General features: G+C 74.6%; 52 protein-coding genes and 1 pseudogene (1 of these 53 running past the window's edge). 36 read left to right on the top strand and 17 right to left on the bottom strand.

Annotation, left to right across the window (positions count from 1 at the left end; translation table 11 throughout):
• The 3 genes from K353_RS30285 to K353_RS30275 all read left to right on the top strand — a co-directional run.
• A protein-coding gene (locus K353_RS30285) for a bifunctional aspartate transaminase/aspartate 4-decarboxylase (protein WP_111556703.1) crosses the window boundary here: on the top strand, positions 1-1,578 show its 3' portion. 75 nt of this gene lie to the left of the window's left edge; only the last 1,578 of its 1,653 coding nucleotides appear in the window; the start codon falls outside the window, past its left edge; the stop codon is at positions 1,576-1,578.
• Between the two features lie 75 nt (positions 1,579-1,653).
• Positions 1,654-2,196 carry a universal stress protein gene (locus K353_RS30280; protein ID WP_111556702.1) on the top strand — a complete coding sequence of 181 codons (543 nt, stop codon included), beginning with the start codon at positions 1,654-1,656 and terminating at the stop codon, positions 2,194-2,196.
• Positions 2,197-2,581: 385 nt separating this feature from the next.
• Positions 2,582-3,763 carry an esterase family protein gene (locus K353_RS30275; protein WP_111556701.1) on the top strand — a complete coding sequence of 394 codons (1,182 nt, stop codon included), beginning with the start codon at positions 2,582-2,584 and terminating at the stop codon, positions 3,761-3,763.
• Positions 3,764-3,857: 94 nt separating this feature from the next.
• On the opposite strand, the gene K353_RS30270 is transcribed toward K353_RS30275, so the two are convergent.
• Positions 3,858-4,184, bottom strand: a complete 327-nt coding sequence (locus tag K353_RS30270) for a MoaF N-terminal domain-containing protein (protein ID WP_111556700.1) — start codon at positions 4,182-4,184, stop codon at positions 3,858-3,860.
• Between the two features lie 83 nt (positions 4,185-4,267).
• Positions 4,268-4,663 (bottom strand): ribonuclease domain-containing protein, encoded by a 396-nt coding sequence (locus tag K353_RS30265; RefSeq protein WP_199528291.1) that lies wholly within the window; start codon positions 4,661-4,663, stop codon positions 4,268-4,270.
• A 491-nt stretch (positions 4,664-5,154) separates the two neighbouring features.
• Here K353_RS30265 and K353_RS30260 point away from each other — a divergent pair, with 491 nt between their 5' ends.
• Positions 5,155-6,369 (top strand): family 16 glycosylhydrolase, encoded by a 1,215-nt coding sequence (locus K353_RS30260; protein ID WP_111556699.1) that lies wholly within the window; start codon positions 5,155-5,157, stop codon positions 6,367-6,369.
• 27 nt (positions 6,370-6,396) lie between these two features.
• On the opposite strand, the gene K353_RS30255 is transcribed toward K353_RS30260, so the two are convergent.
• The gene (locus K353_RS30255; protein ID WP_111556698.1) at positions 6,397-6,849 is read right to left on the bottom strand and encodes a hypothetical protein; all 453 of its coding nucleotides are present in this window, start codon (positions 6,847-6,849) and stop codon (positions 6,397-6,399) included.
• A 105-nt stretch (positions 6,850-6,954) separates the two neighbouring features.
• Complete coding sequence (locus K353_RS30250) at positions 6,955-7,725, bottom strand: IclR family transcriptional regulator (protein WP_111556697.1); 771 nt, start codon at positions 7,723-7,725, stop codon at positions 6,955-6,957.
• A 153-nt stretch (positions 7,726-7,878) separates the two neighbouring features.
• On the opposite strand from K353_RS30250, the gene aceB reads away from it, so the two are divergent.
• From aceB to K353_RS30235, 3 genes are all read left to right on the top strand, one after another.
• On the top strand, positions 7,879-9,525 hold the full coding sequence (gene aceB / locus K353_RS30245; protein WP_111556696.1) for a malate synthase A: 1,647 nt from the start codon (positions 7,879-7,881) through the stop codon (positions 9,523-9,525).
• Between the two features lie 116 nt (positions 9,526-9,641).
• Positions 9,642-10,028: a gamma-glutamylcyclotransferase gene (locus K353_RS30240; protein WP_111556695.1), complete on the top strand. Its 387-nt coding sequence runs from the start codon at positions 9,642-9,644 to the stop codon at positions 10,026-10,028.
• A gap of 494 nt (positions 10,029-10,522) precedes the next feature.
• Positions 10,523-12,142, top strand: coding sequence for a TROVE domain-containing protein (locus K353_RS30235; protein WP_111556694.1), 1,620 nt, complete (start codon positions 10,523-10,525; stop codon positions 12,140-12,142).
• Between the two features lie 469 nt (positions 12,143-12,611).
• On the opposite strand, the gene K353_RS30230 is transcribed toward K353_RS30235, so the two are convergent.
• The 7 genes from K353_RS30230 to K353_RS30200 form a co-directional block, all read right to left on the bottom strand.
• Positions 12,612-13,994: an 8-oxoguanine deaminase gene (locus K353_RS30230; protein WP_111556693.1), complete on the bottom strand. Its 1,383-nt coding sequence runs from the start codon at positions 13,992-13,994 to the stop codon at positions 12,612-12,614.
• Complete coding sequence (locus tag K353_RS30225; RefSeq protein WP_111556692.1) at positions 13,955-15,361, bottom strand: nucleobase:cation symporter-2 family protein; 1,407 nt, start codon at positions 15,359-15,361, stop codon at positions 13,955-13,957. Before K353_RS30225 ends, K353_RS30230 begins: the two co-directional genes overlap by 40 nt.
• A gap of 209 nt (positions 15,362-15,570) precedes the next feature.
• Complete coding sequence (pucL, locus tag K353_RS30220) at positions 15,571-16,491, bottom strand: factor-independent urate hydroxylase (RefSeq protein ID WP_111556691.1); 921 nt, start codon at positions 16,489-16,491, stop codon at positions 15,571-15,573.
• Between the two features lie 31 nt (positions 16,492-16,522).
• On the bottom strand, positions 16,523-16,855 hold the full coding sequence (gene uraH, locus K353_RS30215; protein WP_111556690.1) for a hydroxyisourate hydrolase: 333 nt from the start codon (positions 16,853-16,855) through the stop codon (positions 16,523-16,525).
• A 46-nt stretch (positions 16,856-16,901) separates the two neighbouring features.
• Positions 16,902-17,408 (bottom strand): 2-oxo-4-hydroxy-4-carboxy-5-ureidoimidazoline decarboxylase, encoded by a 507-nt coding sequence (gene uraD / locus K353_RS30210; RefSeq protein WP_111556689.1) that lies wholly within the window; start codon positions 17,406-17,408, stop codon positions 16,902-16,904.
• A gap of 162 nt (positions 17,409-17,570) precedes the next feature.
• Positions 17,571-17,942 (bottom strand): helix-turn-helix domain-containing protein, encoded by a 372-nt coding sequence (locus tag K353_RS30205; RefSeq protein WP_111556688.1) that lies wholly within the window; start codon positions 17,940-17,942, stop codon positions 17,571-17,573.
• Positions 17,939-18,226, bottom strand: a complete 288-nt coding sequence (locus tag K353_RS30200; protein WP_111556687.1) for a thiamine-binding protein — start codon at positions 18,224-18,226, stop codon at positions 17,939-17,941. The genes K353_RS30205 and K353_RS30200 overlap by 4 nt, the downstream gene beginning before the upstream one ends.
• A 197-nt stretch (positions 18,227-18,423) precedes the next feature.
• Between K353_RS30200 and K353_RS30195 the strand changes: the two genes are divergently transcribed.
• From K353_RS30195 to K353_RS30160, 8 genes are all read left to right on the top strand, one after another.
• A complete protein-coding gene (locus K353_RS30195; RefSeq protein WP_111556686.1) occupies positions 18,424-19,269 on the top strand; it encodes a TIM barrel protein in 846 nt (281 codons plus the stop codon).
• 37 nt (positions 19,270-19,306) lie between these two features.
• Positions 19,307-20,203: a 2-hydroxy-3-oxopropionate reductase gene (locus K353_RS30190; RefSeq protein ID WP_111556685.1), complete on the top strand. Its 897-nt coding sequence runs from the start codon at positions 19,307-19,309 to the stop codon at positions 20,201-20,203.
• Positions 20,204-20,413: 210 nt separating this feature from the next.
• Complete coding sequence (locus tag K353_RS30185; protein ID WP_111556684.1) at positions 20,414-21,538, top strand: glycerate kinase; 1,125 nt, start codon at positions 20,414-20,416, stop codon at positions 21,536-21,538.
• A gap of 112 nt (positions 21,539-21,650) precedes the next feature.
• Positions 21,651-23,036, top strand: a complete 1,386-nt coding sequence (allB, locus tag K353_RS30180; protein WP_111556683.1) for an allantoinase AllB — start codon at positions 21,651-21,653, stop codon at positions 23,034-23,036.
• The gene (gene alc / locus K353_RS30175; protein WP_111556682.1) at positions 23,026-24,174 is read left to right on the top strand and encodes an allantoicase; all 1,149 of its coding nucleotides are present in this window, start codon (positions 23,026-23,028) and stop codon (positions 24,172-24,174) included. The genes allB and alc overlap by 11 nt, the downstream gene beginning before the upstream one ends.
• Before the next feature lie 75 nt (positions 24,175-24,249).
• Positions 24,250-25,710, top strand: a complete 1,461-nt coding sequence (locus K353_RS30170) for a catalase (protein ID WP_111556681.1) — start codon at positions 24,250-24,252, stop codon at positions 25,708-25,710.
• Positions 25,711-25,913: 203 nt separating this feature from the next.
• Positions 25,914-26,696, top strand: coding sequence for an IclR family transcriptional regulator (locus K353_RS30165; protein WP_111556680.1), 783 nt, complete (start codon positions 25,914-25,916; stop codon positions 26,694-26,696).
• A gap of 51 nt (positions 26,697-26,747) precedes the next feature.
• Complete coding sequence (locus K353_RS30160; RefSeq protein WP_111556679.1) at positions 26,748-27,374, top strand: GNAT family N-acetyltransferase; 627 nt, start codon at positions 26,748-26,750, stop codon at positions 27,372-27,374.
• 257 nt (positions 27,375-27,631) lie between these two features.
• Here the strand turns inward: K353_RS30160 and K353_RS30155 are convergent, their stop codons facing one another.
• Positions 27,632-28,642 carry a helix-turn-helix domain-containing protein gene (locus K353_RS30155; RefSeq protein WP_111556678.1) on the bottom strand — a complete coding sequence of 337 codons (1,011 nt, stop codon included), beginning with the start codon at positions 28,640-28,642 and terminating at the stop codon, positions 27,632-27,634.
• Between the two features lie 287 nt (positions 28,643-28,929).
• On the opposite strand from K353_RS30155, the gene K353_RS30150 reads away from it, so the two are divergent.
• The 11 genes from K353_RS30150 to helR all read left to right on the top strand — a co-directional run bounded on the left by K353_RS30150 (position 28,930) and on the right by helR (position 41,224).
• A complete protein-coding gene (locus tag K353_RS30150) occupies positions 28,930-30,207 on the top strand; it encodes a DUF3533 domain-containing protein (RefSeq protein ID WP_111556677.1) in 1,278 nt (425 codons plus the stop codon).
• A gap of 288 nt (positions 30,208-30,495) precedes the next feature.
• The gene (locus tag K353_RS30145) at positions 30,496-31,464 is read left to right on the top strand and encodes an urea transporter (RefSeq protein WP_111556676.1); all 969 of its coding nucleotides are present in this window, start codon (positions 30,496-30,498) and stop codon (positions 31,462-31,464) included.
• Between the two features lie 89 nt (positions 31,465-31,553).
• Entirely contained in the window at positions 31,554-31,859 is a 306-nt protein-coding gene (locus K353_RS30140) for an urease subunit gamma (protein ID WP_111556675.1), read from the top strand.
• Between the two features lie 2 nt (positions 31,860-31,861).
• Positions 31,862-32,731 (top strand): cobalamin biosynthesis protein CbiX, encoded by an 870-nt coding sequence (locus K353_RS30135; protein WP_233533925.1) that lies wholly within the window; start codon positions 31,862-31,864, stop codon positions 32,729-32,731.
• Complete coding sequence (locus K353_RS30130; protein WP_111556674.1) at positions 32,728-33,234, top strand: urease subunit beta; 507 nt, start codon at positions 32,728-32,730, stop codon at positions 33,232-33,234. The genes K353_RS30135 and K353_RS30130 overlap by 4 nt, the downstream gene beginning before the upstream one ends.
• Positions 33,234-34,958 carry an urease subunit alpha gene (ureC, locus tag K353_RS30125; RefSeq protein WP_111556673.1) on the top strand — a complete coding sequence of 575 codons (1,725 nt, stop codon included), beginning with the start codon at positions 33,234-33,236 and terminating at the stop codon, positions 34,956-34,958. Before K353_RS30130 ends, ureC begins: the two co-directional genes overlap by 1 nt.
• Positions 34,959-34,961: 3 nt before the next feature.
• The gene (locus tag K353_RS30120) at positions 34,962-35,720 is read left to right on the top strand and encodes an urease accessory protein UreF (protein WP_111556672.1); all 759 of its coding nucleotides are present in this window, start codon (positions 34,962-34,964) and stop codon (positions 35,718-35,720) included.
• A gap of 112 nt (positions 35,721-35,832) precedes the next feature.
• Positions 35,833-36,453, top strand: a complete 621-nt coding sequence (ureG, locus tag K353_RS30115) for an urease accessory protein UreG (RefSeq protein WP_111556671.1) — start codon at positions 35,833-35,835, stop codon at positions 36,451-36,453.
• A gap of 2 nt (positions 36,454-36,455) precedes the next feature.
• The gene (locus K353_RS30110; protein WP_111556670.1) at positions 36,456-37,427 is read left to right on the top strand and encodes an urease accessory protein UreD; all 972 of its coding nucleotides are present in this window, start codon (positions 36,456-36,458) and stop codon (positions 37,425-37,427) included.
• Between the two features lie 30 nt (positions 37,428-37,457).
• Positions 37,458-38,810 carry an ammonium transporter gene (locus tag K353_RS30105; RefSeq protein ID WP_111556669.1) on the top strand — a complete coding sequence of 451 codons (1,353 nt, stop codon included), beginning with the start codon at positions 37,458-37,460 and terminating at the stop codon, positions 38,808-38,810.
• 254 nt (positions 38,811-39,064) lie between these two features.
• Positions 39,065-41,224 carry an RNA polymerase recycling motor ATPase HelR gene (gene helR, locus K353_RS30100; protein WP_111556668.1) on the top strand — a complete coding sequence of 720 codons (2,160 nt, stop codon included), beginning with the start codon at positions 39,065-39,067 and terminating at the stop codon, positions 41,222-41,224.
• A gap of 100 nt (positions 41,225-41,324) precedes the next feature.
• Here helR and K353_RS30090 read toward each other — a convergent pair whose 3' ends face one another.
• On the bottom strand, positions 41,325-42,896 hold the full coding sequence (locus K353_RS30090; RefSeq protein WP_111556667.1) for a Na+/H+ antiporter: 1,572 nt from the start codon (positions 42,894-42,896) through the stop codon (positions 41,325-41,327).
• A 228-nt stretch (positions 42,897-43,124) separates the two neighbouring features.
• Between K353_RS30090 and K353_RS30085 the strand changes: the two genes are divergently transcribed.
• Together K353_RS30085 and K353_RS30080 are read left to right on the top strand one after the other, a co-directional pair.
• Positions 43,125-43,613: an N-acetyltransferase gene (locus K353_RS30085; protein ID WP_111556666.1), complete on the top strand. Its 489-nt coding sequence runs from the start codon at positions 43,125-43,127 to the stop codon at positions 43,611-43,613.
• A 140-nt stretch (positions 43,614-43,753) separates the two neighbouring features.
• Positions 43,754-44,731, top strand: coding sequence for an alpha/beta hydrolase fold domain-containing protein (locus K353_RS30080; protein ID WP_111556665.1), 978 nt, complete (start codon positions 43,754-43,756; stop codon positions 44,729-44,731).
• Here the strand turns inward: K353_RS30080 and K353_RS30075 are convergent.
• The gene (locus tag K353_RS30075) at positions 44,724-45,269 is read right to left on the bottom strand and encodes a pyridoxamine 5'-phosphate oxidase family protein (RefSeq protein ID WP_111556664.1); all 546 of its coding nucleotides are present in this window, start codon (positions 45,267-45,269) and stop codon (positions 44,724-44,726) included. The genes K353_RS30080 and K353_RS30075 overlap by 8 nt on opposite strands.
• Positions 45,270-45,531: 262 nt before the next feature.
• On the opposite strand from K353_RS30075, the gene K353_RS30070 reads away from it, so the two are divergent.
• From K353_RS30070 to K353_RS30045, 6 genes are all read left to right on the top strand, one after another.
• Positions 45,532-46,425, top strand: coding sequence for a metal-dependent hydrolase (locus K353_RS30070; protein ID WP_111556663.1), 894 nt, complete (start codon positions 45,532-45,534; stop codon positions 46,423-46,425).
• 158 nt (positions 46,426-46,583) lie between these two features.
• Positions 46,584-47,663: a PDR/VanB family oxidoreductase gene (locus K353_RS30065; protein WP_111556662.1), complete on the top strand. Its 1,080-nt coding sequence runs from the start codon at positions 46,584-46,586 to the stop codon at positions 47,661-47,663.
• A 3-nt stretch (positions 47,664-47,666) separates the two neighbouring features.
• On the top strand, positions 47,667-48,509 hold the full coding sequence (locus K353_RS30060) for a M24 family metallopeptidase (RefSeq protein ID WP_111556661.1): 843 nt from the start codon (positions 47,667-47,669) through the stop codon (positions 48,507-48,509).
• Positions 48,506-50,239 (top strand): SDR family oxidoreductase, encoded by a 1,734-nt coding sequence (locus tag K353_RS30055; RefSeq protein WP_111556660.1) that lies wholly within the window; start codon positions 48,506-48,508, stop codon positions 50,237-50,239. Before K353_RS30060 ends, K353_RS30055 begins: the two co-directional genes overlap by 4 nt.
• 207 nt (positions 50,240-50,446) lie before the next feature.
• A complete protein-coding gene (locus K353_RS30050; protein ID WP_111556659.1) occupies positions 50,447-51,307 on the top strand; it encodes a DUF3626 domain-containing protein in 861 nt (286 codons plus the stop codon).
• Between the two features lie 5 nt (positions 51,308-51,312).
• Positions 51,313-51,975, top strand: a complete 663-nt coding sequence (locus K353_RS30045; RefSeq protein WP_111556709.1) for a LysE family translocator — start codon at positions 51,313-51,315, stop codon at positions 51,973-51,975.
• A gap of 58 nt (positions 51,976-52,033) precedes the next feature.
• On the opposite strand, the gene K353_RS36200 is transcribed toward K353_RS30045, so the two are convergent.
• Entirely contained in the window at positions 52,034-52,543 is a 510-nt protein-coding gene (locus tag K353_RS36200) for a GNAT family N-acetyltransferase (RefSeq protein WP_233533924.1), read from the bottom strand.
• Between K353_RS36200 and K353_RS36670 the strand changes: the two are divergent.
• Together K353_RS36670 and K353_RS30035 are read left to right on the top strand one after the other, a co-directional pair.
• Positions 52,518-52,856 (top strand): annotated as a pseudogene (locus K353_RS36670) (Dyp-type peroxidase domain-containing protein); the annotation flags it as partial. The gene K353_RS36200 and the pseudogene K353_RS36670 overlap by 26 nt on opposite strands.
• Positions 52,835-53,464 carry a Dyp-type peroxidase gene (locus K353_RS30035; RefSeq protein ID WP_255410780.1) on the top strand — a complete coding sequence of 210 codons (630 nt, stop codon included), beginning with the start codon at positions 52,835-52,837 and terminating at the stop codon, positions 53,462-53,464. The pseudogene K353_RS36670 and the gene K353_RS30035, both read left to right, overlap by 22 nt.
• A gap of 23 nt (positions 53,465-53,487) precedes the next feature.
• Here the strand turns inward: K353_RS30035 and K353_RS30030 are convergent, their stop codons facing one another.
• Together K353_RS30030 and K353_RS30025 are read right to left on the bottom strand one after the other, a co-directional pair.
• On the bottom strand, positions 53,488-53,961 hold the full coding sequence (locus K353_RS30030; protein WP_111556657.1) for a GNAT family N-acetyltransferase: 474 nt from the start codon (positions 53,959-53,961) through the stop codon (positions 53,488-53,490).
• 136 nt (positions 53,962-54,097) lie between these two features.
• The coding region (locus K353_RS30025) for an FG-GAP-like repeat-containing protein (RefSeq protein ID WP_199528290.1) at positions 54,098-56,282 on the bottom strand (2,185 nt) is incomplete at its 5' end.

Here is a 56,282-nt window from a genome sequence, read left to right as displayed (position 1 = left end):
TTCATCGAACTCGCCGAGCACTACCAGGCCGACCAGCCCGGGCAGAAGGAGAAGTCCACCGCCAACATGCTCAACGCCGGACGCGGCAACCCCAACTGGGTCTGCACCGGCCCCCGCGAGGCGATGCTCGCCCTCGGCCACTTCGCGCTCAGCGAGTCCCGCCGGGTCTGGACCGCCGACAACCTCGGCGGCATGCCCGAGCAGACCGGCATCGCCGGACGCTACGACCACTTCGCCCGCTCGCACCCCGAACTGCCCGGCATCGACCTGCTCACCGCCTCCGTCGGCCTCGCCGTCGACCGCTTCGACCTCGACCGCGACGCCCTCCTGCACGAACTCGCGGACGCCGCCATCGGCGACAACTACCCCGTCCCCGACCGGATGCTGACCTGCGCCGAACAGATCGTCACCGGCTACCTGCAGGACGAGCTGATGGACCGCCGACCCCCCGAGGGCGACCTCGACCTGTTCGCCACCGAGGGCGGCACCGCCGCCATGTGCTACATCTTCGACTCCCTGATGAAGAACGGCATCCTGCACAAGGGCGACAAGATCGCCCTGATGGTGCCGGTCTTCACCCCCTACATCGAGATCCCCGAACTCGACACCTACGAGTTCGAGGTGGTCCAGGTCCAGGCGTCCTCCTTCGCCGAGGCCGGCGTGCGCGAATGGCGCTACCCCACCGAGGAGGTAGCCAAGCTCGCCGACCCCGCCGTCAAACTGGTCTGCCTGGTCAACCCCAGCAACCCGCCCTCCCTGGCGCTCTCCCAGCGGGTCACCGACCAGATCAAGTCCATCGTCGCCACCGACAACCCGGGCCTGATCATCGTCACCGACGACGTCTACGGCACCTTCGTCGACCACTTCCGCACCATCGCCGCCGACCTGCCCCGCAACACCCTGCTCGTCTACTCCTACTCCAAGCACTACGGCTGCACCGGCCACCGCCTCGGCGTCATCGGCCTCCAGCGCGACAACGTCATCGACGACGCGCTCGCCGCCCTCCCGCAGGCCGAGAAGGACCGGCTCGCCAAGCGCTACGGCAGCCTCAGCCTCGACCCGGCGGGCATCCGCTTCATCGACCGGCTGGTCGCCGACTCCCGGCAGGTCGCCCTCAACCACACCGCCGGGCTCTCCCTCCCGCAGCAGGCCCAGCTCACCCTGTTCTCGCTCTTCGCGATGCTCCCCGAGGGCAAGGCGTACAAGGCCAAGGTGCAGTCCATCGTCAAGCAGCGCCTCGACCTGCTGCTCGAAGGGTCCGGGATGAAGATCTCCGAGGACCCGAAGCGGGCCGGCTACTACATCGAACTCGACCTGCTCGCCGAGGCCGAACGCACCTCCGGGCCCGAGTTCGCCACCTACCTGCGGCAGAACTACGAACCCACCGAACCCCTCTTCCGCCTCGCCGAACAGACCGGCGTCGTCCTGCTCAACGGCGGCGGCTTCGACGGCCCCGAGTGGTCCGTCCGGGTCTCCCTGGCCAACCTCGACGACCTCGACTACCTCAAGATCGGCCACCACCTGAAGACCATCTTCGACGACTACCGCGCGGAGTGGCAGGCCGCCGAGGGCCGTTGACGCCCCGCCCCGCCCGGGGTCCGTCCGATTTTCTTCGTTTTTATCAGGGTTTGTCCCGGGCGGGGCGGGCGGCGCATGCTGGAAGGGCGACCGGGGCGAGCCGGCCCCGGGGAGTGCGCCACGGAGACCACCGAGACCAGGGCGGCGAACGGGGTGGTGGCGGGGGTCGACGGGTCGGTGCCCGCCGCCGGCCATCCCGACGGGCCGGTGCTGGTCGCCCTCCACGACGAGCGCGACGCCGCCGCGCTGCGCTTCGGCTGCGAGACCGCCGCCCGCCGGGGCCTGCCGGTGCGGGCCGTGCACACCTGGTCGCCGGTGGTCGCCGACATCGGGTGGACGGCGCCCGGGGCCGACGAGTCGGGGGAGGAGGCCCGGCTGCACGAGCAGCTGCTGCGCCGCACCTGCGACCCGGTCCGTGAGGAGTACCCGGGCGTCGAGGTGGAGAGCCACCGGGTGACGGTTTCCGCCGCCGCCACCGTGATCGAGGAGTCCCGGACCGCCGCCCTGGTGGTGCTCTCCCGGCACGAGCCCGCGCCGCGCTTCGGCCTGCGGCCGGCGACCCCCGTGCACGCCGTCCTGCACCACGCGCACTGCCCGGTGGCGATCGTCCCGGGGTGACGGGGAGGACGGGGGACGGGGCGGGCCGGGTGACGGTGCGTCAGGCGGGTCCGCCGGGCGGGACGGTGGGACTCGGACAACCTGTCTTCCCCGGTGCGCGGTCGTGCCGTCGGACGGCTGCGCGGGCGGGGCGCCCGCCTGGCCGGGAGGCGGCACGGGGTGCGGAGTCGGCGCAGCGGGCCGGCCGGTCGTGCCGTGCGCTCCGGCGGCCCCGCTCCTGGCGCCGGTCCTCCGCCCCGGGGCGCGGAACCGCGGGGCCGGGTTCGGGCGTCACCCCGGCGGTGGGCATACTGCTCGCCGTGCGCGGGTATCCGCGCGTGCACGCACCGTCACGCCCGCGCCGGGCGGCGGGCACCGCGAGCGGAAGACACGGGGACCACGGGGCATGGGGCTGACCAGCACGACGCTGCTGCTGTTCACGATCGAGGTCGCGGTGGCGGCGCTGGGGGCGACCGTCTGGTGGTGGCCCGCCCTCGCCCGGCGGCACTGGCGGGCGGTGCTCGGGCGGGTCGGGATGCTGCTGGGCAGCCAGCTCGCGCTGCTCGCCGTGATCGGCCTGCTGGCGAACAACTACTTCTCGTTCTACAGCAGTTGGAACGACCTGCTGGGCACCGGCCAGGACGCCCCGGTCTCCGTGCGGGCCGCCGCCGCGCCCGCCGCCCAGGCCGCCCCGACCCCGTCCGCCGCCCCGTCGACCGAGCCGGACCCGCCGAACCTCCCCGTCCTGCCCGCCCAGGAGACCGGCCGCGAGCCGGTCAACACCGGCGGCCCGCTCGACCCCGGGCGGGTCGGCGAGATCCGCGCGGTGCGGATCCCCGGCGCCCGCACCGGCCTGAGCACCGACGGGTACGTCTACCTGCCGCCGCAGTACTTCCAGCCCGGCAACGAGCAGCGGAAGTTCCCCGCGGTCATCGCCATGACCGGCTTCCCGGGGGACGCCAAGGCGCTGATCACCCGCTTCAACTATCCGGGCGTCGCGCTCGACGAGATCCGGGCCGGACGGATGCAGCCCACCGTCCTGGTGCTGATGCGCCCCTCGCCCGCGATGCCCGCCGACCCCGAGTGCGAGAACGTCCCCGGCGGGACGCAGGCCGAGACGTATTTCGCCAAGGACGTCCCGCGCGCGATCGGCGCGACCTACCGCACCGCCGACGGCCCCGGCGGCTGGGGCGTGATGGGCAACTCCACCGGCGGCTACTGCGCCGCCAAGCTCGCCATGCGCCACCCCGAGGTGTTCGCGGGCGGCGTCTCCGTCTCCGGCTACCTGAAGGCCGCCGAGGACGTCACCACCGGCGACCTGTTCCAGGGCAGCGGGAGGCGCCGCGACGAGGCCGACCTGCTCTGGCGGCTGCGGAACCTGCCGATGCCCGCCACCGGAGTCATGCTCAGCGGCGCGGAGAAGGGCGACGGTGACTTCCGCGCCGAGGCCGACGCGTTCACCGCCGCCGCCCGGCCGCCGCTGACCACCGCGGTGGCCTCCGTCCCCGAGGGCGGGCACAACTACACGACGTGGATCAAGCTGCTGCCGGCCGGCTTCCGGTTCCTGTCGCAGCGCCTGAAAGCCTGAGAGCCCGAGGGGCTGAAGCCGGGACCGGGACCAGGACCGGGAGGGGGCGGTCCGGGGCCGGTCCGGGTCCGTGAAGGGCCGGGCCGGTCCTGGGTCAGGCCGGGGTGAGGGTGCCGGTGTGCAGTTCGCCGACCCGGCCGGTCTCGCCCTCCCAGGTCCAGAAGACCTTGACGGTCAGGGCGGTGAGGTCCATGACGTGGCTGACGGTGATGCCGCTGTGCTCCGTCCAGGAGACGAACCAGACGCCGGGGGCGACGGCCGCGACGTGCAGCGGGACGTCCTCGTACTGGCCGGCCGACTCGCCGAGGCCCTCCCAGCGCAGCCGGGTGCCGTCCGCGGAGTACGCGTTGCGGAAGGAGGCGCCGTTGTCGACCTCGAAGAGGTAGGTGCGGCCGGCGAAGCCCGGCAGGGGGGCGTTCATGGAGGTCCTTCGGGCGGTCGGAGCGGCGGGCGGGCGCGGCCGGACCGGCCGCACCCGCCCAACCTATCGGACCGGGGGTCGGGTCAGCAGCCGAAGTCGACGCGGCGGAACGTCACGTAGTGGTCGGCCGTGTAGTAGTCCTCGTGGTAGACCTTGCCGGTGATGATCCGCCGGGTGCCGCGGGTCGAGCTGCCCGGGGTGATCACGGTGTACTCGTGGTAGTAGCCGGAGGACTGCGCGGGCAGCACGCCCTCGCGGTTCTGGAACACCACGCCGTCCTGCGAGTACGGGAACGGCCCGCCCGCGTCGATCAGGCGGATGGTGTCGCGGCCCTGGCTGGGCAGCGCCGAGTAGCAGATGTTCCCGCTGACGGCGGCGTGGGCCTGGCCGGTGGCCACGGCGGCGGGGGCGAGGGTCAGCAGGCCGAGGGCGGCGACCGAGACGGCACGGATCTTCAACGCGCGTAGAGTCATTCGCATGCCAGCAGTGTGACGCCGGCCGGACCCCGGCGGAACCCTTGGCGCGAACACTTCACTTTCGGGTAACTGGCCCGGAACCCGGCCGACTTGTGCCGTACCGCCGCCAGCGGCGTCCCCGCCGAGCGGTCCTGACACCCGGGTGCCGACCGGGCCGCCGCCCGGCCGGGGTGACGGAGCGCGGTGTGAGAGTGCTCTCAGCCGGGCGGTGACTCTTGGAGACAAAGCGACAATCTGCCTAGCCTGCGGGGGCGCCCCCGACCGGGCGCACCCGCCGTCGGGACGCCGAGTCCCGCCCGACCGACGGCGTCTTCCCACAGCACACGCGGGCGGGAGCGGGGGACCCACGGCAGTACGCCCTGCCCTGCCCCCGCCCCGTTCGGCGGCGGGACGGGCGCGGCTCGGGGTGAAGCCGCGCACCCGCGCGCGGCCGGGCGGCCTCAGCGCCCGAACCCGACAGCTCACCTCGCAGGCGTCGCGGAGGACCCCACCCCATGCGACCCACCACCCTCGCCACCCCCGCCCGCCTCGGCGTGCTGGCCGGCGCCGCCGCGCTGGTCGGCGTACCGCTGGCCGCCGCCGGACCGGCCGGTGCCGCCACCGCCACCACCGTCGTCCAGGACCGGCTCGCCCCGGCCGGGATGACCGCCGGCACCCCGAGCACCGCCTCGCTCACCCTGCACGCGAACCGCTGCTTCACCGCGAAGACCGTCGGCGTCGGCATCCGCGACGCGGCCGGCGCGAACCTGGACTTCCCGGGCAGCGCGAGCAACGTCCGGGTCTGCCCCGGCGGCACCACCGTCACCACCGCCGCCCGCACGCTCCCGGCCGGCAGCTACACCCAGTTCGGGTTCTGGCAGGACACGGCGGGCGGCTGGCACAACCTGCCCGCGCGGACGCTGACCGTGGCGGGCGCCGGGGCCACGCCGACGCCCAAGCCCACTCCGAGCCCGACGCCGAACCCCGGCACGCCGACCCCGACTCCCGCGCCGACCCCGACGCCCGCGCCCAGCGCGGTGCCCGTCCCCGGCAAGGCGCTGACCTGGTCGGAGGAGTTCTCCGGGCCGATCGCCTGGGGCGGCAAGTGGACCGGCGACCGCAGCAGCGCCTACCGCTACGGCAGCCACAACCCCGACGACAACAAGCTGGACTGGCTCGCCCCGTCCGCCGTCACCGTCTCCGGCGGCGTCGCGACCTTCACCGCCACCCCCTCCGCGCACACCCTGGAGAACGGCAGGCAGGCGTGGGACACCGGCCTGCTCACCACCGAGTACAGCAAGGACGGCTTCCAGGTCCGCACCGGCGACTACATAGAGGCCCGGGTGAAGCTGCCCGCCGGCGGCGGCGCCTGGCCCGCGCTGTGGACCTGGAAGGACGGCAACAACGAGATCGACAGCTTCGAGTACCACCCCGACAACCCGAACCTGCTGGAGCTCTCCAACCGGATCCGCTCCGGCCTGAACTACCACACCGACGCGAACGCCGTCGCCCCCGACCGCTGGGTCACCATCGGCACCTACTACGGCGCCGACTCGGTCGACTGGTACGTCAACGGGACGAAGGTGTTCTCCGACGGCACCGGCGTCGGCGCGAACTGGTCGGCCTACCCCATCCTCAACCTGTCGCTCAGCGCCGGGCAGTACCACCCGGCGGCGAGCGGCAGCGCGCCGGTCTCGTTCAGCGCCGACTACCTGCGGGTCTACCGCTGACGGTCGCCGGCCCAGGCCGGTGACCGCTCACGAGACGGTCAGCGTGAACGGCGTCCGGTCGTCCGCCGGGTCGCGGTCGTCCGCGCTCACCACCCGCACCTGCCCCACGGCCCGCAGGCCGTGGGGCAGGCGCGCGTCCGCCCGCACCGGCACCAGTGCCGTCGCCGACCGCAGCGGCGGCAGCCCCGCCGGGAAGACGCAGCTGACGGTCCGCCCGGCGGCCGTGCACGAGGACGGGAAGTACGGGCCCTCCGGAGCGAACCCCGGCGGCAGGTCGACCACCACCGTGAACGGCGAACCCGTCGCCTCCGGGCCGCCGTTGCCGACGAGCCCGTGCACCGTCGTCACCCCGCCCGGCGCCACCGGCTCCGGGTCCAGCCGCACCACCCGCAGGTCCGAGTCGGACGCCGGCCCGGCGGCGGCCCCCAACGCCCCCAGGGCGAGCACGGGCGCGGCGAGCAGGGCGAGGAGACGGGGCACGGCTGTCCTCCTGCGGAGCGTGAGTACCTGGACGCCCAGCGTAGTGAGGCGCCCGCCCCGGCCGGGTCCGGCCACGCCGCTGCGGTGCGCGGCGCCGGCGGTCCGTCAGAGGACTTCGCCGAGGCGGGCGGCGATGGACTGCATGAGGGGGACGAGGCCGGCGGCGCCGGACTGGGCTTCGAGGGCCTGGATGCGGGCCTCGGGGCCGGAGACGGAGAGGGCGGTGGGGGTGGGGGCGCCGGGGACGGCGACGGCGATGCAGCGGACGCCGATCTCCTGCTCCTGGTCGTCGACGACGTAGCCGAGGTCGCGGGCGGTGGCGAGCTGGGCGAGCAGCGCGGCGGGGGCGGTGACGGTGTGGGGGGTGTGGGCCTGGAGCGGGCCGGGGCCGAGCAGGGCGCGGGCCTCGTCCTCGGGGAGCTGGGCGAGCAGCGCCTTGCCGACGCCGGTGCAGTGGGGCTGGACGCGGCGGCCGACCTCGGTGAACATGCGCATGGAGCGGCGGGACTGGACCTGTCCGACGTAGACCACCTCGCCGCCCTCCAGGACGGCGAGGTTCGCGGTCTCGCCGGTGGCCTCCATGAGTTCGGCGAGGTAGGGGCGGGCCCAGGAGCCGAGCAGGCGGCCGGCGGTCTCGCCGAGGCGGATCAGGCGCGGGCCGAGGGTGTAGCGGCGGGCGGTGTCCTGCCGGACGTAGCCCTGGGCGACCAGGGTGCGGACCAGGCGGTGGATGGTCGGCATCGGCAGGCCGGAGGTGGCGGACAGTTCGCTGAGGGTGGCGACGCCGCCGGAGTCGGCGAGCGCCTCCAGGAGCTGGAAGGCGCGCTCGACGGACTGCACCGAGCCGGTGGTGCGTTCGGTGGAGGTGCTGGCCACGAGCGTTCCCTTCGATGTCCGGGGAGTCCGGGAGCCCGGGGAGTCCCGGGAGGAGTAGAGTCCACGCGATTCATCAACAAACCGTTGAAATTCTGTATCGCGGAAACTAGTCTCCACTGTACAGAACGGAACAGTCCAAGGAGAGTCCTGCCCATGGCCGCCGCAGATCAGGGTTCGTCCCCCTCCGTCCCCGGTGTCACGGTCTCCGGTCCGCCGGTGCCGCGCGCCGGGGAGGTGCTGACCGCGGAAGCGCTGGAGTTCGTCGCCGGCCTGCACCGGGCCTTCGAGGGCCGCCGCCGGGAGCTGCTGGCCGCCCGCCGCGAGCGCCGCGCCGAGATCGCCCGCACCGGAACGCTGGACTTCCTGCCGCAGACCGCCGACGTCCGCTCCGGCGACTGGCGGGTCGCCCCCGCCCCGCGCGCGCTGACCGACCGCCGGGTGGAGATCACCGGCCCCACCGACCGCAAGATGGTCGTCAACGCGCTCAACTCCGGCGCCCGGGTCTGGCTCGCCGACTTCGAGGACGCCACCGCCCCGACCTGGGAGAACGTCGTCTCCGGCCAGGTCAACCTGATCGACGCCTTCGAGGGCCGGATCGACTTCACCGGCGAGCAGGGCAAGGCGTACGCCCTCAGGCCCGCCGCCGAACTCGCCACCGTCGTGGTCCGCCCGCGCGGCTGGCACCTGGACGAGCGGCACCTCACCGTCGACGGCGCCCCGGTGGCCGGCGCCTTCGTCGACTTCGGCCTGTACTTCTTCCACAACGCCGCCCGGCTGCTCGCCAAGGGCGAGCAGGACCCGAACTCCGGCCCGTACTTCTACCTCCCGAAGACCGAGAGCCACCTGGAGGCCCGGCTCTGGAACGAGGTCTTCACCCACGCCCAGGCCGCCCTCGGCATCCCGCACGGCACGATCCGCGCCACCGTGCTGATCGAGACCATCACCGCCGCCTTCGAGATGGACGAGATCCTCTACGAACTGCGCGACCACGCAGCCGGGTTGAACGCCGGCCGGTGGGACTACCTGTTCTCGATCGTGAAGAACTTCCGGGACGCCGGCGAGCGCTTCGTCCTGCCCGACCGCAACACCGTCACCATGGCCTCCCCCTTCATGGCCGCCTACACCCGCCTGCTGGTGCGCACCTGCCACCGGCGCGGCGCGCACGCCATCGGCGGGATGGCCGCGTTCATCCCCTCCCGCAAGGACCCGGAGGTCAACGCCGCCGCGCTGGTCAAGGTCCGGGCCGACAAGGAGCGGGAGGCCGCGGGCGGCTTCGACGGCTCCTGGGTCGCCCACCCGGACCTGGTGCCCGTCGCCCGGGAGTGCTTCGACGCGGTGCTCGGCGAGCGCCCGCACCAGAAGGAGAACCCGGGCTCGGCCGAGCCGGTCACCCCCGCCCAACTGCTCGACGTCGCCGCGGCCGGCGGCAGCTGCACCCGCGCCGGGCTGCACAACGCCGTCCAGGTCGGCATCCGCTACCTCGCGGCCTGGCTGCGCGGGCTCGGCGCCGTCGCCATCTTCCACATGATGGAGGACGCCGCCACCGCCGAGATCTCCCGCTCGCAGGTCTGGCAGTGGATCCACAACGGCGTGGTGCTCGCCGACACCGGCGAGAAGACCACCGCCGACCTGGTCCGCCGCCTGGTCGCCGAGGAACTCGACGCGCTGCGCGCCGAGTCGGGCGAGGACGCCTACGCCGCCGGGCGCTGGACGGAGGCCGCCGCCCTGTTCGAGCAGGTCGCCCTCGCCGAGGACTTCCCGGACTTCCTCACCCTCCCCGCGCTCGCCCTCATCGACTGAGCGCCCCGCCCCGCCCCGCGCACTCCACCCCGCGCACCCCGCCCCGCCCACTCCGCCCCGTACCGCCGCACCCCCACACCGGCCGCGGTACGGGGCGGTCCCACGAAAGGAGCACCATGGCACGCGTCTTCTTCAACGGCCAGGCGATGACCGGCGGCCCGTTCCACGCCAAGGTCCACGGCCACCTGGTCGGCCCGGCCCGCACCGCCCCCGGCTACCGCTTCTTCTCCGTCCGCGACGAGTGCCCCGCCCTGCTCGCCGACCCGGACGCCGACACCGCCGTCGAGGGCGAGCTGTACGAACTGCCGCTGGAGCGCCTGCGGGACGCCGTCCTGCCCGGCGAACCGCGCGAACTGGAGCTCGGCGTCATCGAGTTGGCCGACGGCACCCCCGCGCTGTCGATGGTGCTGGCCCGCGGCCAGCTGGAACGCGGCGTGCACCGCGAGATCACCGCGCACGGCGGCTGGCGCGCCTACCTGGCCACCCTCGGCCGCGAAGCCTGAACGAGGCGCCCGGGCCGCCCCGGCACCGGGGAAAAACGGGTGCGGCCGCGGGAGCGCGCTGGCTAGGGTGATCCACGTCCGGGTGCGCAGGCAGGGGTTACTTCTCTGGATGGGTCCGTCGGCTCCGGCCGGTGCGGCCCAGGTGAAGGAACCGTTCCACGTCACCCCCGCCGCCTCGACCTCCGGACACCCAGCTGTACGCAGACTGCCACCTCCCGGTGCGCAGGCACCGGTTACTTCCTGCAAAGAACCCACCGGCGCCGCTCTCGATCTCGGGAGGCAGCCGCGCCGGGGCGTCCGGTGCGCAGGCGGGGGTTACTTCCGGCTTCGGCGGTTCCGGGTTCGAGTCCCGGTCGCCCGTGCCCCGCACGGGCGGTAGCTCAAGGGCAGAGCACCGAACTGTCACCTCCACCGCGGCGGGCCGACCCGGCCCGCACGATCTCGGACGCCCCGGCCCGGCACGCCTCCCCGCAGGACGCAGGAGGAGTTCCCCCATGGCCCGCTTCAACACCCGCCCCGCCACCGCCGCGAGCGGCCCGACCTCGCCCGTCACCACCACCGGGCGGACCATCCCCAACCACCAGGGCGGGACGGGCCACCTGCGGGACGAGAAGTCCGAGCTCTTCCTGCTCGCCGTCGCCAACCTGGTCGGCCAGGACACCTACTACGAACGCGGCGGCGACCGCGACGACCGCTACACCGCCCTGGTGCGCGAACTCGCCGTCCGCGACCCCGAGTGGACGCTCGGCCTGCTGCGCTGGCTGCGCCACGGCGCCGCGATGCGCACCGCCCCGCTGGTCGGCGCCGCCGAGTTCACCCGCGCCCGGCTCGACGCGAAGCTCCCCGGCTACTCCCGGCAGGTGGTCGACGCGGTGCTGCGCCGCCCCGACGAGCCCGGCGAACTGCTCGCCTACTGGACCTCCCGCTACGGCCGCGCCCTGCCCAAGCCGCTCAAGCGCGGCGTCGCCGACGCCGCCGCCCGGCTGTACGACGCGCGGGCCCTGCTCAAGTACGACACCGCGGGCAAGGGCTACCGCTTCGGCGACGTCCTGGAGCTGACCCACCCCAGCCCCCACCGCGACAAGCCGTGGCAGGGCGAGCTGTTCCGCTACGCGCTGGACCGGCGCCACCGCCCCGACGAGGCCCTCCCGCCCGCCGGGAGCGCCGTGCTGACCGCCCACCGGGAGCTGACGGCCCTGCCCGTGGCCGAACGCCGCGCGGTGGTCGAGCGCCCCGGCGGGGCCGAGCTGCTGGCCGCCGCCGGGATGACCTGGGAGGCGCTGGCCGGTTGGCTCCAAGGCCCGCTGGACGCCGCCGCCTGGGAGGCCGTCATCCCGTCCATGGGCGCGATGGCGCTGGTGCGCAACCTGCGCAACTTCGACCGGGCCGGCGTCTCGGACGAGGCGGCCGAGGCGGTCGCCCGCCGGATCGCCGACCGCGGCGAAGTGCGCCGCTCGCGCCAGTTCCCGTTCCGCTACCTCGCCGCGCACCGGCACGCGCCCTCGCTGCGCTGGGGCCACGCGCTGGAGCGGGCGCTGCGGCACTCGCTGGAGAACGTGCCGGAACTGCCCGGGCGCACCCTCGTCCTGGTCGACCGCTCCGGCTCGATGTTCGACCGGCCCAGCGCGCAGACCGAGCTCAACCGGGCCGACACCGCCGCGGTCTTCGGCACCGCGATCGCCCTGCGGGCCGCCGCCGCCGACCTGGTCGAATTCGGCACCACCAGCCGGGAGATCGACCTGCGGCCGGGCGACTCGCTGCTCAAGGCGGTCGACCGCTTCGGCAACCGCGGCGGCACCGACACCGCCGCCGCCGTCCGCGCCCACTACCGGGGCCACGACCGGGTGGTGATCGTCACCGACGAGCAGGCCTACGGCGGCTTCTCGCGCGACCCGCTGGAGCCCGTCCCGGCGCACGTCCCCTGCTACACCTGGAACCTGGCCGGCTACCGCACCGGCCACGCCCCCTCCGGCACCGGCAACCGCCACACCTTCGGCGGCCTGACCGACGCCGCGTTCCGCCTGATCCCCCTGCTGGAGGCCGGGCAGGACGCGGCCTGGCCGTGGGAGCGGGACCAGCCGGGCTCGGAGAAGCACCCGGAGGCGCTCACGTAGCGGCCGCTGCGGCCGGTGCGGGTACGGGGGAGCGGGCCGGCGGCGGTGAGCGCGGTCAGGTGGCGGCTGACCGCGCCCGGGGCGTCGTGCCCGCGGTGGCGCTGGTGCCGACGGGGGAGGCGGTGACGGTCCGTCAGCCGCCGGAGAAGCCGAACACGCCCCAGTGCGTGGGATCGCCGCCGGTGTGGAGCAGCACGCACCGGCCGGTCCAGCGGCGGGTCGCCTCCATGAGCAGCTCGTCGCCCTCCATGGCCCGGACGTACGAGGAGACGGTCGGCCGGTCGGTGCCGAAGTGGTGCAGCAGCCGCTCGTGCGGCAGCGGCCGGACGGCGCCCAGCCCGCCGTAGCCCGGAGGGCCGGTCCGGACGGCGGCGTGGGTCGGCCCCGGACCCTTCGCCGTGGGTCCGGGGCCGTGGTCCGGGGGCCCGCCGTCGTCCCTGGCGGCCGGCCCCCGGGGCTCGGTGGGGCGTCAGCCGCGGGCGGCCAGGTCGCGGGCGGCGCGGGCGGCGGCGAGGGCGATCCGGTCCTCGTCGGCGGTGGTCAGGCGGCCGTTCTCGACCACCGGGTTGCCGTTGACGAACAGGGCGGTCAGCGGCGGCAGGGCGCCGAGGACGAGCGCGGCGACCGGGTCGGCGATCGAGGAGTGCAGCACCCCGTCGACCTTCCAGAGCGCGAGGTCGGCGAGCTTGCCGGCCTCGATCGAGCCGATCTCGGCCTGCCGTCCCAGCACCCGGGCGCCGCCCATGGTGCCCAGGCGCAGCGCCTGGCGCACCGTCAGCGCGTCGGGGCGGCCGTGCAGCCGGTTGATCAGCAGCGCGTTGCGCAGTTCGGTGCCCAGTTCGCCGGACTCGTTGGAGGCGGTGCCGTCCACGCCCAGGCCGACCGGCACGCCCGCCCTCAGCATGTCGGGGACGCGGGCGATCCCGGCGGCCAGCCGGGCGTTGGAGGACGGGCAGTGCGCGACGCCGGTGCCGGTCTCGGCGAACTTGGCGATGTCGGAGTCGTTCATGTGGACGCAGTGCGCCATCCACACGTCCTCGCCCAGCCAGCCCGTCGACTCGAAGTAGTCGGTCGGGCCCATCCCGAACAGCTGCCGGCAGAACTCCTCCTCCTCGGCGGTCTCCGAGCCGTGAGTGTGCAGCCGCACGCCCTTGCGGCGGGCCAACTCGGCGGACTGCCGCATCAGTTCGGTGGAGACCGAGAACGGCGAGCAGGGCGCGATCGCGACGTGCAGCATCGAGCCGAACGAGGCGTCGTGCCACTTGTCGACGGCGGACTCGGAGGCGGCGAGGATCTCGTCGGTGTCCTCCACCGCGTGGTCCGGCGGCAGCCCGCCGTCCTTCCGGCTGCGGTCCATCGAGCCGCGCAGCGCGGTGAACCGCAGGCCCAGCTCCTGCACGCCCGCCACCGAGGCGCCCAGCACGTCGCCGCCGCCGCGCGGGAAGACGTAGTGGTGGTCGGAGGCGGTGGTGCAGCCCGACTTGAGCAGCGCGGCGGCCGAGCCCTGGGTGGCGGCGTGCACCAGGTCCTCGTCGATCCGGGCCCAGGTCGGGTACAGCGCCACCAGCCAGTCGAACAGGATGCTGTCCTGGGCCAGTCCGCGGGTGATCCACTGGTAGAAGTGGTGGTGCGTGTTGACCAGCCCGGGGGTGAGCAGGTGCCCCTCGCCGTCGATCCGCCGCGCCACGTTGTCCAGCCAGGCGGGCGCGGGCCCGTCCCCGACCGACTCGATGGTGTTGCCGAGCAGGACCACGTGGCCGCGGGCGTACTCGGTGTCGTGCGCGTCGACGGTGGCGATCGCGACGTTCTCGATCACGATCCGCCGGTCGGCGGCGGGGGGCTGGACTGCCATGGGGGGACTCCTTGGAGGGAACGGCCGGCGGAGCCGACGTGGTGGAACAGCAGGTTGAGCAGCACCGCGGCCAGGCAGCCGGCCGAGATGCCCGAGTGCATCAGGGTGCGGACGGCCTCCGGGAACCCGTCGTAGAAGGTCGGCACGGCGATCGGGACGATCCCCACCCCGAGCGAGACCGACACCAGGATGGTGTGCGAGGTCGACTCCATCCCGGCCTCCGCGAGGGTGCGGATGCCGGACGCCGCGACCGTGCCGAACAGCACGATCCCCGCGCCGCCGAGCACCGGCTGCGGCACCAGCGACACCAGCGCGCCGAGCACCGGGAACAGCCCGAGCAGCACCAGGATGCCGCCGCCGGCCGCGACCACGTACCGGCTGCGCACCTTGGTGAGCGCCACCAGGCCGATGTTCTGGGCGAACGCGCTGCACGCGAAGCCGTTGAACACCGGGCTGACCGCGGTGGCCAGGCCGTCGGCGCGCAGCCCGGCCGCCAGGGTCGGCTCGTCGGCCTCGCGGTCGACGATCCGGCCCAGCGCCAGCATGTCGGCGGTGGACTCGGTCATCGAGACCACTATGACGATGCACATCGACACGATCGCCGCGGCGTCGAACCGCGGCCCGCCGAAGTGGAACGGCGAGGGCAGCGCGAACACCCGGGCGTCGCCGACGGCCGAGAAGTCGGCCAGGCCGAGCGGGAAGGCCGCGGCGGTGCCGACCGCCAGGCCGATCAGCAGCGACATCTGCTGCCAGAAGCCGCGCAGCAGCCGGTTGCCCAGCACCACCGCGGCCAGCGTGAACGCGGCCAGGCCGACCGCCTTCGCCGAGCCGTAGCCGGGCGCGCCCGGCGAGCCGCCGCGCGCCCAGTTGACCGCCACCGGCAGCAGCGACACCCCGATCAGGGTGATCACGGTGCCCTGCACGACCGCCGGGAAGAACCTGACGAGCCGGCAGAAGTACGGCGCCGCGAGGAAGCACAGGACCCCCGCGACGATCACCGCCCCGAAGACCACCGGGAGGGCGTCCTGCGGGCCGTGCTCCTTGGCGATCGCCAGCATCGGGGCGACGCCGGCGAACGAGACGCCGTTGACGAACGGGAGCCGGGCCCCGATCCGCCAGACGCCCAGGGTCTGGAGCAGGGTGGCCAGTCCGGCGGTGAACAGGCTGGCCGATATCAGCAGGGCGAGTTCGCCGGGGCTCAGCCCGACGCCCGCGCCCACGATCAGGGGTGGAGCGACCACGCCGGCGTACATCGCGGCGACGTGCTGGAGCCCGGTGCCGAGCAGTTTCGGCGGGGAGAGCACCTCGTCGACCGGGTGGGTGGGGGTGGAACCGTCGTCGGTGGTGGGGGTGGTGCGGAGTGCCATGGAAGAGCCCCTTTGCTGTCCCTGGCTCTCGGCGCAACCCGGGCGCTGGAGAGGGCGGGTGGATCGGCCGGAGGGCGGGACGACGGTGCAGGGTCCCTCCGGGGCGCTCTCCGGCCCCCGGGACTGCCGCCGTGAGGGCGGGCACGGTCTCCGAACGGTGTGGGGGAGGGAGCGGAAGCGCGGTGCCGCGTGCGGCGGGTGGCGGTGCGTCAGGCGACCGGGATCACCGGGGTGACGCCCTCGCGGTGCACGGTGCCCTCGATCAGGCCGTACATCCGGTCGGCGGCGAAGTAGACCTCGTTCTCGTTCTTCAGTCCGAACGGTTCCAGGTCGACCAGGAAGTGGTGCTTGTTCGGCAGCTCCAGGCGGACCTCGTCCACCTCGGCGCGGTTGTTCAGCACCCGGGTGCCCATCGCGTGCAGGGTCTGCTGCAGCGAGTAGGAGTAGGTCTCGGCGAAGGCCTCCAGCAGGTGGCGGCGCACCTGCTGGTACGAGCGGTTCCAGTTCGGCTCCGGCTGGCCGTCGCGGCCGTGGAAGCCGAACGCCCAGCGGGCCGTCACCTGGGTGGCCAGGATGCGGTCGTACGCCTCCTGGAGGGTGGTGTACCGGTCCTTGATGTAGCCCCAGAACTCGGAGTTGGTGGTGTTCATCACCACCAGGTCCTTGAGTCCGGAGACCACCCGGAACCGGTCGCCGTCGTACACCACCTCGGTGGTGCGGACCTCCTGGCCCTTGCGGACGAAGGAGTGGCCGACCTCCTCGGAGCCGATGAACCGGGAGGAGGAGTCGGGGGTCCTGATCCGCTCCCAGCCGTACTCCTCGACCCGGATGCGGGCGCTGTGGACCACACCGCGCTCGGTGTCGTCCACGAAGTGCCGGGCCAGCAGGACGGCGAAGCCCTCGGCGGACTCGATGCCGTGCTCCTTGGCGTAGGCGTACACGGTGTTCTTGGTGGTGTCGGTGGGCAGGCAGTTGGCGTTCGAGCCGGTGAGGTGCACGTCGTCGAACTCGCCGCGCAGCGAGACCGAGACGTTCAGGTCCTTGATCTCGTGGCGGTTGGAATCGCGGGAGACCCGGACGATGCGGTTCTCCGCCTTGCCGTACTGGTTCTGGCCGAGCACGTGGGCCATGACGTGGCTCCTAGGGTTCCGGACGGCCTACCTAGCTTCCGCGGTAGACCGAGTAGCCGAACGGGTTGAGCAGCAACGGCACGTGGTAGTGGTGCTGCGCGGGCGCGACCGTGAAGACGATCGAGACCTCGGGGAAGAACGGCCGCTCCGCCGACCCCGCGTAGTACGCGGCGGTGTCGAACAGCAGCCGGACGACCGAGCCCGCCTCCGCGGCCGGCAGGTCCCTGACCCGGCCGTCGGAGTCCGTGGCGGAGGTGCCGAGCACCTGCCAGCCACCCTCGGTGTGCAGTGCCAGCTCGACCGGTACGCCCGCGGCCGGGCGGCCGAGGCTGGTGTCGAGCACGTGCGTGGAGATGCCGGTCATGATGGGGAAGACCTCACTGGATGGCAGGGAGTGACTGTCCGTCAGGTCACTGGGGCGCGTCAAGCAGGCGGTCGAGACGGATCTCGTTGATCTTCCGCAGCTCCTCCCGGACGGTCTCCGCCTCGGTGGCGGGGTCGTTCGGGTGGCGCGCGCGCAGCGCGGCGAGCATGCCGTCCGCGGTGCGCCCGGTCGCGCAGACCAGGAACACGTGGCCGAACTTCGCCTCGTAGGCGGTGTTGGCCGCGCGCAGTTCGGCCAGGACGGACGGGTCGGCGTCCCGGACGCCGGCCTGCTCGCGCTCGGAGACGGCGTCCCCCGGCTTCGGGGTGCCGATCCGGGCGTGGCCGGCCATCGCGTCGCGCAGGTCGGCCGCGGAGAGCCCCGCCGTCGCCGCCGCGTTGGCGGCGGACAGCTCCGCGCGGTCGTGCCAGGGGCGGGTCGCCGCGACGGCGGCGGCCCAGGCGGGGCTGGAGCAGACCTCCAGCAGGAGCTCCCGCAGTCCGGCCGCGTCGGTGGCGGCCAGGGCGGCGAGGGCAGGGGGTGGCTGGGTCACGGTGGACCTCCTGAGGGTTGGTGCCACCCGCACAAGCTAGATCGGCCGCAACAGGCCGTCAACACTTTGTTGAACTGTTTGTGGGGACGGCGCACGGCGCCGGGTCCGCGACCCGACGCCGTGTGCGATCCGCCAAATCCCCGGGGCCGGGCCCCGGCGGGGTCAGGACTTCTCCTGCCGGTTCAGGTAGTTGTACACCGTGAACCGGCTGACGCCGAGCGCCGACGCGACCGTCTCCACCCCGTGGCGGACGGTGAACGCGCCGCGCTCCTCCAGCAGCGCGACCACCCGCTGCTTCTCGGCGCGGTCCAGCTCGGCCAGCGGCCGGCCGTCGAACTGCCGGGCCATCTCCGCCAGCAGCCGGTCCAGCGCGCTGCTCAGGTGCGGCAGCCGCACGGCGACGGCCGGGGCGCCGTCCCACTCCAGGACGACGTCCTCCGCGCGGGCCGCGGACGGCTCGACCGCGGTCGCGCCGACCGCGGCCAGCAGGGGTTCCAGGGCGGCGGCGAGCGGGTGGTTCAGGGCGTCGCTCACTGCTTATCCCCTCCTTCGCGTCCTTCCGGGCCGGCCGCCCCCGGGGCGCCGGGCTCCTCGTCCAGCACGCTGACCTGGACCGAGATCCGGCTCGCCCCGGCCGCCAGGGTCTCCCGCAGCAGGCGGGTGACGGCGGCCAGGGCCGGTTCGGCGTCGCCCTCGGCGCTGGTGCCGAACGGCCCGACCGAGACGGCGAGCCCCGCCTCGTCCACCACCCGGCGCGCGGCCCTGGCGTGCTCGGGGAACCCGTCCAGGTCGAACGGCTCTGTCGTGAACTCCACCATCAATCGCACCCGCCCACCTTAGCGATCCGGCCGGTCCGGACGATCGGACAGGTGGGCGCGGGCGGACGGCGGGCGGTCCGGGTGGCTTCAACAAAATGTTGCGACGTCCTTGACAGCCTCGGGCGGCGACGGAGAAGCTTCCGTCAAGCAGAATCCAGCTTCCGGATCGTGGAAGTTGCACGGCGAGAGAGCGAGAGGTGAACGACGTGACCGCTGCCGCCCAGCACCGCTTCACGGTCAACCTGTCCATCCTGTTCGGCGAACTGCCCCTGCTGGAGCGGCCCACGGCCGCCGCGGCGGCCGGCTTCACCGCCGCCGAACTCTGGTGGCCCTTCGGTGAGGACCCCGCCCCCGGGGCGGACCAAACCGACGCGCTGGTCGCCGCGTTCGAGGACGCCGGGGTCGAACTGACCGGCCTCAACCTCCTCGACGACCTGGTCCGCGGCGCCCGCGGCACGCTCTCCCTCCCCGCCGAGAGCGCGCGCTTCCGGACGAACCTCCCGGTCGCCACCGCCCTCGCCGCCCGCCTGGGCACCGGCGCGCTGAACGCCCTCTACGGCAACCGCGTCCCCGGCACCGACCCCGCCGAGCAGGACGCCCTCGCCCTGGAGAACCTCGCCCTCGCCGCCCGGGCCGCCCACTCGATCGGCGCGGTCCTGCTGGTCGAGACGCTCAACCGGGCCGAGTCCCCCGACTACCCGCTGGTCACCGCCGCCGCCGCGGTCGACGTGGTCGACAAGGTCAACGCCGCCACCGGGCTCGGCAACGCGAAGTTCCTCTGCGACCTCTACCACCTCGCCCGCAACGGCGAGGACCCGGGCGCCGTCATCGAGGCGCACGCCGACCGGATCGGCCACGTGCAGATCGCCGACACCCCCGGCCGCAACGAACCCGGCACCGGCGACCTCGACTTCGAGGACCTGTTCGCCCGCCTCACCGCCGCCGGCTACCGCGGCCGCGTCGGCCTGGAGTACCGCCCGGCCGGAGGCGTCAGCGCCGAGAGCTTCGACTGGCTGCCGCGCGAACTGCGCGCCGCGCGCTGAACCCCCCTCACGCCACTCACCTAAGGACCCGCACGCGATGAGCCGCAAGATCGCCTTCATCGGCCTCGGCATCATGGGCAAGCCCATGGCCGTCAACCTGGTCGGGGCCGGCCACCACGTCACCGGCTACAACCTCACCCGGGAGCCCATCGACGCCCTGGTCGCGGCCGGCGGCCACGGCGCCGCCTCGATCGCCGAGGCCGTCGCCGACGCCGAGGTCGTCATCACCATGGTGCCCGCCGACCCGCAGGTCGAGCAGGTGATCCTGGGCGAGGACGGCGTCCTGGAGCACGCCCGGGCCGGCGCCCTGGTCATCGACATGTCCAGCATCACCCCGCAGACCTCGATCAAGGTCGAGGCCGCCGCCAAGGCCCGCGGCATCCGCACCCTGGACGCCCCCGTCTCCGGCGGCGAGGCCGGCGCCGTCGAGGCGGTGCTCTCCATCATGGTCGGCGGCGCGGCGGCCGACTTCGCCGAGGCGAAGCCGCTGTTCGACGCGCTCGGCACCACCGTCGTGCACGTCGGCCCGGCCGGCGCCGGACAGACCGTCAAGGCCGCCAACCAGCTGATCGTCGCCGTCAACATCCAGGTGCTGGCCGAGGCCGTGGTCTTCCTGGAGAACGCCGGCGTCGACCTCGCCGCCGCCCTCGACGTGCTCGGCGGCGGACTGGCCGGCTCCACCGTGCTGAACCGCAAGAAGGGCAACATGCTCGCCCGCGAGTTCGCCCCCGGCTTCCGGATCGACCTGCACCACAAGGACATGGGCATCGTCACCGACGCCGCCCGCGCCGTCGGCGCCGCGCTCCCGCTCGGCGCGGTCGCCGCCCAACTGGTCGCCTCCGCCCGCGCCAACGGCGACGGCTCGCTCGACCACTCCGCGCTGCTGCGCGGCGTCGAGCGGCTCTCCGGCCGCGAGGTCAAGCAGGTGCAGTGACCGGACTCCCCCCGGCGGCGCGCACCTGTCCGCCCGCGCCCGCGCCGCCGGGGGGGCACGAACCCCTCCCCGCCGAGGGGAGCCTCCCGCACGGGAGGTCGGCGGGGAGGGAGACTCTCGGGCATCCGGGTGGCGCGCGTCCGGGGGCCCGGACCCCCGCCGCCCCCGGCCCCGTTCCGCCCGCTCGTTTCTGCAGAAAGGCCCGGTGCCGTGCGAGGTCATGTGGTCGTCGCCCCCGACAAGTTCAAGGGGTCGCTGGAGGGCGCCGAGGTCGCCGCGCGGATCGCGGCCGGCATCCGGCGGGCGGCGCCCGGGGTGGAGGTGCGCGAGCTGCCGGTGGCCGACGGCGGGGAGGGGACGCTGGCGGCGGCGCTCGCGGCCGGGTTCTCCCGGGCGGAGGTGAAGGTCGCCGGGCCGACCGGCCTGCCGGTGGTCGCGGGGCTGGCGGTGAAGGGGGAGACCGCGGTGGTCGAGCTGGCGCAGGCGTCCGGGCTGGCCCGGCTGCCCGGCGGCCGGACGGCGCCGCTGGCCGCCGGCTCGTACGGGGTCGGGCAGCTGGTCGCGAAGGCGGTCGCGCTCGGGGCGACCCGGGTGGTGCTGGGCCTCGGGGGGAGCGCCTGCACCGACGGCGGTGCGGGCCTGGCGCAGGCGCTGGGCGTCGAGCTGTACGACGCGGAGGGCGCGCCGCTGCCGCCCGGCGGGGCCGCCCTGCGGCGGCTGGCGCGGGTGGAGCCGGGCCCGCTCGCGGACGGGCTGCGCGGGGTGGAGGTGGTCGTCGCGTGCGACGTGGACAACCCGCTGCTGGGCCCGCGCGGGGCGGCGGCCGTCTACGGCCCGCAGAAGGGCGCGGACGCCGCCGACCTGGTGGTGCTGGAGGAGGGGCTGACCCGCTGGGCGGACGCGGTCGCCGGGCTGACCGGCCGTGAGGTCCGGGACGCGCCGGGCGCGGGCGCGGCCGGCGGGGTGGGTTTCGCCGCGCTGGCGCTGCTGGGGGCGACGATGCGCCCGGGCATCGAGCTGCTGCTGGAGCTGCTGGGCTTCGAGCGGGCGGTGCGCGGGGCCCGCCTGGTGGTGACCGGCGAGGGCTGCCTGGACGCGCAGACCCTGCACGGCAAGGCCCCGGCGGGGGTGGCCGCGGCGGCGGCCCGGGCCGGGGTGCCGGTGGCGGCGGTGGCCGGGCGGCTGGAGCTCGCCGAGCGGGAGTGGCGGGCGGCGGGCTTCGTCGAGGCGCTGGCGCTGGCCGAGCTGGCGGGCGGTCCGGCGGAGTCGATGGCCCGGGCGGGCGAGCTCGCGGAGCTCGCGGGGGAGCGGCTGGCCGCCGCGCTGCTGCGCTGACGGACCGTCGCCCTCTCGTACGTTCCCACATTGACGTTTTGTTGAAGGCGAGCCTAGGCTCCCAGCACTCCTTCGACCCACCCTCGCTCCCACGACGCTCGGAGGTCCCCTCATGCCCATCGACGCCGCGGTGATCCGCTCCCGGCGGGTGGTCCTGCCGGACGGCGAACGCCCTGCCGACGTGCTGGTCCGGGCCGGCCGGATCGAGCGGATCGCCCCGCACGGCACCCCGCCCGCCGACGGCCGGCCGCTCACCGACCTGGGCACCACCGCCCTGCTGCCCGGCCTGGTCGACACCCACGTGCACGTCAACGAACCCGGCCGCACCGACTGGGAGGGCTTCGCCTCCGCGACCAGGGCCGCCGCGGCCGGCGGCGTCACCACGATCGTCGACATGCCGCTCAACTCGATCCCGCCGACCACCACCGTCCGGGGCCTGGCCGCCAAGCGGAAGACCGCCGAGGGCCAGGCCTGGGTCGACCTGGGCTTCTGGGGCGGGGCCGTACCCGGCAACACCGCAGACCTCGAACTCCTGCACCGGGAAGGGGTGTTCGGCTTCAAGTCCTTCCTCGCCCCGTCCGGGGTGGACGAGTTCCCGCACCTGGCCACCCCCGCCGACCTGGAGTCCGCGCTGGCCGAACAGGCCCGGCTCGGCGCGCTGGCGATCATCCACGCCGAGGACCCGGCCGTGCTGGACGCCGCCCCCCAGGTGCCCGGCGCCCACTACCGCGACTTCCTGGCCTCCCGCCCGGACGGCGCCGAGGCCGCCGCGGTCGCCGCCCTGCTGGCCGCCGCCCGCCGCACCGGAGCCCGGGTGCACGTCCTGCACGTCTCCTCCGCCGCCGTCCTGCCGCTGCTGCGGCAGGCCCGCGCGGACGGCGTCCGGGTCACCGCCGAGACCTGCCCGCACTACCTGACCCTGGCCGCCGAGGAGGTCCCCGACGGGGACACCGCCTTCAAGTGCTGCCCGCCGATCCGCGACGAGTCCAACCGCGACCTGCTCTGGCAGGCCCTCGCCGACGGCGAGTTCGCCGCCGTGGTCTCCGACCACTCGCCCTCCACCCCCGACCTCAAACTCCTCCGGCGGCACGGCGGCAGCGGCGACTTCGCCGCCGCCTGGGGCGGCATCGCCTCCCTGCAACTGGGCCTGCCCGCCGTCTGGACCGAGGCCCGCCGGCGCGGCCACACCCTGGCGGACGTGGTCCGCTGGATGTCCGCCGGACCCGCCGACCTGGTCGGCCTGACCGGCACCAAGGGCGCCATCGCGCCCGGGTACGACGCCGACCTGGTGGCCTTCGACCCGGACGGCGAACTGACCGTCCGCGCCGAGCGCCTCCACCACAAGAACCCGGTCACCCCGTACGCGGGCCGCACCCTCACCGGGCTGGTCCGGCACACCTGGCTGCGCGGACGGCCCGTCGACCCCGACGGCGCCCCGTACGGCCGACAGCTCACCCGACCCCGAACGCCGAACGAAGGAGCACCAGTTGAGTACTGACCTGACCCCGGACGCGCCCTTCACCGAGCTGGTCGACCTGGCCTCCCGGCTGCTCGGCGCGGGCGTGGTCGCCACCAACGAGGACACCTTCGCGGACGCCGAGAACCTGCTGGTCGCCAAGCCCGCCGAGTTCCGCCCGCACACCTTCGGCCACAAGGGCCAGATCATGGACGGCTGGGAGTCCCGCCGCCGCCGCGGCACCAGCGCCGAACAGCCGCACCCCGCCGACGACGACCACGACTGGGCGATCGTCCGGCTCGGCGCCGCGGGCCGCATCCGCGGCGTGGTCGTCGACACCGCCCACTTCACCGGCAACTACCCCGAGACCGCCTCCGTGCAGGCCGCGTCCGTCCCCGGCCACCCCTCGCCCGAGGAACTGGCCGCCGCCGAGTGGACCGACCTCGTCCCGCGCACCGCGCTCAAGGGCGACACCGCGCACCGGTTCCCGGTCGACGACCCGACCCGCTGGACCCACGTCCGCCTGAACATCTGGCCGGACGGCGGCGTCGCCCGGCTGCGGGTGCACGGCGAGGTGCTGCCCGACCCGCGCGAGCTGGCCGGCCTCACCTTCGACCTCGCCGCCCAGGAGCACGGCGGCGTCGCCGAGGCCGCCTCCGACCGCTACTTCTCCTCCCCGCACCACCTGAACGCTCCCGGCCGCGCCACCGTCATGGGCGACGGCTGGGAGACCCGGCGTCGGCGCGACAAGGCCAACGACTGGGTGCGAGTGGCCCTGGCCGGGGGCGGCGAGGTCCTGGCGGCCGAGGTGGACACCTCCCACTTCGTCGCCAACGCCCCCGGCTGGGCCGAACTCGTCGGCACCGACGGCGAGACCGAGACCGTCCTGCTGCCGCGCACCCGCCTGCAGCCCGACACCCGCCACCGCTACCGGCTCCCGGCGGGCACCCCCGTCACCCACGTCCGGATCAACGTCTACCCCGACGGCGGCCTCGCCCGCCTGCGCCTCACCGGCCGCCTCACCCCCGCCGGCCAGGACGCGCTGGCCCTGCGCTGGTTCAACGCGCTCCCGCTCCGCGAGGCCCGCGAAGCCCTCGCCGCGGCAGGCCTCCCCGCGGACCTCGCCGAGGCCCGGCCCCTCACCGACGCGACGGCCATCCGCCCGCTCCACGAGAGCTGAGCCGGGGGGCGCGCCCACCGGGGTCCGGGCCCGCCCGCCGCAGAGTCCCTCACTCCACACGCCCGAAGGATCACCATGCCCAGAACCCTCACCACCGAGTCCGGCGCGCCCGTCGCCGACAACCAGAACAGCGCTTCGGCGGGCGCGTACGGCCCGCTGCTGCTCCAGGACCAGCACCTGCTGGAGAAGCTGGCCCGGTTCAACCGGGAGCGCGTCCCGGAGCGGGTGGTGCACGCCCGCGGGTCGGGCGCGTACGGGTACTTCGAGGTGACCGACGACGTCTCGCGGTACACCAGGGCCGCGTTCCTCTCGGCGGTCGGCAAGCGCACCGAGCTGTTCCTGCGCTTCTCGACCGTCGCGGGCGCGCTGGGCTCCACCGACGCGGTCCGCGACCCGCGCGGCTTCGCCGTCAAGTTCTACACCGAGCAGGGCAACTACGACCTGGTCGGCAACAACACCCCGGTGTTCTTCATCAAGGACCCGCTCAAGTTCCCGGACTTCATTCACTCGCAGAAGCGCGACCCGTACACCGGCGTCCAGGAGCCCGACAACGTCTGGGACTTCTGGGCGCACTCCCCGGCCTCCACCCACCAGATCACCTGGCTGTTCGGCGACCGCGGCATCCCGGCCTCCTACCGGCACATGAACGGCTTCGGCTCGCACACCTACCAGTGGGTCGACGCCGAGGGCCGGGCGCACTGGGTGAAGTACCACTTCAAGACCAACCAGGGCATCCGCTCGCTGGACGCCGAGCAGGCCGCGCAGACCGCCGGCGGGGACGCCGACAGCCACCAGCGGGACCTGCGCCAGGCGATCGAGCGCGGGGTGTTCCCGTCCTGGACGCTGTACGTGCAGCTGATGCCGGTGGAGGACGCCGCCGACTACCGGTTCAACCCGTTCGACGTCACCAAGGTGTGGCCGCACGCCGACTACCCGCTGGTCCGGGTCGGCCGGCTGGTGCTGAACCGGAACCCGGAGAACGTGTTCGCCGAGGTCGAGCAGGCCGCGTTCTCGCCGAACAACTTCGTGCCCGGCATCGGCCCGTCGCCCGACCGGATGCTCCAGGGGCGGCTGTTCGCCTACGCCGACGCCCAGCGCTACCGGCTCGGCGTCAACCACACCCAGCTGCCGGTCAACGCCCCGCGGGCGGCCGGGGCGGCCAACTACGGGCAGGACGGGTACGCCGCGCTGAACCCGAACGGCCGGAACCGGAACTACGAGCCCAACTCGTACGGCGGCCCCGCCCAGACCGACGAGTCGCTGCACGCCCCGCAGCCGCTCTCCGGCCACACCGGCACCCACGCCACCCCCGCCCACAGCAAGGACGACGACTTCTTCCAGGCCGGCGAGCTCTACCGGCTGATGACGGCGGACGAGAAGTCCCGCCTGATCGCCAACCTGGCCGGCTCGCTCGCCCAGGTCGGCCGGGACGACGTGGTCGAGAAGAACCTCGCCCACTTCCACGCCGCCGACCCGGACTACGGCAGCCGCCTCGCCGCGGCCGTCGCCGCCCTCCGCGCGGCCCAGCAGGACTGACCCTCCCCGCCCGCCCGGCCGGACCGGCTCCGGCGTGCGCCCGAACGGACCGGCTCCGGCGGGTGCGCGCCGGGGCCGGTCCGGCATATGCGTGTCAAGGGGGCGGCCCTCCGCGGGGGCGAATATCCGGTGAGGGGACGGTGCGCGGGCGGTGCGCTGGCTACGCTGGGCGGAAGGCCGGACCGGCGGGGAGGGGCGGAGCCATGTCGACGGTGCGCAGGGGCCGGCGTGACGGGTTGCTCGGGCCGGGCGGGGGCGGGCCGTTCGGGGTGCTGCGGCGGGCGCTGCGACTGCTGGAGGCGGTCGACCGCCACCCGGCCGGGGCGACGCTGGCCGAGCTGTCCCGGGAGCTGTCCGTCCCGGAGGAGCAACTGCGGCCGCTGGCAGAGGAGTTGGAGACCGAGGGGTACCTGCTCGGACTGGACGGCGGCTGGGCGCTGGGCGGGGCGTTCACCCTGCTGGGCACCCAGCACCGGGAACCGGTGGTGCGGGCCCGGCTGCACCACCGGCTGGAGGAACTGCGCGAAGAGCTGGGCGCGGCCGTCTACTTCAGCCGCTACCACGACGGCGAACTCTCGGTGGAGGCGGTGAGCGCCGCCGAGGACGCCCCGGCGGTGCACGAGTGGGCGGACTTCCGGGCCACCGCGCACGCCTCCGCGATCGGCAAGTGCCTGCTCGCGCAACTCGACCACGACGCCCGGCTCGACCACCTGGCCCGGCACCCGGCCGCCCGGCTGACTGCGCGCACCATCACCGAGACCGACCGGCTGCTGCACCGGCTTGACCGGCAGCCCGCCACCGTCCCGGTGCTGGACCTCCAGGAGTACTCGATGGACACGGTCTGCGCGGCCGTCCCGATCGTCGCCGGGAGCACCGTCGGCTGCCTGGCCACCTCGCTGCCGGTCGCCCAGGCGCACCGGCTGCGCGAGGCCGCCGAGCTGCTGGCCGTCCGGGCGACCCCGCTGATGCTGGCGATGGCGGTCTGACCCCCCGTCGAACCGCTGTACGAACCGGGGGCGGGCGGCGAGGATGACCCGATGAACGCTCACCCGCCCCGGGCCGTCGTCCGGCCCTACCGGCCCACCGACCGGGCCGCCCTGTTCGACGTCTGCGTGCGCACCGGCGAGCTCGGCGGCGACTCCCGGCAGACCTACCCCGACCTCGACCTGCTGCCGAACATCTTCGCCGCCCCGTACGCCGAGCTCGAACCGGACCTGTCCTTCGTGCTGGACGACGGCGAGCGCGCGGTCGGGTACGTGGTGGCGACCGCGGACACCCCCGCCTTCGTCCGCCGCTTCCGGGACGAGTGGCTGCCCACCCTCGCCGACCGCTACCCGCGGCCGACCGGCGCCCCGGCCACCCCCAGCGAGACGATGATCGACCTGATGCACACCCCCGAGCGGATGGTGCTGCCCGAACTCGCCGACTACCCCGCCCACCTGCACATCGACCTGCTCCCCAGCCACCAGCGGGCCGGCTACGGACGGGAGCTGATCCACACCCTGCTGGCCGCGCTGGCCGCCAAGGGCGTCCCGCGGGTCCACCTCGGCATGGTCACCGCCAACACCGCCGCCCGCCCCTTCTACGACCGCCTCGGCTTCCACCCCGTCCCCGTCCCCGACCCGGGCCCGATCACCTACCTGGGCCGCCGCACCACCGACTGAGCCGCTCCGCCGGTTCCGGCACGCCGCCGACCCGTACGGCCGGGGAGGCCCGGCGGCCGGACCGGGGGCGATCCGGTCCGGCCGCCGGGACCGGGCCGGCCGACGCGTCCCCTCCAGCGCCGGTCGGGTCCCCCGTGGGCGGCTGTCACGTCGACCGCGAGGAGCCCCGAGCGGCCGGGGCCCCCTCACGTCGACCACGGTAGCCAGCCGGGTCCGCGCCGGGTTGGCAGCGCGTCGCCGGTGGGTTGGCGCCGCGTCTACTGTCCGCCGTCCAGGGACCGGTGGCGGTGGTCGCGCGGGGAGAGCCCGTACGCGGCGCGGAAGGCGCGGCTGAAGGCGTCGGGGCGCGGGATGCCGCAGCGGACCGCCAGGACGTGGACGGGGGTGCCGCGCAGCGCGGGGTCGGCGAGGTCGCGGTGGGCCCGCTCCAGGCGCCGGCGGCGGATCCAGGCGGCGACGGTCTCGCCGTCGTTCTCCTCGGTGAAGACCCGGTGCAGGTAGCTGACCGAGACGTGGTGCGCCCCGGCGATCAGCGCGGGCGTCAGCGCCGGGTCGTGCAGGTTGCGCCGGACGAAGGCCCGGACGTTCTCGACCAGGGCGCGCCGCCGGGCGGTCGGTGGCAGTTCGCCCGTCGCCTCGATCTCCTCCGCCAGCCAGGCGGCCACCAGGTCGAGGACGACCGGGCCCAGCCGCTCCGCGGCGGCGGGGCCCAGGTGGGCGGCCTGCCGGTCCAGGCTGAGCAGGAAGTCCGGCACCAGCCCGGCGGTGCCGGTCCGCGCGCGGAAGCCCCGGTTCAGCACCGACCGCAGCCGCTCCGGCGGCACCGGCAGCAGCTCGCTCGGGAAGTCGATGCCCACGGCGTCGACCCGGGGCCGGTCCGCCCCGGGCGGCCGGACCCCGAACGCCCGCATGTCGTACGGGCGGGAGCTGGTGACCAGGCTGAGGTCGCCGCGGTGGAACTCCCGGGCGGGCTCGTCGGGGAGGGACAGGCTCAGCACGCCGTCGAGCACCAGGGTCAGGTGCATGAGGGTGGGGTCGGAGCGCCGGACCCGGGTGGCGGAGCGCCGGAACCGCGCGTGCGGGAAGGACGTGCCGAGGAAGGTCACCGGCCCGAGCTGCAGGTGGCGCAGCTCGGCCTCGAACCGGTCGGCGTACGGGCTGCTGGTCTCGGCGTCCCGGGTCCGCGCGATCAGGTCCCGCCACCGCTCGAAGTACTCGCCCGGCTCCCCGTCCCGGGCGGGGACGCCGGGCCCCGCGGTCGTGGTCATGCTCGACCCCCTCCTGTCGGCAACGCCGTGCGGCCCCCCGACGGCGGGGCCAGCATGCCAGGCGCACCGGCCCGCCGGACCACCGGTCCCCGCCCGCCCCGCACCGCCGGGCCACTCACCACTGGCGGGGCATCGGCAGCGCTCGCGGTGAAAGGAGCCGACGGGACGCGAGTCCCTCCCCGCGGAATCTCCGTTTTGTGCATATCGTCACCCCAGTGCCCCGCCGGGGTACGAGGCCGGACCCCGACGGCGGGCCCCGGCCGTGGCAGACGACCGCGCGGAGCACCATGGCGAGCACCGGTACACCTCCCGGCCCCCCCGACCGTTCGGCCGACGCCGGACGGGTGCTGGGCCGCTGGAGGAACTGGCTGACCCCGGTGGTGCTCAGCGCCCTGGTCGCGCTGGGCCTGTCCCTGCTCTACATGGGCAACATCCTGACGCCGCAGAAGCACCTGCACCACATGCCGATCGCGCTGGTCGACTCCGACACCGGCCCGCCGCTGCCGGGACAGTCCCGCCCGCTCGGCGCGCAGATCGCCGACCAGGTGGCGGCCGGCACCCCGGCCGGCGAGATCGACTGGCGCCGGGTCAGCCGGGCGGAGGCCCAGCGTCAGCTCTCCTCCGGCAAGGTGTACGGCGCCCTGGTGGTCCCCGAGGACTTCTCCCGCGCGGTGGCCGCGCTGGCCACCTCCGACGCCCCGGCCCGCCCGAGGATCCAGGTGCTCACCAACCCCGGGACGGGCAGCCTCGGCTCTGGCATCGCGAGCCAGGTCAACCAGGAGGCCGTGCACCGGGTCTCGCTGGCGATCGGCGGGCAACTGGCCGCCACCGCCACCACGGAGACCGCCAAGGTGTTCCTGGCCGACCCGGTCGAGGCGGTCACCGAGGTGGGCCACCCGATCGGCGAGCACAGCGGCTCCGGCCTCGGCGCGTTCTACTTCACCCTGCTGCTGCTCCTGGCGGGCTTCATGACCGCCAACATCGTGCACGCCGGACTCGACGTCTCGATGGGCTTCGCGGACGCCGAGATCGGCCCCTTCCACCTGCGCGAACCCACCCTGCGGATCAGCCGCACCCAGGTCCTGCTGGCCAAGATGGGCATGACGGCGGCCGTCGCGCTGGTCTCCGCCAGCCTGGTGATGCTCGCCGCGATCACCGTCCTGGGCATGGAGGCCCCGCACGCCTGGCAGCTGTGGCTGTACTCCTACTGCGCCGTCACCACCGTCGGCCTGGGCGTGCTGGCGATCATCGCCGCGTTCGGCAACGTCGGGCAACTGATCGCGATGTTCGTCTTCATCGCCTTCGACCTGCCCGCCTCCGGCGCGACCGTGCCGCTCAGCGCCTCGCCCGGCTTCTACCGCTTCCTCGGGGTGTTCGAGCCGATGCGGCAGATGGTCGACGCCGTCCGGTCGATCCTGTACTTCGACGCGCAGGCCGGCGCCGGGCTGGTCCGCGGCTGGCTGATGCTGCTGCTGGGCGTCGTGGTGGCCCTGGCCTTCGGCTTCGGCATGACCCGCTACTACGACCGCCGGGGCATGCGCTTCGAGCCCGGCCACCGCTCCTGAGCCCCCGGCCCGGACCGCCGTCACCGCCGCCGGCCCGGGGCGTGCTCGGAGCGGGCGTGGCCCGGGGGCAGGGCCGGAGGGCCCGGTCGGTCCTTCAGGTCGAGGTACGGTTGGTCATCGGGCTCCTCCGGGGGACGCCGGGGGCCGATCGGGTGAAAAGCGCGAACACGTGGATGACCCGTCCGACCGGTCGGACGGAACGGGATAAGAAGTGGCAGGCGGTCATATTCGGTACGAATCACCGTATTTGACGCAGCCCGCCGGTCCGCGGACATTCGGGAGCGAGACGTGACGCACGGAGTCGAGGGGCGTTCCCGCAGCGCCCTGAAGCGCCCGTTGCCGGCCTACCTGGCCGCCTCGCTGCGCGGCGTCGGGCAGGTCGACCTGCAACCGCAGCTGCTCACCGGGGCGTTCATCCTCGCCGGGCTGTGGGCGGCCGGCTGGAAGGTCGGCCTGTTCGCCACCCTCGGCACGCTGGTCTCCACCGCCGCCGCCCACGCGTTCGGCGTCGACCGCGGCTCCATCGCGCTCGGCCTCCAGGGCTACTCGGGCTGCCTCACCGGCATCGCCCTGATCACCTCGCTCGGCAACCACCCCGCCACGTACGTCCTCGCCGCGGTCGGCTGCGTGCTGTGCACCGTCCTGACCGCCGCGCTCACCACCCTGCTGCGGCCCTACGGACTGACCGCGCTGACCGCCCCGTTCTGCGTCGTCTCCGGGGTGATGGTGCTCGGGGCGCCCTCCTTCGCCCGGATCTGGCACGGCGCGCCCGCCCCCGTCGCCGACCCCACCAGCGGCGACACCGGCATCACCTTCTCCGACCTGTGGCACGCCTTCTTCGCCAACGTCTCGCAGGTCTTCCTGGTGGACAGCTGGTACGTCGGCCTGATCATGCTGGTCGGCCTGGCCTGCGCGGGCGTCCGGGTGCTGCTGGCCGCCGCGCTCGGCTCGGTCGCCGGCATCGTCACGGCCTGGGCGCTCGGTGCGCCCACCGCGCAGGTCTCCGCCGGCATCTACGGCTACAACGCCGTCCTGGTCGGCATCGCGCTCGGCGCGGTCTTCCTGGCCGCCACCCCGTGGAACGCGGGCTACGCGCTGTTCGGCGCGGCCCTCTCCACCGGTCTGACCGCCGCCGTCACCTCGCTCTTCAAACCCTTCAACGGCCACACCTTCACCTGGCCGTTCATCCTCACCACCTGGGTGCTGCTGGCCGCCGTCCCGCAGCTGCCCAGGCTGCGGGCCGCCGCCGGCGGCTGAGCACCCCGCCGCACCCCGTCCCCGTCCCGTCCCCGTCCCCGTCCCCGTCCCGTCCCCGCCCCCGTCCCGTCCGAGGAAGGCATCCACCGATGAACCTCGCGCCCCGCGAGATCGACAAGCTGGTCGTCTACGTGGTCGCGGACCTGGCCCGCAAGCGCCAGGGCCGCGGCCTCAAGCTGAACTACAGCGAAGCCGTCGCGCTGATCACCGAAGCCATCCTGGAAGCCGCCCGGGACGGCAGGTCCGTCGCCGACTGCATGGAACTCGGCCGGCACGTGATCGGCATCGACGCCTGCATGGACGGGGTGCGGCAGATGCTGCCGCTGCTCCAGGTCGAAGCCTCCTTCGTGGACGGCACCAAGCTGGTCTCCGTGCACGACCCCATCGGCGGCTGAGGGTGTCCGGCACCCGGGTCCACGTCCTCGCGGTCTGCGGGCACGAAGCCGGGCACGGCACCGCCCTGCGGCAGCTCGCCGGGCCGGACACCACCGTGGTCACCAGCGGCCGGGAGCTCTACCGGGCGCTCGCCGCCCGCCCCGCCCGGCAGGACACCGCGGTCGTCCCGATGACGCTCGGCCGCGACCCCGGGCTGATCGCCGACGCCGCCCGCACCGTCCGCGCCCTGCCGTCCGACCTGCGCCGCACCACCGCCGTCGCCGATCCGTTCGGCGGCCCCGAGCACCTGGTCGGCTGGCTGCGCGCCGCCGCCTCCGCCGTCCCCGCCGAGGCCGCGCTGCTGCTCACCGCCCCCGGCGGCGACCCCCACCAGGACGCCGAGCTGGACCGGGTCGCCCACCTGGTGCGGCGGTACGGGCGGCACCGGCTGGTGCAGACCGCGCTCCTGGGCGGCGACCCGGACCCGGCCGAGGGCGTGCGCCGCTGCGCGCTGCTCGGAGCCCGGCAGGTCGCGGTGCTGCCCGCGTCCTTCCTGCCCGCCGCCCCGCCGCCGGCCCCCGCCGAGGTGACCGTCCTCGACGCCGGACCGCTGCTCGGGCCCGCCGCGCTGGCCGCGGTGCTCTCCGCCCGGGCCACCGCCGCCGTCCGCCGTCTGCACGACAGCGGCGAGGACGGCCTCGCGGCCGCCCTGGCCGCCGCCGACCGGCACGGTCCCGCCCACAGCCACGGGCCGGACGGCGGCCACGGCCACGACCACCACCCGCACCACGGGCCCGGGGCGGGCCACTCCCACGGCCACGCCCCGCCGCCCCCGGAGGCGCAGCAGCACCTCCACTCGTCCCCGCTGACGGCTGCAAGGAGTCACCAGTGAGTTTCGGCACGTACCTGTACGGCGACGGCGACATCGAGATCAACGCGGGCCGGCGCACCGCCAAGGTCGAGGTGGTCAACACCGGCGACCGGGCGATCCAGATCGGTTCGCACTACCACTTCTTCGAGGTCAACTCGGCACTGCGGTTCGACCGCGACCGGACGCTCGGCATGCACCTGAACATCCCGGCCGGCACCTCGGTGCGGATCGAGCCCGGCGGCACCCGCGAGGTCGAGCTGTGCGAGTACGGGGGCACCGGTCGGCTGGTCGGGTTCAGCGGCCTGCTCAACGGCAGCACGGTCTCCTCCCGGGCTCGCTTCGAGGCCTTCCACCGGGCCCTGGAACTCGGCTTCGAGGGCGCCGCGGAGACGCCTTCCGAGCAGCCGGGGGACGAGCCGGAGCCCGGGGGCAGGCCTGCCGACAAGCCCGCCGACAAGCCCGCCGGGAAGTCCGCCGACAAGGGCACGGGCAAGGGCTCCGCCAAGAAGAAGGGCGCCAACTGATGCCGATCATGACCCGTCGGCAGTACACCGACATGTTCGGTCCCACGGTCGGTGACCGCTTCCAACTCGCCGACACCAACCTGGTCGTGGAGGTGGAGAAGGACTACAGCGAGGGCCTGTACGGCGACGAGATCGTCTACGGCGGCGGCAAGAGCATGCGCGACGGCATGGGCGCCGACCCGCAGGCCACCGCCGCACAGGGCGCGCTGGACACCGTGATCACCAACGTGGTGGTGATCGACCCGGTGATCGGCATCGTCAAGTGCGACATCGGGATCAAGGACGGGCTCATCGCGGGGATCGGCAAGTCCGGCAACCCGCAGACCCAGAACGACGTCCACCCGCGTCTGGTGATCGGCCCCGGCACCGAGGCGATCTCCGGCGAGCATCTGATCGCCACCGCCGGCGCGATCGACACCCACGTCCACCTGATCTCCCCGCAGCAGGCCCAGCAGGCGCTGACCAACGGCATCACCACCCTGATCGGCGGCGGCACCGGCCCCTCCGACGGCTCCAACGGCACCACCTGCACCCCCGGCCCGTTCAACATCGCCCGCCTGCTGGAGGCGTGCGAGGACGTGCCGGTCAACATCGGCCTGATGGGCAAGGGCAACGGCAGCCTGCCCGGCGCGCTGGACGAGCAGATCGAGGCCGGCGTCTGCGCGCTGAAGGTGCACGAGGACTGGGGCGCCACCCCGGCGGTGATCGACGCCGCGCTGTCCGCCGCCGACCGGCACGACGTGCAGGTGGCGATCCACACCGACAGCCTGAACGAGTCCGGCTACTTCGAGAGCACCCGCTCGGCGTTCGACGGCCGCACCATCCACACCTTCCACTCCGAGGGCGCGGGCGGCGGCCACGCCCCCGACATCCTGCGGGTCACCGGCGAGCCCAACGTGCTGCCCTCCTCCACCAACCCGACGCTGCCCTACACCAAGAACTCGGTGGACGAGCTGCTCGACATGGTGATGGTCTGCCACCACCTCAACCACGACATCCCCGAGGACGTCTCCTTCGCCGACTCCCGGGTCCGGGCCGAGACCATCGCCGCCGAGTCGGTGCTGCACGACCTCGGCGTGATCAGCATGGTCTCCTCCGACTCGCAGGCGATGGGCCGGGTCGGCGAGTCCGTCACCCGCACCTTCCAGATCGCGCACCACTGCAAGGACCGGCGCGGCCCGCTGGAGGGCGACAGCGCCCGCAACGACAACCAGCGGGTGCTGCGCTACCTGGCCAAGGTCACCATCAACCCTGCCATCGCCACCGGCATCGCCGACCACGTCGGCTCGCTGGAGGCCGGCAAGCTCGCCGACATCGTGCTCTGGCCGATCCACTCCTTCGCCGCCAAGCCCAAGATGATCATCAAGGGCGGGATCATCTCCTGGGCCCAGATGGGCGACCCGAACGCCTCGCTGCCCACCCCCCAACCGGTGCTCTACCGGCCGATGTTCGGCCAGTTCGGCCGGGCCCAGCAGTCCACCCACGTCACCTTCATGTCGCAGGCGGGCATCGCCGCGGGCGTCCCCGAGCGGCTCGGCCTGCGGCGCAAGGTGCTGCCGGTGCGCGGCACCCGGGTGATCGGCAAGCACAACATGGTGCGCAACAACGCGCTGCCGAAGGTCGAGGTCGACCCGGAGACCTTCAAGGTCACCCTGGACGGCGAGGTCGCCACCATCGAGCCCGCCCAGTCCCTGCCGCTCAACCAGCTGTACTTCGTGGTGTAGCGGATGTTCCTCAGCCCGGACGACCGCCCGGAGCACCCGTCCCCCGAGCAGCCGCAGCCGCAACCGCCGCTGCTCGGGGGGCTGTCCGCGCTGCTGGTCAGCCTCCAGCTCGCCGACTCCGCGTTCCCCAGCGGCTTCTACACCCTCTCGCACAGCCTGGAGGGCTACGCCCAGGCCGGGGCCGTCACCCCCGACACGCTGCCCGCGCTGCTCGCCGACCTGCTGCGGCACGCCGTCGGCCCGGGCGACGCCACCGCCCTCGCGCTGGCCCACCGGGCCACCACCGCGGGGGAGCCGGACACCGTCGCCCGGGTCGACCGGCGGCTGTACGCGGGCAAGCTGAGCCGCGAGATGCGGCAGGCCGCCACCCGCACCGGGCGGCAGCTGCTCGACCTGGCCGCGGAGGTCTTCGACCGCCCCCCGATCGCCGCCTACCTGCGGCTGGTCGAGGAGCGCCGGGCCCCCGGATGCCAGGCCGTCGCGGCCGGCGTGGTGCAGGCCGCCGCCGGGGTGCCGGTCGGACAGGCCGTGGCGAGCGACCTATTCGCGTTCAGCGCCAGCTTCGCCGGGGCGGCGCTGCGGCTGCGGCTGACCGACCACCGCAGGGCCCAGGTGCTGCTGCGCGACGCGGCCCCCGTCATCGCGGAGACCGTCCGCGCGGCCCTCGCCCGTCCGGAGGCCGACCTCGGGTCGACCGCCTTCGCCTCCGACATCATGTCCGGCCGCCACGAGCGCGCCGAGGCACGCCTGTTCGCCAGCTGAACCGTCGGCAGCGGCCGCCCGTGGCGGCCGCCGGCAGCAACCACCAGTAGCAACCACCAGTAGCAACCACCAGTAGCAACCACCAGTAGCGACCACCAGAGAAGGAGTGCCCGTGGACGACAACGTCCTGCGGATCGGGATCGGCGGGCCGGTCGGCTCCGGCAAGACCGCGCTGATCGAGGCGCTGGTACCGGTGCTGATCGCCCGCGGCCACCGCCCCGCCGTGATCACCAACGACATCTACACCCAGGAGGACGCCCAGCACGTGCGCCGCACCCTGGCCGGGGTCCTGGACCCCGAGCTGGTGGTCGGCGTGGAGACCGGCGCCTGCCCGCACACCGCCGTCCGCGACGACCCGACCATGAACCTGGCCGCGGGCGCCGAACTCCTGGAGCGCTTCCCGGAGGTGGACACCCTGCTCTACGAGTCCGGCGGCGACAACCTGACGCTGACCTTCAGCCCGGTGCTGGCCGACGTGTTCGTGTTCGTGCTGGACACCGCCGAGGGCGAGAAGATGCCACGCAAGCGCGGCCCGGGCATCACCGAGTCCGACCTGCTGGTCATCAACAAGATCGACATCGCCCGGTACGTGCGCACCGACATCGAGGTGATGGAGGCCGACGCGCACCAGGTCCGCGACGGCAAGCCGGTCATCCTCACCAACTCGCTCGACGGCACCGGCGTGCAGGAGCTCGCCGACTTCCTCGGCAGCCGCCGCAAGGCGCTGATCTGACCGTGGCCACCGCCCCGCCCCGGCCGACGGCGGCGACCGCCGCCGACCGGCTCGACGCGGCGTACTGGTCCGCCGGCCGCCTCCCCGCGGAGGTGGCCGGCTGGGCCGCGCGCCCCGACACCCTCGCCCCCGGCTCGCCCGCCAAGGTCGGCATCCTCGACCTGGCCTTCGCCGTCCGCGCTGGCCGCACCGAACTCGTCGAGCGGTACCAGAAGACCCCGCTGCAGATCATGCGCCCGCTGTGGATCGACCCCGCCCGGCCCGACGCCGCCCACGTCTACCTGATGGCCACCGGCGGCGGCGTCACCCAGGCCGACCGCTACCGGATCGACGTCCGCTGCGGCCCCGGCACCCGGGTCCACCTCACCACCCAGGCCGCCACCAAGGTGTTCCGGATGGAGCAGGACTACGCCAGCCAGCTGGTCCACCTCGAAGCGGCCCCGGGCGCCTACCTGGAGTACCTGCCCGACCCGCTGATCCCGTTCCGCGACTCCCGGTTCTACCAGCGCACCACCGTCACCGCCGCCCCCGGCTCCACCGTGGTGCTCGGCGAGACGATCACCGCCGGACGGCTCGCCCGCGACGAGCGGCACGACTACCGGGTGCTCGCCACCGACCTGGAGATCGTCCGCCCCGACGGCACCCCGCTCGCCGTCGACACCCTGCGGCTCACCCCCGGCGGCGACCGGCGCACCGTCACCGGCCCCGCCGTGTTCGCCGGGCACGACCACCTCGCCACCCTGTTCGTGGTCAGCGACCTGCGGCCCGCCGCCGAGATCGCCGACACCCTGCACCGCGCCCTCGACGGCCGCGGCCTGCGGTACGGCGTCTCCACCCTGCCCGAGGACGCCGGCGCCTGGCTGCGCCTGCTGGAGGACAGCCCCGTCCGCACCGCCGCCGCGCTCGCCGACGCCTGGCGCGCCGTCCGGCTGCTGCTCACCGGCATCCCCGCCCCCGCCCTGCGCAAGACCTGACCCGCCCGCCCGTTCCAGGAGGTAGAACCCGTGCTCTCCGCGCCCCCGCCGATGCCGCCGGCCTACAACGCCGGCGACACGGCCTGGCTGCTGGCCTCCACCGCCATGGTCCTGCTGATGACGCCCGGCCTGGCTTTCTTCTACGGCGGCATGGTCCGGCTCAAGCACGTCCTGATGATGCTGAAGATGAGCTTCGCCGCGCTCGCCTTCGGCACCCTGGTCTGGTGGGCGCTCGGCTACACCCTGGCCTTCGGGCCGGACGCCGGCGGGGCCGGGGTGATCGGCACCCTGGACCTGGCCTTCTTCCGCGGCATCGGGATCAACACGCTCAGCGGCGCCATCCCCACCTACATCTTCGCCACCTTCCAGATGGGCTTCGCGGTGGTCACCGTCGCCCTGATCAGCGGCTCGGTCGCCGACCGGGCCCGGATGCGCGGCTGGCTGGTGTTCGTTCCGCTGTGGCTGCTGGTCGTCTACGCGCCCGCCGCGCACTGGGTGTTCGACTCCCAGGGCTGGATCCACGACCGGCTCGGCGCGCTCGACTTCGCCGGCGGCCTGCCCGTCGAACTCAACTCCGGCGCCGCCGGGCTCGCCGTCGCCGTCGCCCTGCGCGGCCCGCGCGACTGGGCCCGGCGCGAGGAGCGGCCCAACAACATCCCGCTGGTGGTGATCGGCGTCGGGCTGCTCTGGTTCGGCTGGTTCGGCTTCAACTCCGGCTCCGCGCTCAACGACCAGGGCACCGCCGCCGCGGCCTTCCTCAACACCCAGCTCGGCGGCGCCGCCGCGATGGTCACCTGGCCGCTGGTCGAGAAGTGGCGCACCGGGCGGGTCAGCACCACCGGCGTGGTCTCCGCGGGCGTGGCCGGCATGGTCGCCATCACGCCCGCCTGCGGCGAGATCGACCCGCTCGGCGCGGTGGTCACCGGCCTGGTCGCCGGGCTGGTCTGCGCCTGGGCGGTCACCCTCAAGTACCGCTTCGGCGTGGACGACACGCTCGACGTGGTCGGCGTGCACGGCGTCGGCGGCACCACCGGCCTGGTCATGGTCGGCCTGTTCGCCACCGCCCGGATCAGCGGCACCGAGGGCCTGTTCTACGGCGGCGGCTGGAGCCTGCTGGGCAAGCAGGTGCTCGCCGTGCTGGCGGTGGCCGCGTTCTCCTTCACCCTGACCTGGCTGCTGGCCAGACTCGTCGACGCCGTGGTCGGCTTCCGGGCCACCGCCGCGTACCAGCACGTCCCCGGCGAGGCCGCCGAGACCGCCTACGACACCCTCACCGCCGAGCACCTCGGCACCCTGGTGGACTCCGGAGCCGCCCACAGCGACAGCGAACTCGTCCGGAAGATCGCCGAGTTGATCAGGACCCGGCGCGAGGACGGGAGCTGACGGGAGGCTGGTCGACAGGGCCGTCGAGGGGGCGGGCCGGACAGCCGCCCGGACGCACGAAAGGCAGGGAGCGCGCGCTCTCCTGCCGATATCAAACTTATACCGCAAGGGGGGCCTTGCCGCAAGGCCCCCCCGATGCCGCACAATCGCTGGTCTGAACCGGGGAACCCGCGCAAACAGCACGAACGGGGCAGACCGCGAGCAGCACGCGGACGGAGCGCGGCCGACCCGGCAGCGGATCGGAGTCACCACCCATGAACCAGCCGACGACCAGCGCCTTCGACCTGCCCGCGCGGCTCGCCGCCAAGGCGGACCCGGCCCTGATCGCCGCCGACGACCGGCACTTCGCCGAGGTCGCCGCCACCCTGCGGCGGGACGTCGCGGAGCTGACCGCGCGCCTGGAGGAGGTGCGCCGCAGCCCCGGCGGGGCCGGACAGGCCGCGATGGACCGGGACAACGAGGTGCACCGGCTCTCCGCCCGGCTGCGCACCCTGGGCCGCTTCGGCCACGACCTGTGCCTGGGCCGGATCGTCCGCGCCGACGACCCCGAGCCGATCTACATCGGCCGCCTCGGCCTCGCCGACGCCGACGGCCGCCGCCTGCTGGTCGACTGGCGCTCGCCCGCCGCCGAACCCTTCTTCGCCGCCACCCACGCCCACCCGATGGGCCTGGCCAGCCGCCGCCGCTACCGCTGGCAGCGCGGCCGGGTCGGCGACTACTGGGACGAGGTGTTCACCGCCGACGGCCTCGACGGCCACGCCGCGCTGGACGACCAGTCCGCGTTCATCGCCAGCCTCGGCAGCTCCCGCTCCGCGCGGATGCGCGACGTGCTGGCCACCATCCAGGCCGACCAGGACGCCATCATCCGGGCCGGCTCGCGCGGCTCCCTGGTGGTCGACGGCGGCCCCGGCACCGGCAAGACCGTGGTCGCCCTGCACCGCACCGCCCACCTGCTGTACTCCGACCCGCGGCTGGGCCACCGCAAGGGCCGGGTGCTGTTCGTCGGCCCGCACCAGCCCTACCTGGCGTACGTCGCCGACGTGCTGCCCAGCCTCGGCGAGGAGGGCGTGCTGACCTGCACCCTGCGCGACCTGCTGCCCGAGGGCGCCGCCGTCGCGCCCGAACCCGACCCCGGGGTGGCCCGGCTCAAGGCCGCCGCCGGGATGGTGCACGCGGTCGAGAAGGCCGTCGCCGTCTACGAGGAGCCGCCCGCCGAGGGCCGCAAGCTCTCCACCGAGTGGTACGAGCTGTGGATCGACCCCCAGGACTGGACCGAGGCGTTCGCCGCCCCCGACCCCGGCACCCCGCACAACGAGGCCCGCCAGCAGGTCCTGGACGAGCTGATCACCATCCTGCTGGACAAGAACGCCGACTCCTTCGACGACGAGGACGGCATCTCGCCCGAGGTGCTCCGCCGCGAACTGCGCCGCGACCCCGAACTGCTCGGCGCGCTGCGCCGCGCCTGGCCGATCCTGGAACCCACCGACCTGGTCGGCGACCTGTGGACCGTCCCCGCCTACCTGCGGCTGTGCGCGCCCTGGCTGAGCCGCGAGGAGATCCGCGCCCTCCAGCGCCCCGACCCGGCCGCCTGGACGCTCGCCGACCTGCCGCTGCTGGACGCCGCCCGCCGCCGCCTCGGCGACACCGACGCCGACCGCCGCCAGCGCGCCCGGCGGGCCCGGCTGGCCACCGAGCGCGAGCTGATGGACGGCGTGGTCGACCACCTGCTGACCTCCGACGACGACGGCGAGGGCGCGGTCGCCATGCTGCGCGGCGCCGACCTGCGCGACGCGCTGATCGACCACGACGACCCCGAGCCCGTCGACCCCGACCTGCTGGCCGGGCCGTTCGCCCACATCGTGGTGGACGAGGCGCAGGAACTCACCGACGCCGAGTGGCAGATGCTGATCGCCCGCTGCCCCTCCCGCTCCTTCACCGTCGTCGGCGACCGGGCCCAGGCCCGGCACGGCTTCACCGAGTCCTGGACCGAACGCCTGGAGCGGGCCGGCCTGGAGCGGATCACCCTCACCTCGCTGACCGTCAACTACCGCACGCCGGAAGAGGTGATGGCCGAGGCCGAACCGGTGATCCGGGCCGCGCTCCCCGACGCCAACGTCCCCACCTCGATCCGGCGCAGCGGCCGGCCCGTGCACCACGGCGCCCGCGCCGAACGCGACGGGCTGCTGGACGCCTGGCTGGCCGAGCACCCCGAGGGCACCGCCTGCGTGATCGGCGACCCGACCTTCCTCGGCGGCGGCCGGGTCCGCTCGCTCAGCCCCGAACTGGTCAAGGGCCTGGAGTTCGACCTGGTGGTGCTGGTCGACCCGGACGCGTTCGGCGACGGCGTCGAGGGCGCCGTGGACCGCTACGTCGCGATGACCCGGGCCACCGGGCAGCTCGCCGTGCTGCGCTGAGCCCGGACGCCGGGCAGCTCGCCGTGCTGCGCTGGGCCCGGACGCCGGACGCCGGACGCCGGACGCCGGGGGCCGGGCGCCGGACGCCGGGGGCCGGGGCTCAGTCCACCGCCTCGGGGTGGGTGAGCCGCAGCTCCTCGATGTCCAGCCGGGTCTCCAGCGTGACCAGCACGGTGTCGTCGATCCGGTGCTCGGCGCGCAGCCGCACCAGTGCGGCCCGCTTGCGGGCCAGCAGGGCCAGGTGCAGCGCGGTGTCCCGGGGGTCGCGCGCGAAGGCGTCCGGGGCGTCGGAGGAGGTCAGGTCGGCCAGCGCGGCCTCCAGTTCGCGCCGGTAGCGCTCGACCAGCTCCCCGTCCGCGCCGACCTCGGCCGCCGCCTCCGGCAGCGCCGCCAGGGCGGTCCGCAGCACCGTCTCGTGGGCGAGCCGCTCCTCCGCGCCGTCCGCCGAGGGGTCCGGCAGCCGGGCCCAGCGCACCACGCCCGGCAGCACCAGGCCGGGCAGCAGGGTCAGCACGATCACGCCGAAGGTGACGAAGACGATCAGGTCCCGGTCCGGGAACGGCTCCCCGGAGTCCAGCGCGGCCGGGACGGCCAGCGCCGCCGCCAGCGACACCGCGCCGCGGAACCCGGCCAGTCCGCTGACGATCCGGGCCCGGCCGCTGACCCGCCGGGCCCGCTGCTGCGGCCGCCGGTCCACCGCCCGGATCAGGTACGCGGAGGCGAACAGGAACGCGATCCGGGTGCCGGTGAGCACCGCCGCCACCACGACCACCAGGGCCAGCGCCCGCGCCAGCGTGGTGGCGGTCAGCCCGCGCACCGCGCTCTGCGCCTCGATGCCGACCAGCACGAACAGCGCGCCGTTCAGCAGGAACGTCCCCAGCGACCAGGAGGCGACGATCTGCCGGCGGGCCGCGGCGCTGCCGGTGGTCGGCGAGGTCTGACTGATGATCAGCCCGGCGGTGACCACCGCCAGCACGCCCGAGGACCCGATCGACTCCGCCAGCAGGTAGCTCCCGAACGGGACCAGCAGGAAGACCAGGTTCGCGCTCAGCGGGTCCGAGACCCGGCGCCGCACCAGCACCCCCAGCCAGGCCACCAGCCCGCCCGCCGCCGCCCCGCCCACGTACGAGAGCGCGAACAGCCAGGACACGTGCAGCACCCCGAGCCGCTCCTCGCCCACCGTGACGCCCACCGCCAGGCCGTAGACCACCAGCGCCGTACCGTCGTTCACCAGGCTCTCGGCCTTCAGCACCATCAGGTTGCGGCGCGGCAGCAGCCGGGCCACCACCCCCACCGCCGTCGCGTCCGTCGGCGCCACCGCCCCGCCCAGCACCCAGGCCGGGCCCCACGGCACCCCCGTCGCGTGCGCCGCCGCGGCCACCGCGCCCGCCGTCAGCACCACCAGCGCGGTGCTCGCCAGCACGATGCCGCGCAGGTTGCGCCGGATCTCCTGCAACGAGGAGGTCATCGCCTCCCAGTACAGCAGCGCCGGCAGGAACAGCAGCAGCACCGCCTCCGGCGGCAGCTCCACCTCGCGCAGCGCGGGCAGGAACCCCAGCAGCACGCCCGCGCCCAACTGCAGCACCGGCGCGGCGATCCCCAGCCGCACCGAGGCCGCCCGGCACGCCAGCAGCGCGACGCCCAGCAGCACGACCAGTTCCAGCCCGACCATCAGGGACCGCCGCCTCCCGCGCCGCCCGCACGGCCCTCCCGGATGGGGCCGCGCGCCCTCGGACGCTACTGCGGCCCGGCCGCGCCCGCCCGCATTGACCGAGCGGCCGATCGGGTGCTCCCGGCGGGCCGGTGGCGGCCCGGCCCGGAGGCGGGCCGGTGGTGGGCCGGTGGTGGGGCGGGGAAAACCAGGGGACCGGACGGGCGCGCGCTGCTACGGTCGGGCCCCATGAGCTGGCTCCCCGACGACTTCGTCCACCCCGTCCTGGTACCGCTGCCGGGCGGCGGTCACCACCTGCGGCCGATCCGGGAGGCGGACACCCCGCTCGACTACCCGGCCGTGATGGGTTCGCGCGAGCGGCTGTGGACCATCTACGGCCCGGCCTGGGGCTGGCCCGCGGCCACCATGACCTACGAGGCCGACCGGGCCGACCTGCTGCGGCACGAGCAGGAGATCGCCGCGCACCAATCCTTCAACTACGCGCTGTTCGACACGGCGGAGACGGCCCTGCTCGGCTGCGTCTACATCGACCCGCCGGAGAAGGCCGGTGCGGACGCCGACATCTCCTGGTGGGTGGTGGACGAGCTGGCGGGCGGCGAGGTCGAGCAGGCCCTCGACGCGCTGGTCCCGCAGTGGATCGCCGCCGACTGGCCGTTCGAGCAGCCGCGCTTCCCCGGCCGCGGGATCTCCTGGGCGGACTGGCTCGCCCTGCCGTAGGGCCGGTCCCCGCACCCCCGGCACCCGACCGGCCGTCCGACCCGGCAGGACCGCGGGGACGCCCCTCCCGCACCGAGCCGCACCACGTCCGAGCGGCGGAGACCGACGGATCGCGCCCGGTGGGGTACAACTCCGGAAGCATGACGCAGAAGCCTTACCTGGACCGGGAGACGGCCGCCGCCCTGGCCGCCCGCGGCGGGGTGCCCGCGCCGCTGACGCCCGAGGCGCTGGGGGAGTGGCAGCGACGGGACGCGCAGCGCCGGCCCCGGCCGACGCTGCGGCAACTCGCCGACGGCGGGCGGTTCGAGACCGCCGAGCACGACGCGGACGGCGTCCCCGTGGTCGCCGCCCGCCCGGCCGGGGCGGCCGGGCCGCTGCCCGCACTGCTCTACCTGCACGGGGGCGGACTGATCGGCGGCAACGCGTACGCCGTCCTGCCGCGCGTGCTGCGGGAGTTGGCCGAACCACTCGGGCTGGCCGTGCTCTCCGTCGAGTACCCGCTCGCGCCCGCCGCCCGCTACCCGGCCCCGCTGCACGCCTGCCGGACGGCACTGCGCTGGACGGCCGCGCACGCCGGGCGGCTGCGGATCGACCCCGGGCGGATCGTCTTCGCCGGCAAGAGCGCCGGGGGCGGGCTGGCCGCCGCGCTCGCCCTGCTGCTGCGCGACGAACGCGACGGACGCGGTGAACTCGGTGAAATCCCCTCCCCGGCCGGGCAGTTGCTGCTCAGCCCGATGCTGGACGACCGCGGCGGCACTGCCTCCGCCCGGCAGGCCGCCGGGCACGACACCTGGGACGCCGTCTCCAACGCCACCGCCTGGCAGGCCGCGCTCGGCCCGCTGCACGGCACCCCCGACCTCCCCCCGTACGCCGCCCCCGCCCGGGCCCGCGACCTGTCCGGCCTGCCGCCCGCCTACCTGGAGGTCGGCTCCGCCGAGACCTTCCGCGACGAGGTCACCGCCTACGCCGATGCCCTGTGGCGCGCCGGCGGCCACGCCGAACTGCACGTCTGGCCCGGCGCCCCGCACGGCTTCGACACCCTCGCCCCGCAGGCCGCGATCAGCCGGGCGGCGGTCGCGGCCCGGGCGGGCTGGCTGCGGCGGCTGCTGCTCAGTTAGCGGGCAGCCGGGTGTCGGTCCAGCCGGTGTCGGTCCAGCCGTCGGCGGTGCGGGTGTGGCGGCGGCGCAGGTGGCGCTGTTCCGGGCCCGCCTGCCAGAACTCGGCCTCCGCCGCGTGCAGGGCGTAGCAGTGCAGGGCGGGTGAGGGGGTGGAGCAGCCGGGGGAGGGGCGGACCGGGCCGCGGAGGCGGACCTGGCGGCCCTGGACCGGCCAGTAGACGGTGAGCGCCGCGTCCGGGCGGGCGGTGAGCTGGCGGGCCTTGGGGGAGTCGGGCTCGGTCCAGAAGTGCCAGGCGGCGGCGGACGCGTCGACGTCCCGCAGCACCAGCACCCGGGCGTCCGGCCGTCCCGCGGCGTCCACGGTGGAGAGCGTCACCACCTGGGCGTCCGGGCCGCCCGCCGCGAGGGCGTCCAGCAGCCAGGCGATGAACAGCGCGGCGGGGTCGGTGGCCGTCCGGTCCGGCGGCGGGTAGGCGGGCGCGGCCAGCACCGGGTGGGCGATCAGCGCGCGGACGAGGGGGGTGCGGTCGTCGGTCACGGGGCTTCCTGGTCGGGGGGCGGGAAGGGGGGCGGGGCGCCGGGCGGCATCAGCGCGCTGACCCGGCACGGGGCACACACTGGCGGTTCGCGGCGGTGGGGGCAAGCGGGTCGGCGGCGGGGGTCACTCGATCGGGGCTTATTAGACTCGATGTTGATAAGAGTGGTCGAACCCCTTGTCCGGCCCGCTACCCGCGAGTAGTTTGCCGGTGTGCCCACCCGGGGCCGCTCCCCCCGTCCGCCGCGCGTCAGGAGGCACCCCCATGCCCCGCCCCACCCCGCCCGTCAGCGTGCACGACAGCCTGGTGCTCGAACCGCGTGACGTGCGCTTCGACTGGTCCGGGCTGCCGCTGCACTGGATCCCCGACGAGCCGATGGCCACCCACACCATCAACGTGCTGCACCTGCTGCTGCCCGAGGGCGAGCGGTGGTTCGTCAAGGTGTTCAAGGAGGCGCTGCCGCTGATCCGGGACGAACAGCTGCGCGAGGAGGTGCTCGGCTTCATCGGGCAGGAGGCCATCCACGCCGAGGCCCACCAGGAAGTCCTCGACCACCTGCTCGGCCAGGGCCTCGACCCGCGCCCCTACGTCCGGCAGATCAGCTGGCTGTTCCGCCGCGTCCTGGGCGACAAGCCCGGCCTGACCGCCCGCCAGCGCCGCGAGAACGTCATCGAACGCGTCGCCTTCGTCGCCGCCATCGAGCACTTCACCGCCTTCCTCGGCAACTGGGCCCTCAACTCGCCCGGCCTCGACCGCGCCAAGGCCGACCCCACCATGCTCGACCTGCTGCGCTGGCACGGCGCCGAGGAGGTCGAACACCGCAGCGTCGCCTACGACCTGATGCGCCACCTCGACCCCGGCTACCTGCGGCGCGTCCGCGGCATGTTCGTCTCCGGCCCGCTGCTGATCCACCTGTGGATCCGCGGCGCCCGCTTCATGCTCGCCGCCGACCCCACCCTGGAGGGCCGGCTCGCCCCCACCTGGCGCGAGGCCCGGCGCGCCGCCCGGCGCGGCCTGCTGCCCGAACCCGCCCGCTTCCTGCGCTCCGCCGCGCGCTACTTCGGCCCCGGCTACCACCCCACCCGCGAGGGCAGCTCCTCGCAGGCCCTCGCCTACCTGGCGAAGTCGCCGGCGGCCAAGGCCGCCGCCACCCACTGAACAGGGCGCGCCCGAACGGGGAACCCGCCCGAACGGGAAACCTGGCGGAACCGGACGCCCGGCGGAACCGGGCGCGCGCCCGAACCGGACGCGCGACCAGGGACGCGAACACCGATGGCCCCCGGCGGGGCGTGAACACCTCTTGGAGCCGTACCCCCATGGATCTCGAAACGCCACCCCCCGACCTGTACGGACGTCCCCGGGCCGACCGCTTCTTCGCCCGGCTGACCGCCTTCGGCGACCGGTACAGCCCCGCGCTGGGCCGCCCCGGGCTGCGCCGCAGCCCGCGCCGACCGGAGGCCCGGCCGGTGCCGCCGCTGCACCTGGTGGTGGTCTCGCACCGGGTGGTCGCCGAGGACGTGGCGGAACTGCGGCTGGCCGACCCGTCCGGCGGGATGCTGCCGCCCTGGCAGCCCGGCGCGCGGATCGTGCTGACCCTGCCGTCCGGCCGCGCACGCCACTACTCGCTCTGCGGCGACCCGGCCGACCGGCACGCCTACCGGATCGCGGTGCGCCGGATCGCGGACGGCGGCGGCGGCTCCGTCGAGGTCCACGACGACCTGCACGTCGGGGTCCGCCTGCGGGTGCGCCGCCCGCGCAACGGCTTCGCGTTCTGCGGCGAGGAGAAGGTGCTGTTCCTGGCCGGCGGCATCGGCGTCACCCCGCTGCTCCCGATGGCCCGGGCCGCCCGGCAGGCCGGCCTCGACTGGCGGCTCGTCCACACCGGCCGCACCGCCGCCGCCCTCCCGTTCACCGACGAGCTGCGCGCCCTCGACCCGGCCCGGGTGACCGTCCGCACCGACGACGAGCACGGCCTGCCCGACGCCGCCGAGCTGCTCGCGCACGCCCCCCGCGGCGCCGCCGTCTACGTCTGCGGCCCCGCGCCGATGCTGCTCGCCGTCCAGCGCGCCCTGCCCGGATCGCCCGCCGCCGCACTGCACTTCGAACGGTTCGGGGCGGCGCCGATCCGCGACGGGCACCCGTTCGGCATCCGGATCGACGGCCGGACGCTCACCGTCCCCGCCGACCGCTCCGCGCTGGACGTCGCCCGCGAGGTCAGGCCCGACCTGCCCTACTCCTGCCGGCAGGGCTTCTGCGGCACCTGCGTGCTCAAGGCCACCGGCGGCACCCCCGAGCACCGCGACCGCCGGCTCACCGCCGAACAGCGGGCCGCCGGCCTGATCCTGCCCTGCGTCACCCGGGCCGCCGCGGGCGAGACCCTCGTCCTGGAGGTGTGAGCGATGAAGCAACCGCCCCGATTCCCGTACGGCGAACGGGACCTGGCGAAGTTCCGGGAGGTCCAGCAGCTCTCCTACCACTGCGCCGAACAGGTCGCCGCCTGGATCGAACCCGGCGTCACCGAACGCCAGGTCACCGCCGAACTGCGCCGCTGCCTGGTCCGGGCCGGCGTGCAGGACTTCTTCCACGTCCCGTTCGCCTGGTTCGGCGACCGCACCGCCTTCCGGCACTTCCACACCCCGCTCCAGTTCTTCGCCGGCTCCCGGGTGCTCACCGAGGGCATGCCGTACGTCCTGGACTGCGCGCCCGTGGTGGACGGCTACACCGCCGACATCGGCTACGGCGGCAAGGTCGGCGACAACCCCGTCTGGGACCTGCTCGCCAAGGACCTGAAGGTCTACCGCGAACTGATCCTGCGCGAGGTCAGGGCCCGCCGCACCCTCGCCGAGGTGTACGCCGCCGTCGACGCCCAACTCGCCGCCCACGGCTACGACAACCGCCACCAGGTCTACCCCGGCCGGGTCATCGGCCACCAGGTCACCCGGACCACCGCCCGCGGCCCGGCCGGCGTCAACCTGTTCGGCTTCGGCGTCCGCACCCTCCAGACCCTCGGCCGCGAACTCGTCAAGGAACGCCTGGAGGGCCGCTCCCCGCTCTGGGCCGGCGGACGCGCCTCCCACCACGCCCCCACCCCCGGCCTCTGGGCGGTCGAACCGCACATCGGCTTCCGCGACGTGGGCATCAAGTTCGAAGAACTCCTCGTCGTCACCGAGGACGACGCGTACTGGCTCGACGACGACCTGCCGCACGTGCGGCGCTGGACACTCCAGGAGGCACGCGCATGACCGGCCGCAGCAACGGGATCCGCCGGCGCACCGTCGACTCCGGCGGGCTCGCCCTCGCCGTGTACGAGCAGGGCGACCCGGCCGACCCGACGGTGATCCTGGTGCACGGCTACCCCGACGACCACTCGGTCTGGGACGACGTCGCCGCGGACCTCGCCGTCGACCACCACGTGGTGCGCTACGACACCCGCGGCTCCGGGGCCTCCGGGGTGCCCGCCGCCCGGGAGGACTACCGGCTGGAGCTGCTCGGCGCGGACCTGTTCAACGTCGCCGACGCCGTCAGCCCCGACCGGCCGGTGCACGTCGTCGCGCACGACTGGGGGAGCGTGCAGTCCTGGGAGGCCGTCACCGCGCCCGGCGCGTACCGGCGGATCGCCGGCTACACCACGATGTCCGGCCCGTGCCTGGACCACATGGGCCACTGGATCCGGCACCGGCTGCGCCGCCCCACCCCGCGCCACCTGTCCCAACTGCTGCGGCAGGGCGCGCACTCCTGGTACATCGCGCTGTTCCACCTGCCCGTGCTCGCCCCCGCCGCCTGGAAGCTCGGCCTGGCCCGGCTGTGGCCCCGGGTGCTGCGCGACCTGGAGGCCGTCCGCCCCCGGCCCGGCCACCCGCAGGCCACCCTCGCGCGGGACGCCGTGCACGGCATCGAGCTGTACCGGGCCAACATGCGCCCCGCCGTGCGCCGGCCGCGCGAACGGCACACCGAGGTGCCGGTGCAGCTGATCACCCTGCAACGCGACCACTACGTCTCCGACTTCCTCTCCGAGGGCCTGGAACGCTGGGCACCCCGGCTCACCCGGCGCACCCTGAACGCCACCCACTGGTCCGCGCTGCTGGAGAAGGGCCCCGCGGTGGCCGCCCTGGTCCGCGAGTTCACCGCCCGCGACCACGGCGCCGCCCGCCAGGAACCCTCCGCGGCGGGCGAGTTGGTCGTCGTCACCGGCGGCGGCAGCGGCATCGGCCGGGCCACCGCGCTGGCCTTCGCCGAGCAGGGCGCCCGGATCGTGGTCTGCGACCGCGACCTGCCCGCCGCGCAGCGCACCGCCGAACTCTGCACCCTCTCCGGCGTCAAGGCCGCCGCCTACGGGGTCGACGTGAGCGACGGCCCGGCCGTCGACGCGTTCGCCCGGCAGGTCGCCGCCGAGCACGGGGTGCCCGACGTGGTGGTCAACAACGCGGGGATCGGCCACTCCGGCACCTTCCTCCAGACCACCGAGGAGGAGTGGCGGCGCGTCCTGGACGTCAACCTGTGGGGCGTCATCCACGGCTGCCGCGCCTTCGGGCAGCTGATGGTCGACCGCGGCGAGGGCGGCCACCTCGTCAACCTCGCCTCCGCCGCCGCCTACCTGCCCTCCAAGGTGCTCGCCGCGTACGCCACCTCCAAGTCCGCGGTCTTCATGCTCTCCGACTGCCTGCGCGCCGAACTCGCCCCGCACCGGATCGGCGTCTCCACCATCTGCCCCGGCATCGTCAACACCAACATCACCCGCACCAGCACCTTCTCCGGCCTCGGCGACGGCGAACTCGCCGCCAAGCAGGCCAGGGTCGCCAAGATGTACGCCCGCCGGGGCTTCCCGCCGGAGAAGGTCGCCGCCGAGATCGTCCGCGCCGTCCGCACCCGCAAGGCCGTCGTCCCCGTCACGGTCGAGGCCAAGGCCGCCCGCCTGCTCGGCCGGCTCAGCCCCGCACTGCTGCGCCGGGCGGCCCGGATCAACGCGGGCTGAAACGCCCCGGCCGGGGGCGCGCGCACCGCCCCGCGCCCCCGGCTGCGCGGTCCGTCGCACCGCCCGGAGTGCCGTCCGTCGCACCGCCCGGAGTGCCACCCGGCGTGCGGCGCGGAGTGCCACCCGGAGTGCCACCCGGAGTGCCACCCGGCGTGCGGCGCGGAAAACCGGCTGCGCCCGCGACCCGGCCCGGGCAGACTGCGCGCCATGGAACAGACGCCCGAAGCCCGCGCCGCCCTCCGGCACATCGCGGCCCGGACCAGCGGCGACCCGCTGCCCGCCGGGCTCGACGTCACGCTCCACTTCCACCCGGACCGGACCGGCCCCGACGGCCTGCCCGTCCTGGCGGCGATGGCCCGCGACGGCGTCTACCGCTCCCAGTTCAGCACCGGAACCAGCAACGGCGGCCTCACCGCCCACCCCGGCGGCGACCGCTGGAAGTGGGAGAGCCGGATCTTCGGCGGTGCCTACGACCAGGCCCCGGCCGAGCGCCGCCCCGTCTACGGTGCGCTCAACCGCCACCGCAGCCCCTACGGCGGCGCGCCCCGGTTCGGCTCCGCGCACGTCCGGCTGGTGCCCGCCGCCCTGCACCGGGCCACCTTCTGCTACCCCGACAGCTTCCTCGAACCCGAGGACTTCGGCACCGTCGACGCCATGCCGCTGCTCGCGCTCGCCGAGGCCGACGGACAGGACGCCCTGGACGACTACGTCGAGGCCCACCTGCACGGCCCCGTCCGGTTCGACACCCACGTCGCCGCGCTCGTCTTCGACCCCAGCCACCGCGGCACCGAGGTCGAGGCCGCCGCCCGCGCCCTGCCCTGCCCCGTCGAGTGGCACCCGGGCTACCGCCTCCCCGCCGCCGAACTGCCCCGCCACGCCGACTACCGGGGCCCGCACATCACCGCCCTCGGCGCGGCGATCGCCCGCGACGGCCTGCTCGACCCCGCCGCGATCGGCGCCGCGGCGCGCGGCGGACGGCACGACCCGCAGGACCTGAAGAAGGTCTGGCACTGCCTCGCCCGCTTCGGCCGCCCCGCCGCCCCGTGGACCGGCCGTCCGTGGACCTGACGACGATGGCCGGACCGCTCGCCTCCTTCGCCCTGGTGGTGGGCCTGCTCACGCTCACCCCCGGGCTCGACACCGCGCTGATCCTGCGCACCGCCGTCCTCGGGCGCCGGCGCCAGGCCTGGGGCGTGGTCCTCGGCATCCAGACCGGCACCCTGGTCTGGGGCACCGCCTCCGCGGCCGGGATCAGCGTGCTGCTCACCGCCTCCCGCCTCGCCTACGAGACGCTGCACTGGGCCGGCGTCTGCTACCTGCTGTGGACGGGCGTGCGGATGCTGCGCGAACGGCACCCGCGGCGGGACGGGGCGGGCGACGGCAGCGGTAGCGACAGCGGCGGTGACAGCGGCAGCGACGACGGGGCCGACGGGCCCGGCGGGTGGTGGGCCGGGTGGCGGCGCGGGACGCTCACCAACCTGCTCAACCCCAAGGTCGGCGTCTTCTACGTCGCCGTCCTCCCCCCGTTCATCCCCGCCGGTGCCCCGCACCTCGCGGCCGGCATCCTGCTCACCTCGGTCCACGTGGCCGAGGGCCTGCTCTGGTCCGCCGCCCTGATCGCCTTCGCCCACACCCTGCGCACCCGCCTGCGCCGCCCCGCCGTCCGCCGCCTGCTCGACCGGGCCACGGGCGTCGCCGTGCTCGGCTTCGGCGCGAAACTCGCCCTCGGCGACTGACCGCACCGGGCGGCCGACCCCGCCGGAGCGCCCGTCCGGGGGCGGGGCACCGGGCCGGTCAGTCCGCGGCCGGGTGGGTCAGGGCGTGCAGGTGGCGTTCGCGGGGGCGGGGGAGGAGGGCTTCGAGGGGGTAGCCGGCCTTCCGGGCGACCCGGCAGGAGGCGGGGTTGTCCGCGTGGTGGATCAGTTCCAGGCGGGTCAGGGCGGGGCCGTCGGCGGGGGAGAGGGCCCAGGCGGAGAGGAGGGCCACCGCTCGGGGGGCGAGGCCGGTGCCGCCGGGGCGTTTGAGCACAACGTGGCCCACGGCCCGCCCGTCCGTGACCGTGGCGAAGGCGAGGCGCTCGTCGGCGGCGAGGCCCGCGCGTTCGGCGGCGATCCAGCGCGCCCCCGGATTCGACCGCCGGGCCCTGCTGGCCGCGGGCGCCGCCCTCGCCGCCGGGGCGGGCGCCGCCACCGCGACCGCGCTGGTCCGCGAACCGGCCGCGGCACCAGCCGCCCCGCCGCCCGCGGCCGTCCCGTTCCACGGCACCCGCCAGGCCGGGGTGACGCACCGTCCGCTCGCCGCCACCCGGCTGCTCGCCTTCCACCTGCCCGCCGACGCCGACCGGGCCGCGCTGCGCGCCCTGCTCGCCGCCGTCGGCGAGGTGCTGGCCCGGGCCGCGGACGGCGGCCTCGACGACCCGCGACTGCCCGGCACCCCGCCGGTCACCTCGCTCGCCGCGGTCGGCCCCGCCCTCGCCGCCCGCCTGCGCCTGCCCGCCCCCGGGACGCTCGCCGAGCTCCCCGCCCTCCCCGGCGACCGCCTCGACCCGGCCCGCGGCGGCGGCGACCTACTGCTCCAGGTCGGCGCCGAACAGCCCTGGACCACCGGCCTGCTGACCGAGCACCTCCTCGCGGCGGCCCCCCACGGCGCGGCCGTCCGCTGGCACCAGTCCGGCTTCCTGCCCCCACCCCGGACGGGCGGACCCCGCGCAACCTGTTCGGCTTCAAGGACGGCACCGCCAACCCCGACCCCGCCGACCTCGCCCTGTGGCACCGGGACGGCACCGTCCTGGTCTACCGCCGCATCCGGATGGACACCGTCGCCTTCGCCGCCCTCCCCGCCGACCGCCGGGAACTCGCCACCGGCCGCCGCGCCGCCACCGGCGCCCCGCTCACCGGCACCGCCGAGCACGACGACCCCGACATCTACGCCAAGCACCCCGACGGCTCCTACGTCATCCCCGCCACCGCCCACGTCCGCCTCAGCAGCCCCCGCCTCGACGGCGGCGCCCGGATGCTCCGCCGCGGCTGGTCCTACGACGACGGCCCCACCGACCGCGGCCTCCTCTTCTGCGCCTTCATGCCCGACCCCGCCCTCTTCACCCGGGTCCAGACCCGCCTCGCCCAACGCGACGCGCTCACCCCGTTCCTGACGCACACCGCCTCGGCGGTGGGCTGGGTCCTCCCGGGCGCACGGGAGGGCGGCACGCTGGGGGACGGGCTGTGAGCGCCGTCCCCCACGAGGGGGGCTCAGCTCGGGGCGACGGGCTGTTCGAGGAGTTCGGCCGAGGGGGCGAAGCCGTGCCGCCGGTACAGCGGGGCGCTGCGTTCGGAGGGCCAGACGACCAGGGTGTCCAGCGGCCGGGCGCGGGTGTGGCGGTTCAGCTCCTGCAGCAGGGCCCGGCCCAGGCCGTGGCCGCGCCGTTCGGGGGTGACGTAGAAGTTCGTCACGTAGCCGAGGGCGTCGGCGGACGGGTAGGGGCTGGGCACCTTCTCCACCAGGCAGAGGAACACGTGCCCGCAGACCCGCCCGTCCGCCTCCGCCACCCAGGCGAGCCACGGCCCGGCCAGCCGGGTGCGCAGCCACCGCTCGCACTCGGCGAGGAACTCCGCCGCCGACCCCGGCGGTTCGCCGTCCTCGTCCTCCCGCTTGAACCGCAGGCGCAGCGCGGCCAGCGCGGACGCGTCGTCAACTCCGGCCCGGCGGACGGTCACTCCGTTCATGGGGCCCACTCTAGGCGGCGTGCGAGCTGCCGTTCGGGGTTGGTGCCGGTGGGTCTCCGGCAGGCGGGAACACCCCGGCCCCGTTCGGTCACCGAACGGGGCCGGGGTGTTCTCATTCGAGTGTTCGTCGTCCGGGTCAGACGATGCCGAGGACCTGACCCCAGTCGGTCCAGCCGGGGGTGGCGAAGTCGTCACCGCCGTTGGAGAGCCATGCGTGGGTGGTGCCGTCGATGACCAGGTAGTCGCTGCGGCCGTCACCGTCGAGGTCGGTGAAGTCAACCTTGCTCTGGGTGGTGGTGTGTCCGGTGGAGACGGTGCTCCGGATGACCCAGCCGTTGCCGGTGTCGCCGCCGTGGTTGATGTACGAGGTGACGCTCCCGTCGGGGTTGACGACGGTGTAGTCGGCCTTGCCGTCGCCGTCCAGGTCGGCCCAGCGGATGCGGCTACGGTCGCTGGTCAGGCCGACGGCGACCTGACCGGTGTCCGCCCAGCCGCCGTGGCCGTCTCCGCCCCGGTTCAGGAAGACGCCCACCGCGCCACTGGCCTGGGTGATGATGTAGTCGGTCTTGCCGTCACCGTCGAAGTCGGCGAAGCGGACCTGGTCGGGGTTGCTGATGGCTCCGGTGGCGACCTGACCGTAGTAGATCCAGCCGCCGTGGCCGTCACCGCCGGCGTTCAGCCAGACGTTGACCGCGGCACCGTTGAAGACGATGTAGTCGGCCTTGCGGTCGCCGTCGAAGTCGGCGAAGCGGACCTTGGTGCGGTCGGTGGTGACGCCGCCGGTGACCTGGCCCAAGTCCGTCCAGCCGCCGTGGCCGTCACCGCCGGTGTTCAGCTTGACGCTGATGGCGCCGTTGTCGGCGATGGTGATCGCGTCGGCTCGGCCGTCACCGTTGAAGTCGGCGTAGCGGAGCTTGCCGGTGCCGCCGGACTCGTTGGTGGCGGCGCTGTTGTTCGGACCGCGGCTGAAGGTGTTGGAGCTCCAGATCGGGGCCCCGTCGGTCTTGTAGAGGACCAGGTTCCCGTCTGGCTGGAAGAACAGTGCGGCACCGCCGTTGTTGTACGTCGCGGAGGCCCATAGGGGAGTGCCGGTGTGCGCGGCCTGCGGGTAGATCACCAGGTTGCCGTCGGCCTGCAGGGTCAGGACCGAGGAGGAGGTGCCGCCGCCGCCGATGGTCCAGGTGCCGTAGCCGGGGTTGCTGATGGTCAGCGTGCCGTTGCGGAAGGACATGGTGGCGCGTCCGGCGGTCCAGGTGGTGCCGCTGGAGTGGTTGGTGTCGTCACCGGGGAACAGTACGTAGCCGGGCGTGCCGGAGAGCAGCGCCACCTGGTCGGGACTCAGCGCGGTGCCCGCCCAGGTGCGGACGTCCGAGACGGAACCCGGGTAGTACACCTGGTGGGTGCCGGTGTTCAGGTAGTCACCGACCCGGAAGCTGCCGTCGGTCCCGGCGACCGGGTTGTGGCTGGTGGCTGCGATGTCGATGCCGTTGACGTACAGCGCCATCTCCTTGGTGGTGGCGTTGTACGTCGCTCCGAGGTGCGTCCAGACACCGAGCTGGACGGTGTTGCCGCTCACGCAGTCGTAGGACCAGCCGCTGTCGACCCGGGCGAGGCAGAACTTCCACTGCTTTGTTCCCGGGCCGTCGCCGAACAGCATGAACCGGGACGTGTTGGCACCGTCCTGGGACAGCACGACACCGCCGAAGTCTTCCGGCTTGACCCATACCGAGACGCTGAAGCTGGCCGACGCGTTGACCGCCGGACCGGAGGTGCTGAGCACACCATTGGCGTTCGCGTTGAGGTGGACGTTCGGATTGAAGATGCCCTGGTTGTTCCAGGTCGCGCCGGTGCTGCCGCTCAGCGTCAGACCACCGGCCGGATCGGCGGTGGAGGCCACCCGGCTGCCCTCGGCGCCGCCCTCGGCCAGCGGCCACTGGTGGGTCGGCGGGACGAGCGTCTGCGCGGTCTGGGCGGTCAGCGTGGTGCCGTTCAGCAGGTACGCGACCGCCTGGCCGGTGCCGTCGAGGGCCCAGAGGTCGATGGTGCCGTCGCGGTTGATGTCGGCGGCTTGGAGGACGGGTTTGGTGGTGGTGGTCCAGCCGTTGGCGGCGATTTTGGTGGGGGTGGTGGGTTGGTTGTCGGTGCTGCCGAGGGCGGCGTTGGAGGCGAGGTTGGTGAGGGTGGTGGGGTTGTAGTACCAGAGTTCGCCGGTGGTGGTGTTGCGGGCGTAGAGGGCGGGGAGGTTGCCGGTCAGGGCGGTGGTGATGGTCCAGCCGGTCCAGTCGCCGGTGCCGGTGGGGTTGACGTCGGTCAGTGGGGTG

The sequence above is a fragment of the Kitasatospora sp. SolWspMP-SS2h genome, assembly GCF_003259315.1.
Taxonomy (GTDB): Bacteria; Actinomycetota; Actinomycetes; order Streptomycetales; family Streptomycetaceae; genus Kitasatospora; species Kitasatospora fiedleri.
The sequence above is the reverse complement of the archived record's forward strand: the minus strand, read 5'-3'. Positions and strand labels throughout refer to the sequence as shown.

Bases quoted from the DNA above. Each gene is read 5' to 3' on its own strand.
- K353_RS30240 (WP_111556695.1), top strand. From the start codon at position 9,642: ATGGCACGCGTCTTCTTCAACGGCCAGGCGATGACCGGCGGCCCGTTC.
- K353_RS30165 (WP_111556680.1), top strand. From the start codon at position 25,914: ATGTCGACGGTGCGCAGGGGCCGGCGTGACGGGTTGCTCGGGCCGGGC.
- K353_RS30235 (WP_111556694.1), top strand. From the start codon at position 10,523: ATGGCCCGCTTCAACACCCGCCCCGCCACCGCCGCGAGCGGCCCGACC.
- aceB (WP_111556696.1), top strand. From the start codon at position 7,879: ATGGCCGCCGCAGATCAGGGTTCGTCCCCCTCCGTCCCCGGTGTCACG.
- K353_RS30150 (WP_111556677.1), top strand. From the start codon at position 28,930: ATGGCGAGCACCGGTACACCTCCCGGCCCCCCCGACCGTTCGGCCGAC.
- pucL (WP_111556691.1), bottom strand. From the start codon at position 16,491: ATGGCCCACGTGCTCGGCCAGAACCAGTACGGCAAGGCGGAGAACCGC.
- K353_RS30170 (WP_111556681.1), top strand. From the start codon at position 24,250: ATGCCCAGAACCCTCACCACCGAGTCCGGCGCGCCCGTCGCCGACAAC.
- K353_RS30030 (WP_111556657.1), bottom strand. From the start codon at position 53,961: ATGAACGGAGTGACCGTCCGCCGGGCCGGAGTTGACGACGCGTCCGCG.
- K353_RS30160 (WP_111556679.1), top strand. From the start codon at position 26,748: ATGAACGCTCACCCGCCCCGGGCCGTCGTCCGGCCCTACCGGCCCACC.
- K353_RS30270 (WP_111556700.1), bottom strand. From the start codon at position 4,184: ATGAACGCCCCCCTGCCGGGCTTCGCCGGCCGCACCTACCTCTTCGAG.
- K353_RS30140 (WP_111556675.1), top strand. From the start codon at position 31,554: ATGAACCTCGCGCCCCGCGAGATCGACAAGCTGGTCGTCTACGTGGTC.
- K353_RS30055 (WP_111556660.1), top strand. From the start codon at position 48,506: ATGACCGGCCGCAGCAACGGGATCCGCCGGCGCACCGTCGACTCCGGC.
- K353_RS30080 (WP_111556665.1), top strand. From the start codon at position 43,754: ATGACGCAGAAGCCTTACCTGGACCGGGAGACGGCCGCCGCCCTGGCC.
- K353_RS30065 (WP_111556662.1), top strand. From the start codon at position 46,584: ATGGATCTCGAAACGCCACCCCCCGACCTGTACGGACGTCCCCGGGCC.
- K353_RS30225 (WP_111556692.1), bottom strand. From the start codon at position 15,361: ATGGCACTCCGCACCACCCCCACCACCGACGACGGTTCCACCCCCACC.
- K353_RS30190 (WP_111556685.1), top strand. From the start codon at position 19,307: ATGAGCCGCAAGATCGCCTTCATCGGCCTCGGCATCATGGGCAAGCCC.
- K353_RS30230 (WP_111556693.1), bottom strand. From the start codon at position 13,994: ATGGCAGTCCAGCCCCCCGCCGCCGACCGGCGGATCGTGATCGAGAAC.
- K353_RS30280 (WP_111556702.1), top strand. From the start codon at position 1,654: ATGCTGGAAGGGCGACCGGGGCGAGCCGGCCCCGGGGAGTGCGCCACG.
- allB (WP_111556683.1), top strand. From the start codon at position 21,651: ATGCCCATCGACGCCGCGGTGATCCGCTCCCGGCGGGTGGTCCTGCCG.
- uraH (WP_111556690.1), bottom strand. From the start codon at position 16,855: ATGACCGGCATCTCCACGCACGTGCTCGACACCAGCCTCGGCCGCCCG.
- K353_RS30085 (WP_111556666.1), top strand. From the start codon at position 43,125: ATGAGCTGGCTCCCCGACGACTTCGTCCACCCCGTCCTGGTACCGCTG.
- K353_RS30090 (WP_111556667.1), bottom strand. From the start codon at position 42,896: ATGGTCGGGCTGGAACTGGTCGTGCTGCTGGGCGTCGCGCTGCTGGCG.
- K353_RS30120 (WP_111556672.1), top strand. From the start codon at position 34,962: ATGTTCCTCAGCCCGGACGACCGCCCGGAGCACCCGTCCCCCGAGCAG.
- K353_RS30155 (WP_111556678.1), bottom strand. From the start codon at position 28,642: ATGACCACGACCGCGGGGCCCGGCGTCCCCGCCCGGGACGGGGAGCCG.
- K353_RS30265 (WP_199528291.1), bottom strand. From the start codon at position 4,663: ATGCGAATGACTCTACGCGCGTTGAAGATCCGTGCCGTCTCGGTCGCC.
- K353_RS30275 (WP_111556701.1), top strand. From the start codon at position 2,582: ATGGGGCTGACCAGCACGACGCTGCTGCTGTTCACGATCGAGGTCGCG.
- K353_RS30060 (WP_111556661.1), top strand. From the start codon at position 47,667: ATGAAGCAACCGCCCCGATTCCCGTACGGCGAACGGGACCTGGCGAAG.
- K353_RS30260 (WP_111556699.1), top strand. From the start codon at position 5,155: ATGCGACCCACCACCCTCGCCACCCCCGCCCGCCTCGGCGTGCTGGCC.
- K353_RS30200 (WP_111556687.1), bottom strand. From the start codon at position 18,226: ATGGTGGAGTTCACGACAGAGCCGTTCGACCTGGACGGGTTCCCCGAG.
- K353_RS30050 (WP_111556659.1), top strand. From the start codon at position 50,447: ATGGAACAGACGCCCGAAGCCCGCGCCGCCCTCCGGCACATCGCGGCC.
- helR (WP_111556668.1), top strand. From the start codon at position 39,065: ATGAACCAGCCGACGACCAGCGCCTTCGACCTGCCCGCGCGGCTCGCC.
- K353_RS30045 (WP_111556709.1), top strand. From the start codon at position 51,313: ATGGCCGGACCGCTCGCCTCCTTCGCCCTGGTGGTGGGCCTGCTCACG.
- K353_RS30070 (WP_111556663.1), top strand. From the start codon at position 45,532: ATGCCCCGCCCCACCCCGCCCGTCAGCGTGCACGACAGCCTGGTGCTC.
- ureC (WP_111556673.1), top strand. From the start codon at position 33,234: ATGCCGATCATGACCCGTCGGCAGTACACCGACATGTTCGGTCCCACG.